53 protein-coding genes, 1 tRNA gene and 2 pseudogenes (2 of these 56 running past the window's edge) are annotated in these 57,671 nt (G+C 49.9%); 37 read left to right on the top strand and 19 right to left on the bottom strand.

Going from position 1 to position 57,671, the window contains the following annotated elements:
• The 4 genes in view from RGV86_RS06090 to ptsP are tightly spaced (at most 24 nt apart) and all read left to right on the top strand, a layout consistent with a single transcriptional unit that may run on beyond the window.
• A protein-coding gene (locus RGV86_RS06090) for a PTS fructose transporter subunit IIC (RefSeq protein ID WP_000985311.1) crosses the window boundary here: on the top strand, positions 1-1,022 show its 3' portion. The gene continues 226 nt to the left of window position 1, outside the view; 1,022 of the gene's 1,248 nt are visible here — the last part of the coding sequence; its start codon lies beyond the left edge, outside the window; the stop codon is at positions 1,020-1,022.
• A gap of 14 nt (positions 1,023-1,036) precedes the next feature.
• A complete protein-coding gene (gene ypdF, locus RGV86_RS06085; protein WP_000173234.1) occupies positions 1,037-2,122 on the top strand; it encodes an aminopeptidase in 1,086 nt (361 codons plus the stop codon).
• Positions 2,122-3,159 (top strand): aminopeptidase, encoded by a 1,038-nt coding sequence (ypdE, locus tag RGV86_RS06080; RefSeq protein WP_000365994.1) that lies wholly within the window; start codon positions 2,122-2,124, stop codon positions 3,157-3,159. The genes ypdF and ypdE overlap by 1 nt, the downstream gene beginning before the upstream one ends.
• 24 nt (positions 3,160-3,183) lie before the next feature.
• Positions 3,184-5,679, top strand: a complete 2,496-nt coding sequence (gene ptsP / locus RGV86_RS06075) for a phosphoenolpyruvate--protein phosphotransferase (RefSeq protein ID WP_085460995.1) — start codon at positions 3,184-3,186, stop codon at positions 5,677-5,679.
• A 2-nt stretch (positions 5,680-5,681) separates the two neighbouring features.
• Here ptsP and RGV86_RS06070 read toward each other — a convergent pair whose 3' ends face one another.
• From RGV86_RS06070 to ypdA, 3 genes are read right to left on the bottom strand one after another with little or no spacing between them, the layout of a single operon-like run.
• Positions 5,682-6,539, bottom strand: coding sequence for an AraC family transcriptional regulator (locus RGV86_RS06070; RefSeq protein WP_032225842.1), 858 nt, complete (start codon positions 6,537-6,539; stop codon positions 5,682-5,684).
• A 12-nt stretch (positions 6,540-6,551) separates the two neighbouring features.
• Positions 6,552-7,286, bottom strand: coding sequence for a two-component system response regulator YpdB (ypdB, locus tag RGV86_RS06065; protein WP_001298580.1), 735 nt, complete (start codon positions 7,284-7,286; stop codon positions 6,552-6,554).
• Between the two features lie 14 nt (positions 7,287-7,300).
• On the bottom strand, positions 7,301-8,998 hold the full coding sequence (gene ypdA, locus RGV86_RS06060; RefSeq protein WP_000544384.1) for a two-component system sensor histidine kinase YpdA: 1,698 nt from the start codon (positions 8,996-8,998) through the stop codon (positions 7,301-7,303).
• Positions 8,999-9,374: 376 nt separating this feature from the next.
• Here ypdA and alaC point away from each other — a divergent pair, with 376 nt between their 5' ends.
• On the top strand, positions 9,375-10,613 hold the full coding sequence (alaC, locus tag RGV86_RS06055; RefSeq protein ID WP_000785936.1) for an alanine transaminase: 1,239 nt from the start codon (positions 9,375-9,377) through the stop codon (positions 10,611-10,613).
• A gap of 64 nt (positions 10,614-10,677) precedes the next feature.
• Here the strand turns inward: alaC and ypdK are convergent, their stop codons facing one another.
• Together ypdK and lpxP are read right to left on the bottom strand one after the other, a co-directional pair.
• Positions 10,678-10,749, bottom strand: a complete 72-nt coding sequence (ypdK, locus tag RGV86_RS06050; RefSeq protein ID WP_010723117.1) for a membrane protein YpdK — start codon at positions 10,747-10,749, stop codon at positions 10,678-10,680.
• A gap of 354 nt (positions 10,750-11,103) precedes the next feature.
• Entirely contained in the window at positions 11,104-12,024 is a 921-nt protein-coding gene (gene lpxP, locus RGV86_RS06045; protein WP_085460994.1) for a kdo(2)-lipid IV(A) palmitoleoyltransferase, read from the bottom strand.
• Positions 12,025-12,377: 353 nt separating this feature from the next.
• Here lpxP and RGV86_RS06040 point away from each other — a divergent pair, with 353 nt between their 5' ends.
• The gene (locus RGV86_RS06040) at positions 12,378-12,620 is read left to right on the top strand and encodes a YfdY family protein (protein ID WP_000639882.1); all 243 of its coding nucleotides are present in this window, start codon (positions 12,378-12,380) and stop codon (positions 12,618-12,620) included.
• Between the two features lie 927 nt (positions 12,621-13,547).
• On the opposite strand, the gene RGV86_RS06035 is transcribed toward RGV86_RS06040, so the two are convergent.
• The 10 genes and pseudogenes from RGV86_RS06035 to RGV86_RS05990 all read right to left on the bottom strand — a co-directional run bounded on the left by RGV86_RS06035 (position 13,548) and on the right by RGV86_RS05990 (position 21,496).
• Positions 13,548-14,858 carry a hypothetical protein gene (locus RGV86_RS06035; protein WP_085460993.1) on the bottom strand — a complete coding sequence of 437 codons (1,311 nt, stop codon included), beginning with the start codon at positions 14,856-14,858 and terminating at the stop codon, positions 13,548-13,550.
• Entirely contained in the window at positions 14,855-15,673 is an 819-nt protein-coding gene (locus RGV86_RS06030; protein ID WP_024212546.1) for a glycosyltransferase family 2 protein, read from the bottom strand. Before RGV86_RS06030 ends, RGV86_RS06035 begins: the two co-directional genes overlap by 4 nt.
• A 5-nt stretch (positions 15,674-15,678) precedes the next feature.
• Positions 15,679-16,035, bottom strand: coding sequence for a DMT family transporter (locus RGV86_RS06025; RefSeq protein ID WP_000871577.1), 357 nt, complete (start codon positions 16,033-16,035; stop codon positions 15,679-15,681).
• Positions 16,036-16,049: 14 nt separating this feature from the next.
• Positions 16,050-16,865, bottom strand: coding sequence for a sugar phosphate isomerase/epimerase family protein (locus RGV86_RS06020; RefSeq protein ID WP_085460992.1), 816 nt, complete (start codon positions 16,863-16,865; stop codon positions 16,050-16,052).
• 1 nt (position 16,866) lies between these two features.
• Positions 16,867-17,634, bottom strand: coding sequence for a Rossmann-fold NAD(P)-binding domain-containing protein (locus tag RGV86_RS06015; protein ID WP_085460991.1), 768 nt, complete (start codon positions 17,632-17,634; stop codon positions 16,867-16,869).
• Entirely contained in the window at positions 17,622-18,659 is a 1,038-nt protein-coding gene (locus RGV86_RS06010) for a glycosyltransferase family protein (RefSeq protein WP_085460990.1), read from the bottom strand. The genes RGV86_RS06015 and RGV86_RS06010 overlap by 13 nt, the downstream gene beginning before the upstream one ends.
• A 5-nt stretch (positions 18,660-18,664) precedes the next feature.
• Positions 18,665-19,780, bottom strand: a complete 1,116-nt coding sequence (locus RGV86_RS06005; protein WP_085460989.1) for an FAD-dependent oxidoreductase — start codon at positions 19,778-19,780, stop codon at positions 18,665-18,667.
• A gap of 307 nt (positions 19,781-20,087) precedes the next feature.
• A pseudogene (locus RGV86_RS06000) lies at positions 20,088-20,249 on the bottom strand (Arm DNA-binding domain-containing protein); the annotation flags it as partial.
• Between the two features lie 164 nt (positions 20,250-20,413).
• A tRNA-Arg gene (locus RGV86_RS05995) sits at positions 20,414-20,488 on the bottom strand.
• 75 nt (positions 20,489-20,563) lie between these two features.
• On the bottom strand, positions 20,564-21,496 hold the full coding sequence (locus RGV86_RS05990; protein WP_085460988.1) for a formate/nitrite transporter family protein: 933 nt from the start codon (positions 21,494-21,496) through the stop codon (positions 20,564-20,566).
• A 303-nt stretch (positions 21,497-21,799) separates the two neighbouring features.
• Between RGV86_RS05990 and mlaA the strand changes: the two genes are divergently transcribed.
• Positions 21,800-22,555 (top strand): phospholipid-binding lipoprotein MlaA, encoded by a 756-nt coding sequence (gene mlaA / locus RGV86_RS05985; protein WP_000776780.1) that lies wholly within the window; start codon positions 21,800-21,802, stop codon positions 22,553-22,555.
• 61 nt (positions 22,556-22,616) lie between these two features.
• Here mlaA and fadL read toward each other — a convergent pair whose 3' ends face one another.
• Entirely contained in the window at positions 22,617-23,957 is a 1,341-nt protein-coding gene (gene fadL, locus RGV86_RS05980; RefSeq protein ID WP_024212665.1) for a long-chain fatty acid transporter FadL, read from the bottom strand.
• Positions 23,958-24,328: 371 nt separating this feature from the next.
• Between fadL and RGV86_RS05975 the strand changes: the two genes are divergently transcribed.
• From RGV86_RS05975 to RGV86_RS05925, 11 genes and pseudogenes are all read left to right on the top strand, one after another.
• Entirely contained in the window at positions 24,329-24,613 is a 285-nt protein-coding gene (locus RGV86_RS05975; RefSeq protein WP_001296261.1) for a YfcZ/YiiS family protein, read from the top strand.
• Positions 24,614-24,793: 180 nt separating this feature from the next.
• On the top strand, positions 24,794-26,104 hold the full coding sequence (fadI, locus tag RGV86_RS05970; RefSeq protein WP_032225825.1) for an acetyl-CoA C-acyltransferase FadI: 1,311 nt from the start codon (positions 24,794-24,796) through the stop codon (positions 26,102-26,104).
• Positions 26,104-28,248 carry a fatty acid oxidation complex subunit alpha FadJ gene (gene fadJ / locus RGV86_RS05965; protein ID WP_085460987.1) on the top strand — a complete coding sequence of 715 codons (2,145 nt, stop codon included), beginning with the start codon at positions 26,104-26,106 and terminating at the stop codon, positions 28,246-28,248. The genes fadI and fadJ overlap by 1 nt, the downstream gene beginning before the upstream one ends.
• Positions 28,249-28,450: 202 nt before the next feature.
• The gene (gene sixA, locus RGV86_RS05960; RefSeq protein ID WP_001195811.1) at positions 28,451-28,936 is read left to right on the top strand and encodes a phosphohistidine phosphatase SixA; all 486 of its coding nucleotides are present in this window, start codon (positions 28,451-28,453) and stop codon (positions 28,934-28,936) included.
• 671 nt (positions 28,937-29,607) lie between these two features.
• Complete coding sequence (locus RGV86_RS05955; RefSeq protein WP_085460986.1) at positions 29,608-30,171, top strand: fimbrial protein; 564 nt, start codon at positions 29,608-29,610, stop codon at positions 30,169-30,171.
• A gap of 82 nt (positions 30,172-30,253) precedes the next feature.
• Positions 30,254-32,890: a fimbrial biogenesis outer membrane usher protein gene (locus tag RGV86_RS05950; RefSeq protein ID WP_085460985.1), complete on the top strand. Its 2,637-nt coding sequence runs from the start codon at positions 30,254-30,256 to the stop codon at positions 32,888-32,890.
• A gap of 19 nt (positions 32,891-32,909) precedes the next feature.
• Positions 32,910-33,662, top strand: a pseudogene (locus tag RGV86_RS05945) (fimbria/pilus periplasmic chaperone).
• A 15-nt stretch (positions 33,663-33,677) separates the two neighbouring features.
• Entirely contained in the window at positions 33,678-34,193 is a 516-nt protein-coding gene (locus tag RGV86_RS05940) for a fimbrial protein (RefSeq protein WP_085460984.1), read from the top strand.
• Complete coding sequence (locus RGV86_RS05935) at positions 34,190-34,678, top strand: fimbrial protein (protein ID WP_085460983.1); 489 nt, start codon at positions 34,190-34,192, stop codon at positions 34,676-34,678. The genes RGV86_RS05940 and RGV86_RS05935 overlap by 4 nt, the downstream gene beginning before the upstream one ends.
• Positions 34,675-35,214, top strand: coding sequence for a fimbrial protein (locus RGV86_RS05930; RefSeq protein ID WP_085460982.1), 540 nt, complete (start codon positions 34,675-34,677; stop codon positions 35,212-35,214). Before RGV86_RS05935 ends, RGV86_RS05930 begins: the two co-directional genes overlap by 4 nt.
• Position 35,215: 1 nt before the next feature.
• Positions 35,216-36,088, top strand: a complete 873-nt coding sequence (locus RGV86_RS05925; RefSeq protein WP_085460981.1) for a StfH/YfcO family fimbrial adhesin — start codon at positions 35,216-35,218, stop codon at positions 36,086-36,088.
• A 217-nt stretch (positions 36,089-36,305) separates the two neighbouring features.
• On the opposite strand, the gene smrB is transcribed toward RGV86_RS05925, so the two are convergent.
• On the bottom strand, positions 36,306-36,857 hold the full coding sequence (gene smrB, locus RGV86_RS05920; protein WP_000730816.1) for an endonuclease SmrB: 552 nt from the start codon (positions 36,855-36,857) through the stop codon (positions 36,306-36,308).
• Between the two features lie 165 nt (positions 36,858-37,022).
• Here smrB and prmB point away from each other — a divergent pair, with 165 nt between their 5' ends.
• From prmB to RGV86_RS05890, 6 genes are read left to right on the top strand one after another with little or no spacing between them, the layout of a single operon-like run.
• Positions 37,023-37,955, top strand: coding sequence for a 50S ribosomal protein L3 N(5)-glutamine methyltransferase (gene prmB, locus RGV86_RS05915; RefSeq protein ID WP_010346713.1), 933 nt, complete (start codon positions 37,023-37,025; stop codon positions 37,953-37,955).
• Positions 37,956-37,989: 34 nt separating this feature from the next.
• Positions 37,990-39,075 carry a chorismate synthase gene (gene aroC, locus RGV86_RS05910; protein ID WP_001353064.1) on the top strand — a complete coding sequence of 362 codons (1,086 nt, stop codon included), beginning with the start codon at positions 37,990-37,992 and terminating at the stop codon, positions 39,073-39,075.
• 3 nt (positions 39,076-39,078) lie between these two features.
• The gene (gene mepA, locus RGV86_RS05905) at positions 39,079-39,903 is read left to right on the top strand and encodes a penicillin-insensitive murein endopeptidase (protein WP_085460980.1); all 825 of its coding nucleotides are present in this window, start codon (positions 39,079-39,081) and stop codon (positions 39,901-39,903) included.
• Positions 39,903-40,712, top strand: a complete 810-nt coding sequence (locus tag RGV86_RS05900) for a sulfite exporter TauE/SafE family protein (RefSeq protein WP_000447361.1) — start codon at positions 39,903-39,905, stop codon at positions 40,710-40,712. Before mepA ends, RGV86_RS05900 begins: the two co-directional genes overlap by 1 nt.
• On the top strand, positions 40,712-41,260 hold the full coding sequence (gene epmC, locus RGV86_RS05895; RefSeq protein ID WP_001089228.1) for an elongation factor P hydroxylase: 549 nt from the start codon (positions 40,712-40,714) through the stop codon (positions 41,258-41,260). The genes RGV86_RS05900 and epmC overlap by 1 nt, the downstream gene beginning before the upstream one ends.
• A gap of 33 nt (positions 41,261-41,293) precedes the next feature.
• Positions 41,294-41,572: a YfcL family protein gene (locus tag RGV86_RS05890; protein ID WP_085460979.1), complete on the top strand. Its 279-nt coding sequence runs from the start codon at positions 41,294-41,296 to the stop codon at positions 41,570-41,572.
• Positions 41,573-41,692: 120 nt separating this feature from the next.
• Here RGV86_RS05890 and mnmC read toward each other — a convergent pair whose 3' ends face one another.
• On the bottom strand, positions 41,693-43,699 hold the full coding sequence (mnmC, locus tag RGV86_RS05885) for a bifunctional tRNA (5-methylaminomethyl-2-thiouridine)(34)-methyltransferase MnmC2/FAD-dependent 5-carboxymethylaminomethyl-2-thiouridine(34) oxidoreductase MnmC1 (RefSeq protein WP_085460978.1): 2,007 nt from the start codon (positions 43,697-43,699) through the stop codon (positions 41,693-41,695).
• A gap of 158 nt (positions 43,700-43,857) precedes the next feature.
• Between mnmC and fabB the strand changes: the two genes are divergently transcribed.
• Both fabB and RGV86_RS05875 read left to right on the top strand, forming a co-directional pair.
• Positions 43,858-45,078, top strand: coding sequence for a beta-ketoacyl-ACP synthase I (fabB, locus tag RGV86_RS05880; RefSeq protein WP_085460977.1), 1,221 nt, complete (start codon positions 43,858-43,860; stop codon positions 45,076-45,078).
• Between the two features lie 241 nt (positions 45,079-45,319).
• Positions 45,320-46,498, top strand: a complete 1,179-nt coding sequence (locus RGV86_RS05875) for an MFS transporter (protein ID WP_000127793.1) — start codon at positions 45,320-45,322, stop codon at positions 46,496-46,498.
• Here the strand turns inward: RGV86_RS05875 and flk are convergent.
• Positions 46,495-47,490 (bottom strand): flagella biosynthesis regulator Flk, encoded by a 996-nt coding sequence (gene flk / locus RGV86_RS05870; RefSeq protein WP_000615849.1) that lies wholly within the window; start codon positions 47,488-47,490, stop codon positions 46,495-46,497. The two genes, RGV86_RS05875 and flk, sit on opposite strands and share 4 nt — an antisense overlap.
• Positions 47,491-47,589: 99 nt before the next feature.
• Between flk and pdxB the strand changes: the two genes are divergently transcribed.
• The 11 genes from pdxB to argT form a co-directional block, all read left to right on the top strand.
• Positions 47,590-48,726, top strand: a complete 1,137-nt coding sequence (gene pdxB, locus RGV86_RS05865; protein WP_085460976.1) for a 4-phosphoerythronate dehydrogenase PdxB — start codon at positions 47,590-47,592, stop codon at positions 48,724-48,726.
• Positions 48,727-48,791: 65 nt separating this feature from the next.
• Entirely contained in the window at positions 48,792-49,805 is a 1,014-nt protein-coding gene (locus RGV86_RS05860) for an aspartate-semialdehyde dehydrogenase (RefSeq protein ID WP_001289156.1), read from the top strand.
• Complete coding sequence (gene truA / locus RGV86_RS05855) at positions 49,805-50,617, top strand: tRNA pseudouridine(38-40) synthase TruA (protein ID WP_001283597.1); 813 nt, start codon at positions 49,805-49,807, stop codon at positions 50,615-50,617. The genes RGV86_RS05860 and truA overlap by 1 nt, the downstream gene beginning before the upstream one ends.
• A gap of 82 nt (positions 50,618-50,699) precedes the next feature.
• Positions 50,700-51,359 carry a DedA family protein gene (locus tag RGV86_RS05850; protein WP_000364335.1) on the top strand — a complete coding sequence of 220 codons (660 nt, stop codon included), beginning with the start codon at positions 50,700-50,702 and terminating at the stop codon, positions 51,357-51,359.
• A gap of 153 nt (positions 51,360-51,512) precedes the next feature.
• On the top strand, positions 51,513-52,427 hold the full coding sequence (gene accD / locus RGV86_RS05845; protein ID WP_000118402.1) for an acetyl-CoA carboxylase, carboxyltransferase subunit beta: 915 nt from the start codon (positions 51,513-51,515) through the stop codon (positions 52,425-52,427).
• Positions 52,428-52,496: 69 nt separating this feature from the next.
• Positions 52,497-53,765 carry a bifunctional tetrahydrofolate synthase/dihydrofolate synthase gene (gene folC, locus RGV86_RS05840; protein ID WP_137598263.1) on the top strand — a complete coding sequence of 423 codons (1,269 nt, stop codon included), beginning with the start codon at positions 52,497-52,499 and terminating at the stop codon, positions 53,763-53,765.
• Positions 53,755-54,414: a cell division protein DedD gene (gene dedD / locus RGV86_RS05835; RefSeq protein WP_000146983.1), complete on the top strand. Its 660-nt coding sequence runs from the start codon at positions 53,755-53,757 to the stop codon at positions 54,412-54,414. The genes folC and dedD overlap by 11 nt, the downstream gene beginning before the upstream one ends.
• A 258-nt stretch (positions 54,415-54,672) precedes the next feature.
• On the top strand, positions 54,673-55,161 hold the full coding sequence (gene cvpA / locus RGV86_RS05830; RefSeq protein WP_000262113.1) for a colicin V production protein: 489 nt from the start codon (positions 54,673-54,675) through the stop codon (positions 55,159-55,161).
• A 36-nt stretch (positions 55,162-55,197) separates the two neighbouring features.
• Positions 55,198-56,715: an amidophosphoribosyltransferase gene (gene purF / locus RGV86_RS05825; RefSeq protein ID WP_000334227.1), complete on the top strand. Its 1,518-nt coding sequence runs from the start codon at positions 55,198-55,200 to the stop codon at positions 56,713-56,715.
• Between the two features lie 94 nt (positions 56,716-56,809).
• Complete coding sequence (ubiX, locus tag RGV86_RS05820) at positions 56,810-57,379, top strand: flavin prenyltransferase UbiX (protein ID WP_085460974.1); 570 nt, start codon at positions 56,810-56,812, stop codon at positions 57,377-57,379.
• A gap of 264 nt (positions 57,380-57,643) precedes the next feature.
• Positions 57,644-57,671, top strand: partial view of a lysine/arginine/ornithine ABC transporter substrate-binding protein ArgT gene (argT, locus tag RGV86_RS05815; protein ID WP_000748236.1) — the beginning only. 755 nt of this gene lie beyond the right edge of the window; the window shows 28 of its 783 coding nt (coding positions 1-28); its start codon is at positions 57,644-57,646; its stop codon lies beyond the right edge, outside the window.

Here is a 57,671-nt window from a genome sequence, read left to right as displayed (position 1 = left end):
TTATGGATGCACTTAATAGCGGGAAATTTTCCGGTTTCGACCTCTCCTTACTGAAATTTGCCTGGCTGTCGCAGTCCTTTGGCGGCGTGTTGTTTGGTTTTGCCATTCCGATGTTTGCTGCTTTTGTGGCGAACTCCATTGGCGGCAAACTGGCGTTCCCGGCTGGGTTTATCGGCGGGTTAATGTCTACCCAGCCAACGCAACTGCTGAACTTTGATCCCAGTACCATGCAGTGGGCGACCTCTTCACCGGTGCCGTCTACCTTCATTGGTGCGCTGATCATTTCTATCGTTGCAGGTTACCTTGTGAAGTGGATGAACCAGAAAATCCAGTTACCGGATTTCCTGTTAGCGTTCAAAACCACATTTTTGCTACCGATTCTTTCCGCCATTTTTGTCATGCTGGCGATGTATTACGTCATCACCCCATTTGGCGGTTGGATCAACGGCGGTATCCGTACCGTGCTGACTGCCGCAGGTGAGAAGGGGGCGCTGATGTATGCGATGGGTATCGCAGCAGCGACCGCAATCGACCTCGGTGGCCCAATCAACAAAGCAGCAGGTTTCGTTGCTTTCAGCTTTACCACTGACCACGTATTACCGGTTACCGCGCGTTCTATCGCAATCGTCATTCCGCCGATTGGTCTGGGTCTGGCGACTATTATCGACCGTCGTTTAACCGGCAAACGCCTGTTTAACGCCCAGCTTTATCCGCAGGGTAAAACCGCCATGTTCCTGGCGTTTATGGGGATCAGTGAAGGTGCGATTCCGTTTGCGCTGGAAAGCCCCATCACCGCAATTCCGTCCTATATGGTCGGTGCGATTGTCGGCTCCACCGCCGCTGTCTGGCTGGGCGCAGTGCAATGGTTCCCGGAATCAGCAATCTGGGCGTGGCCGCTGGTGACTAATCTGGGCGTTTACATGGCGGGGATCGCGCTGGGGGCAATCATTACCGCGCTGATGGTGGTGTTCCTGCGTTTGATGATGTTCCGCAAAGGCAAATTGTTAATCGATAGCCTGTAAGAAGGACAATCCTAATGACATTACTCGCTTCGCTGCGCGACTGGCTTAAGGCGCAACAGCTGGATGCGGTGCTTCTCTCCTCACGGCAGAACAAACAGCCCCATCTGGGGATTTCCACCGGGTCAGGCTATGTGCTGATTAGTCGTGAGAGCGCGCACATTCTGGTGGATTCGCGCTATTACGTGGAGGTGGAAGCTCGTGCGCAAGGCTACCAGCTACATTTGCTTGACGCGACGCACACGCTGGCAACCATCGTCAATCAAATCATTGCCGATGAGCAGCTGCAAACGCTCGGTTTTGAAGGCCAGCAGGTGAGTTGGGAAACCGCGCACCGCTGGCAGGTTGAACTTAATGCAAAGCTGGTCAGCGCCACGCCGGATGTGCTGCGGCAAATCAAAATGCCAGAGGAGGTGGAGAAAATCCGTCTCGCCTGTGGGATTGCCGATCGTGGTGCAGAGCATATTCGCCGCTTTATTCAGGCGGGGATGAGCGAATGTGAGATAGCTGCTGAACTGGAGTGGTTTATGCGCCAGCAGGGAGCAGAAAAAGCCTCCTTTGACACCATTGTTGCCAGTGGCTGGCGTGGGGCGCTGCCGCACGGCAAGGCCAGCGACAAAGTGGTTGTAGCGGGCGAGTTTGTCACACTCGATTTCGGTGCGCTGTATCAGGGCTACTGCTCTGATATGACGCGCACCTTTCTGGTTCATGGCGAAGGGGTGAGCGCCGAATCTCACCCGCTGTTTAACGTGTATCAGATTGTCCTGCAAGCGCAACTGGCGGCAATCTCCGCGATTCTCCCCGGCGTGCGTTGCCAGCAGGTTGACGACGCCGCGCGTCGGGTCATTACAGAAGCCGGTTATGGAGAGTATTTCGGCCATAACACCGGTCATGCAATCGGCATTGACGTACATGAAGATCCGCGTTTTTCACCACGTGATACCACGATGCTCCAGCCTGGCATGTTACTGACCGTAGAGCCGGGGATTTATTTGCCAGGGCAAGGGGGCGTGCGCATCGAAGATGTTGTGCTGGTTACCCCGCAAGGCGCAGAAGTGCTCTACGCCATGCCGAAAACAGTGTTGCTCACGGGAGAGGCATAATGGATTTATCGCTATTAAAAGCGTTGAGCGAGGCAGATGCGATCGCCTCCTCGGAACAGGAAGTCCGGCAGATTCTGCTGGATGAAGCGGATCGACTGCAAAAAGAAGTGCGATTTGACGGTCTGGGATCGGTGCTGATCCGCCTCAATGAATCGATGGGGCCGAAGGTGATGATCTGCGCACATATGGATGAAGTGGGGTTTATGGTGCGTAGCATCTCCCGCGAAGGCGCGATCGATGTGCTGCCGGTTGGCAACGTGCGCATGGCTGCCCGTCAGCTTCAGCCGGTGCGGATCACTACCCGTGAAGAGTGCAAAATTCCCGGCCTGCTCGACGGCGAGCGGCAGGGAAATGAGGTTAGCGTAATGCGCGTGGACATTGGCGCGCGCTCGTATGATGAAGTGATACAGGCGGGAATTCGTCCAGGCGATCGCGTCACGTTTGATACCGCTTTTCAGGTTCTCCCTCACCAGAGGGTGATGGGGAAAGCCTTTGATGACCGCCTCGGTTGCTATCTGCTGGTGACGTTACTGCGCGAACTACACAGCGCCGAGTTGCCTGCGGAAGTGTGGCTGGTGGCAAGTTCCAGCGAAGAGGTGGGATTACGCGGCGGGCAAACCGCCACCCGCGCGGTGTCGCCGGACGTCGCCATTGTGCTTGATACCGCCTGCTGGGCGAAAAACTTTGATTATGGCGCGGCGAACCATCGCCAGATTGGTAACGGTCCGATGCTGGTGTTAAGCGATAAATCGCTGATTGCGCCACCAAAACTCACTGCCTGGATTGAAACCGTGGCGGCAGAAATTGGCGTGCCGTTACAGGCGGATATGTTCAGTAACGGCGGCACGGACGGTGGAGCGGTTCACTTAACCGGTACTGGCGTACCCACAGTGGTGATGGGGCCAGCAACCCGCCATGGACATTGCGCCGCATCGATTGCCGACTGCCGCGATATTTTGCAGATGCAGCAACTTTTATCTGCCCTTATTCAACGTCTTACCCGTGAGACGGTTGTTCAACTGACGGATTTCAGATGATTTCCCGATTAACCCGGAGCGGTTATGTTAACGATTCAATTTCTCTGTCCTTTGCCTAACGGTCTTCATGCCCGTCCGGCGTGGGAACTTAAAGAACAGTGTAGTCAGTGGCAAAGCGAAATCGCTTTTATCAACCATCGCCAGAACGCCAAGGCCGATGCCAAAAGTTCACTGGCGCTGATTGGCACCGGCACTTTATTTAATGACAGTTGCAGCCTGAACATTAGCGGTAGCGATGAAGAACAGGCACGGCGCGTACTGGAAGAGTACATCCAGGTGCGCTTTATCGACAGCGACAGCATCCAACCGACACAAGCAGAACTGACGGCGCATCCGCTGCCACGTTCATTAAGTCGCCTTAACCCTGATTTGCTGTACGGTAACGTGCTGGCGAGCGGCGTCGGTGTTGGTACGTTAACGTTGTTGCAGAGCGACAGCCTCGACAGTTATCGGGCGATCCCTGCCAGTGTGCAAGACACCACCCGGCTGGAACACAGCCTGGCAACGCTTGCCGAACAACTGAACCAGCAGCTGCGCGAGCGTGACGGCGAAAGTAAAACCATTCTTAGCGCCCATTTGTCGCTGATTCAGGATGAGGAGTTTGCGGGGAATATCCGTCGTCTGATGGCAGAACAACATCAGGGACTGGGGGCGGCAATCATCAGCAATATGGAGCAGGTTTGCGACAAACTTTCTGCCTCTGCCAGCGATTATCTGCGCGAGCGAGTTAGTGATATTCGTGATATCAGCGAACAGTTGCTGCATATCACCTGGCCGGAACTGAAGCCGCGCAATAATCTGCTGCTTGAAAAATCGACCATTCTGGTCGCCGAAGATTTAACTCCAAGCCAGTTTTTGAGTCTCGATTTAAAAAATCTCGCAGGCATGATTCTGGAGAAAACCGGGCGCACATCGCATACCCTGATTCTGGCGCGAGCTTCGGCGATCCCGGTACTGAGCGGCTTGCCGCTGGATGCGATAGCCCGTTATGCCGGGCAACCGGCGGTGCTTGACGCCCAGTGTGGCGTGCTGGCGATTAATCCTGATGACGCGGTGAGCGGTTATTACCAGGTTGCTCAGACGCTGGCGGACAAACGCCAAAAACAACAGGCGCAGGCCGCCGCGCAGCTGGCCTATTCCCGTGATAACAAGCGAATTGATATCGCCGCGAATATTGGCACCGCTCTGGAAGCCCCTGGTGCGTTTGCCAATGGCGCGGAAGGCGTCGGGCTGTTCCGCACCGAAATGCTGTATATGGATCGCGATAGCGCGCCGGACGAGCAGGAACAGTTTGAAGCCTACCAGCAGGTGTTACTGGCGGCGGGCGACAAGCCAATTATTTTCCGCACGATGGACATCGGCGGCGATAAAAGCATTCCTTATCTGAATATTCCCCAGGAAGAGAACCCGTTCCTCGGCTATCGCGCGGTACGTATTTACCCGGAATTTGCTGGCCTGTTCCGTACCCAGCTACGGGCCATTTTGCGTGCTGCCAGTTACGGTAACGCTCAGTTGATGATTCCGATGGTTCACAGCCTCGATCAGATCTTATGGGTGAAGAGCGAGATCCAGAAAGCGATCCTTGAGCTTAAGCGCGACGGCCTGCGTCATGCAGAGACGATTACGCTTGGGATCATGGTGGAAGTGCCATCGGTTTGCTACATCATCGACCACTTCTGCGATGAGGTCGATTTCTTTAGTATCGGCTCGAACGATATGATCCAGTATCTGTATGCGGTCGATCGTAATAACCCGCGCGTATCGCCGCTGTATAACCCGATTACGCCATCTTTCCTGCGCATGTTGCAGCAGATAGTTACCACTGCGCATCAGCGGGGAAAATGGGTCGGCATTTGCGGTGAGCTGGGTGGTGAAAGCCGTTATCTGCCGCTACTGCTTGGGCTGGGCCTGGATGAGCTAAGTATGAGTAGCCCGCGCATTCCGGCGGTGAAAAGCCAGCTTCGTCAACTGGATAGCGAGGCGTGTCGGGAACTGGCACGTCAGGCTTGCGAGTGCCGCAGTGCGCAGGAAATTGAAGCGTTACTCACCGCCTTTACGCCGGAAGAAGACGTTCGCCCATTGCTGGCGCTGGAGAATATCTTTGTTGATCAGGCTTTTAGTAATAAAGAGCAGGCGATTCAGTTTCTGTGCGGCAACCTTGGCGTCAACGGGCGCACTGAGCATCCGTTCGAGCTGGAAGAAGATGTCTGGCAGCGGGAAGAGATTGTGACTACTGGCGTTGGTTTTGGCGTGGCGATCCCGCACACTAAATCTCAGTGGATCCGCCATTCCAGTATCAGCATTGCCCGGCTGGTGAAACCGGTTGACTGGCAGTCAGAAATGGGCGAAGTCGAGCTGGTGATCATGCTGACGCTGGGCGCTAGCGAAGGGATGAACCATGTGAAGGTCTTCTCGCAGCTGGCGCGCAAACTGGTGAATAAAAACTTCCGCCAGTCACTGTTCGCCGCGCAAGACGCACAAAGCATCCTGACGCTGCTGGAAACGGAATTAACCTTCTGACGTTAGCCCTGAAAACGGGCGCTGTACTCTCCCGGCGTCAGGCCAAACTGACGCCGGAAGACGCGACAAAAATAGTCGCTATCCGGAAAGCCGCAACGCTGCGCCACTTCATGAATCGACAGATGATATTTCTGCAAAATCATCCTCGCCTTCGCCATTCGCACCCAACGCACATATTCGATAAAACGCATCGTCCCATGCTGCGCAAACAGTTTTGACAAATGATTGGGCGTGATATTAAAAAACAGCGCCACGCTCTCGCGGGTGAGCGGCTGGGCGTAGTTATCCTGAACCCAGTTACAAATGCTGTGATAGAGAAAATCGCCGCGAGGTTGCGAATTGCCCGGCGGCATATTCACCACGTTGCGGCAAAGATGCAGCAAACTTAACACCAGTGGCTGAATGATATTCTGCTCCAGCGGCGAACGGCTGAGATGGGTGAGGGCGGTGAGCATTGCTTCACCTTCACCGCGTTGCAGACTGGGAAGCTGGATCCGGCGAACCGGATGCAACAATGACGTGCTGCGGCTATCGTAATACGATAACCCAAGCCAGGTCGGTGCGAACACCAGGCTTAAGAGCATCACCGGTTTGTTGTTGACCGGTAAATTAGCCGCGCGCGCCGGAATAAACAGCATTTCCCCTTCCACCATACGCTGCTGCTTTGCTTCCAGCAGATTGCCGTATTCGCCGCGCAGCACGATATCCAGACGGGGAAAGTCAATACATAAACTACCCACCGGCAACGAGGCAGGCTGGCTGGCAAACCAGACGCGCCCAAGTAGTTGCGGGTTAAGCACCAGGCCGCTGAACAGATCGGCGAAAAATTGTTGATCGGCGGGCAAGCCTGTTGCTTTCATGAATATTCCTGATTACAGATGCATTAACTGCCTGAATTCTTTAACTTTGCTGCGGCTGACTGGCACTTCAAAATCCAGATCTTTTAGCCGCAGAATATAAGTGTTATTAAACCACGGTTCGATTTCGCGGATTTTGTTCAGATTGACACAAAACGAGCGATGGCAGCGGAAAAAATGCGATGGAGGCAGCTTGCTGCAAAACTCGGTAATGTTCATCGGCATTACGTAGGATTCACGCCGCGTATAGACAAAGGTCATTTTTTCGTGCGCTTCGGCGTAATAGATATCATTAATTGGCGTAACGATAATTCGCTCATCTTTCACCAGATTAATGGTGTCATTCTCACGCGTTACCGTTGTGGCAGGCGTACTGCTGGTTTGCTGTTGCTGCCAGGCCGCTTCCAGTTTTTGCAGCATCCCGGTGATGCGTGATTCCTGATACGGTTTGAGAATGTAGTCAAACGCCTCCAGTTCAAACGCTTCTACCGCATGTTCTTTCCACGCGGTGATAAACACAATAAACGGTTTATGGGCAAACTGGCTGATGTTTTGCGCCAGCAGCACGCCATCCAGCGACGGAATATTGATATCCAGAAAAATGGCGTCGACGCGGTTATGCTGCAAAAACTTCAACACGTCCAGACCGTCGTCAAAGGTGCCGACAATCTCCATCTGGCTGTGCTCTTTAATTAGCCAGCTCAGTTCCTGTTGTGCCAGGAATTCGTCTTCAACAATGATGACTTTCACAATATCACTCCGGCTCAAAGCAATAACGTAGCCTGTGAGGCGACAGGGGTGCGTTGGTTAGGAATGTAAAACGCGATTTCCGTCCCAGGCTCCAGACGACGAATATGCAGCCCCTCACCATATAACAACTTCACGCGATGATGCACATTCAGCAGGCCAATTTTATTGCCCGGCATTTCGTTCGCTTCGACCCGCTCAATCACTTTCGGATCGATGCCGTGCCCGGTATCTCTCACCGCAATACGAACCCGATTACCGCACTCCGCAACGCTGATGGTGACAACACCTTTTCCCTTACAAGGTTGAATACCGTGAACAATGGCGTTTTCTACCAGCGGCTGGATCAGCAGGCTGGGAATGCAGCAATTCACCTCTTCATCAATATCATAGATAACCGTCAGCTTGTCGCCAAAGCGGGCCTGCTCAATGGCAATATAGTCTTTAATTTGATACAGCTCTTTTTTGATATCGATTTGCTCATCGTCTTTTAATTCAATGTTATAGCGCAGATAACGCGACAGATTAAAGATCAGCTGGCGAGCGGTATCCGGATTCAGGCGAATTGATGAGGAGATTGCGTTCAGAGCGTTAAACAGGAAATGGGGATTAATTTTGCTTTGCAGGGCGCGAAGCTCTGCCTTATTTGCCATTTCGCGTAATTGCTCGGCGCGAGAAACCTCCAGTTGTGTGGAGATAATTTGCGACAGCCCGACCGCCATCTCCTGTAATGACGATGTAATCTGGTGCGCGTGGCAGTAGTAAATTTTGAGCGTACCGGTCACAACGCCTTTCTCCCACAATGGGATCACCAGCATGGAATGAATCTCTGGTGTGCGATGGGCTTCATCATTGTTTTTAATGATGATTTTTCCGTAATTCATCGCCTGGCGGGTTGTCGGGCTAATAAAGTCATCACCATTCTGATAATTATGTTCACCCACGCCAACATACGCCAGCACATGATCGGTATTGGTGATTGCTACCGCATCGGCGTGAATATCATCGCGGATAATTTCGCAGACTTTACGTAATGATTCGCTATTGACATGGCGAAACAGCGGCAGCGTTTTGTTGGCGATATCCAGCGCCAGCTTGGCCTGCCGCGCGGCGCTGGCCTCCTTTTCGCCCTCAACGCTTTGCACCAGCAGCACAATAAAGCCGATACAGACGCTGCCAAGGATCATCGGGATACCGATTTTAGAGACGATATCGATCCCCAGTTCGGTGGTCGGCGCCCAGACAATCACCAGAATCATGGTCAACGTTTCACACAACATACCGCCGAGAATACCGACACGCCAACGCTGCGCTTTGGGGATTTTTAGGTTGATCCAGCCCGATATACATCCCGCCAGAATACTGGTGATAAAGCAGGGGATCGCCGTCACGCCGCCGATATCAATAAGATAGCGGTGAATCCCGGCTATCACGCCGGTAATGATCCCCACCCACGGACCAAATAAAATCCCGCCTGACATCACCGCAATAATACGCACGTTAACCAGTGAGCCTTCCACCGGCACGCCGGACCAGGTGCTGAACAGGGCGAACAGCGAGAAAATGGCGGTAACTGCGAGCAGCTCTTTCGGTGAGTGCGCCGACTTGTGCAACAACTCGCGAAACAGGCGGATACGAATAAGGAAGAACAGGCAGATAAGCATTAACGCTGCCCGATCGAAGACCGCCAGCAGCATGTTGAATATTTCGTGCACGGGTAACTCTGGATAAGGATTAAACCTCTATGATAGGTAACCTGAAGGCTGATGACCAGCAGGCCATTTTTTGAGGAAAAACCACAATTTTAAAAGGGGATTATAAGGTAAATGGTGCATTGCCAATGCATCTCTTATTAATACACACTCAGAAGGTAAATTTATTGAAATTATAATGTTAATTAATGTGGGTTTGATTTTCTTAAAAGAAAGTAAGGATTTCCCGTTTTATTACAGATGTTCCTCTTTTTTGGTAGAAAAAAATTTTTGCTAAAACGCTCGACAGACAGAAATTAATCAGGCTATTTTCAAAACAGCCACCATCGTGGCAGCGTCGCTCGGACGGTCCGGGCGCTAACGTTTATCTGAGGAAATTATGGCTGACACTCGCCCTGAACGTCGCTTTACGCGTATTGATCGTCTCCCGCCCTACGTTTTTAACATTACCGCTGAACTGAAAATGGCTGCGCGTCGGCGTGGCGAAGATATTATCGATTTCAGTATGGGCAATCCGGACGGCGCGACCCCGCCGCATATCGTCGAAAAACTCTGTACCGTGGCGCAGCGCCCGGACACACACGGCTATTCCACTTCACGCGGCATTCCGCGCTTACGTCGCGCCATTTCCCGCTGGTATCAGGATCGCTACGATGTCGAGATTGATCCGGAATCAGAAGCCATCGTCACCATTGGCTCGAAAGAGGGGCTGGCGCATCTGATGCTGGCGACGCTGGATCACGGCGACACGGTGCTGGTGCCGAATCCAAGTTATCCGATTCATATCTACGGCGCTGTGATTGCCGGTGCGCAGGTACGTTCAGTGCCGCTGGTGGAGGGTGTCGATTTCTTCAATGAACTGGAACGCGCTATTCGCGAAAGCTATCCGAAACCGAAGATGATGATCCTCGGCTTCCCGTCGAACCCAACAGCGCAATGTGTGGAACTGGAGTTCTTCGAAAAAGTGGTGGCGCTGGCGAAACGCTACGATGTGCTGGTGGTCCACGACCTGGCCTATGCTGATATCGTCTACGATGGCTGGAAAGCGCCGTCAATCATGCAGGTGCCGGGCGCACGTGACGTGGCGGTTGAGTTCTTTACCTTGTCGAAAAGTTACAACATGGCAGGCTGGCGTATCGGCTTTATGGTTGGTAACAAAACGCTGGTCAGTGCGCTGGCGCGTATCAAAAGTTATCACGATTACGGCACCTTTACACCGTTACAGGTGGCTGCAATTGCCGCGCTGGAAGGCGATCAACAGTGCGTGCGCGATATTGCCGAACAGTATAAGCGCCGCCGCGATGTGCTGGTAAAAGGGCTGCATGAAGCGGGCTGGATGGTCGAAATGCCGAAAGCTTCGATGTATGTCTGGGCGAAAATCCCTGAACCGTATGCGGCAATGGGCTCGCTGGAGTTTGCCAAAAAGCTGCTTAACGAAGCGAAGGTCTGTGTCTCGCCGGGGATTGGCTTTGGTGACTACGGCGACACGCATGTACGCTTTGCGTTGATTGAAAACCGTGACCGTATTCGTCAGGCAGTCAGAGGCATCAAAGCGATGTTCCGAGCCGATGGTTTACTTCCAGCCAGCAGTAAACATATTCACGAAAACACGGAATAAACACCTTCGCCAGAAACGCAAACAGGAGCCAGATGGCTCCTGTTTTTCATTGCACAGTTTGCTTTTAGATCATCAGGGCAAAAGTACCGGCCCAAACGATGACCATAAAAGAAATGCCCATAAAGAAATATTTCACTTTACATCTCTCCGCGTAATTACTGTTACGCCTGAATGACTTCATTACATCTGATACAGTGAGTTGACACCGGGAAAACGACCTTAACAGGGCTCTGTTTTGCCGTGGGCATCACCCCAGAATTCTGAGCTGATTTGCTCGAGACGGCGCTAATGTACGCCTAAAACTAAATTGAAACAAGTGGCATTTTCTTATTTACTTTTAGTAACTTACAAGTGTCTCATATCGGCGACAGTTTAATTTCTGTCAGTAATAATTCATAATTCAGCGAAGGGAAAAGCCTTAAGAAAAAAGCCATAAAAACCATTGGGTTATTATGGCTAATTTGAGGAGGGAAGAAGCGTTGGTCGTTTGTTAAACGTATAACGATGCTTCACCCACCGGACGCGTTTTGAAGCGGCGGTGGATCCAGAGATACTGCTCCGGTGCGCGCATAATCTCTTTCTCAATAATCTTGTTCATATAAGCCGCAGCCTGACCTTCATCAGTCGGGTAGCCTTCCATTTCTGGGGTGATATACAAACGGTATCCGCTGTAATCGGCTTTTCGTACCATCGTCACAGTTAACATGGCGGAACCTGAGAGGCGTGACAACACGTAAGTGCCATTGGTCGTCGCAACATTTTCTACCGCAAAGAACGGAGCGAAGGAGCTTCCTTTACGACCATAATCCTGGTCGGGAGCGAACCATACGGCTTCACCTTTTTTCAAAGCACCAACAATACCGCGCAGATTATTCCTGCCGATCATCGCTTTATTTGAGCGCATCCGACCACGGGTCTGCACCCATTCCATCAATTGATTATTATGCGGACGATAAGTTGCCATCATTGGCTGGCAAAGCCCCATTACGCGGCCACCCAGTTCCAGAGACATAAAATGTACGCCGACGACCATTACGCCGCGATTTTGCATTTGTGCGCGTTGCAGGTTATCCAGACCTTCAACATCAAACCATTTACGCACGCGACGATCGGGCCAGAACCACGCCATGCCGGTTTCTACCAGCGCCATGCCGAGTGAACGAAAGTTTTCGGCAATCATCTTCTCGCGTTCTTCAGATGAATGCTGCGGGAAGCAAAGTTCAAGGTTTTTACGGGCGATGAATTCGCGACGTTTCAGAAATGGTCTGGCCATCGTGCCGATACGTGTGCCAAGAAAGCACAAGACAGGATAAGGAAGTTGTACCCAAAGCCAGAGTACGCCCAGACCAAACCACGTGAGCCAGTAGCGAGGATGGAGAAACTCGCGGGAAAATTTGCGCTGTGGAAACATAGTTACCTTCTGTAGATACGAATTGTTGTATCGCAGAAGATTCCATGTCGACAGCGGTACACTCAATAATATTAGGCCATCATGTACGACAATGGTTCCTGTAAAGAGTGTAAAGACTAGTCAGGACAAAACCACGAGGAGCATGAATGCGGTACTTCCATTTTATCATCAGCCGATTGTTTTCAGCTACTGATTATTAATCACTCAAGTAAATATTTTTCAGGAGCGAATAGCCCTATTTTTTAACATCTTGTTTTTATTAGAACCTGGCAAAAATTGCCAGTGATTAAGAATTGTCTTACTATTAAATTACCTGAAGTAACAGGTTTTTTAGCGCGGCAGGAGGTTGAGCTATGATTTATTTATGGATGTTTCTCGCCCTGTGTATTGTTTGTGTCAGCGGATATATTGGCCAGGTACTAAATGTAGTATCTGCCGTCTCTTCATTTTTCGGCATGGTGATCCTCGCCGCCCTCATTTATTACTTCACTATGTGGTTAACTGGCGGTAACGAGCTGGTAACGGGGATATTTATGTTTATTGCCCCGGCTTGTGGCTTGATGATCCGCTTTATGGTGGGGTATGGAAGGCGGTAGTGAGGGGGAAATTTTTTATGACAGGTGTTCAGAGCACCAACTGAAGAGATTGTTCACCTGTGACCATCCATTTCGTGAATATATAATGCCACTTTAGAGCAATTGGCTGGACATGACCGTTATTGTTGAGTTGGTGGCTGTTTTTACGTCATTTCCGATAAAAGGCCTTTGCATAGAATTGTGTACAAACACGAAAAAAAGAGTGTGTTAGAAATTCTGGGGCATTTCAGGAAGTTGCAATCAGAAAGGAATGGCGTATGTACCTGTCCTTCGATTTTGATAAAACCCTTAGGTGCTTCAGTCCGGATCTAACGGATGAAGACGGCATTTTAGATCATTTAATCAAACAGTTAACCTCTGCTGCATTGACTGAGGAATTTGGCTCTCATCTGGTTCAGTAGTTGGAACCCAGGTCTAAAAACGGTTCCAGTAAAAAGATTATTAAAGCCACAACGGGCAGTTTCGAATGGACTGCGTCACGCGACTCTAATCGCTCGGTTGACTCCCAATTAGTGAAAAAGCGCCAGATCACGTTCCCCGATAAGATCGAACGGATGATCATTCTCTTGTTGTGCTTGGGGTACACTGGAGGATCTCTACAGTGAGATTGAAGATTTATATGCTTTCAGCGTGCTCGCTATGACCATCATCACCGTGACAAATAAGACCATTTCTGAGTTAAACCAGTGGCAACAACGTCTACTGGAAAAGTTCTATCGTCTGACTGGATGCCATTCAATATAAAATACAGGAAGATGACCGTTATCAGGACAAAGCAGTTAAGACGATACAACAGCTGAATCTGGAAAGTAAAAAGAAGTTCTGAGTCTGTATCTGCTTAAAAAAGAATGGCTAGTTTCTGGTCATTTGTATTAAGTGACCAGCAAAATTAAAGCCCCTGCTTCGGGGCATAAATCATGCAATACTTTAGTGGCAGTGAATTTCGCTAATTAAGTTTGTTGGAACAATCATAACCCAGTTTGCTGGTTTGATTTGTATGGCTGAATTTGCGTTATCAATTTTTTCAGCGTGACATATTGAATAATAAAAATGATCATTTAAAAAAATGTTTTTCTTTGCCATTTCACCTTCTGATATTATGTCTGCATTCACAATATAAATACACAATAACACCCCGGAAATAAAATAAGATAAATAACTGATTGGCTTTGAGAAATTACATTGAGATAAACATGCTATGAACAATAAGATAGAGAGAAAGTTTGTTCCTACAAAATATCTATCGGGAAATGTAGTTTGATAGTTATTCAGGAGATCGCTGAGGCCGATTCTACCAAAAACAGTCGTAACAAGACAGATAAAGAGTGCGATCGCTAAAGTCAGTAAATGCTTTTTTATTGTTGAATCTTTAGTTTTGTAAATAATTGTTGTGCAAAAAATAATATATACAAATGAAAGGATTATCGATATTGAATCATTTAATTTTTCGTACCACGGAAATATAAATGGATAAAGGAGTAGCCGAGCCGTTACCATTTCAATAATATTATTAGGATTATAGCCATAGTCACCAAGTCCGCCAGAGCCGTTGAGTCGCGGAAGTATAAATAAAGCTAATATGAGCATGGATATTGTTAAAGGCAGCATATCTTTAATTAAAATATACTTTTCTCTAACATTCAAAAATTTAAAGGAATAATAAAATCCTACAATTATAAATACGACTGGGTTTGTTGCGGCGGTTAACCAGATCATTATGTCGATAATTATTTTAGACAATTTTTTATTGACGTACTCTCTCTGTATAATAAGAGCACTCGCTATAGCTGGCATATAAAAACCAATTTGTAGCAAATGACCGATATTTTCATATTGAGAATGACCTAAAGGCAACAAGAGAGTTGTGAAATATACTAAAATAGCAAATAATGGATTGGATATTTTAATAATCAAATGGAAAGCCATAACGGCCATTAGGCTATAAAAAAGATATGATACTACAGCTATAGATTGCGGAAGAAGTAATAATGGACTCCCGCTTATAATACTGCTGATTGATGTTGATACAAACAAAAAGAAAATATTAAAGAATACAAAATAATCTTCTCTGGCATTAATGAAGGTTTCTAGCCAACCATGACTCAACGCATTAGCAACCCAGACACCATCTTCCGCATAAATCCAGGGGGTGATTATCGGAGTCGTATAACGCATAGCCAAAATTATCATGCCAAAAATTGTTAAAATAATATAACTGCTGATATTTATATTTCTCATTTCCCTTTTTCCTGATTATAAAATCCCAAACACGCTTTAAATAAGACAATCAGTACGGAAAAGTTTCCCTTTATTCCATTTATTTTTGTAGGTACTTCACCTTTAGGATAACGACGAATGGTTGGAATTTCTAAGCAACGATAACCAAGTTGTGGGACTCGGTATGAAAGATATGCCAGTAGTTCATAAGATGAGAAAATATCACGGAACGGTGCAACACGCTCGTCAAGCAGCATTTTTCTACTATACCCCCTAAATCCTTGAGTAGTATCTGTCCATTTAAATCCTGAAAAGAAACTAATCATAGGCGCGTGGATAAAACGTATTGCAATATCTCGGGTGAGAGGGGTATTTTCTGCTACACCTCCAACAAGGAAACGAGATGCCTGGACGAAATGCACCCCATCTTTTAGAGCTGTGATAAATTGTGGAATAGCCACAGGATCATCTTTGTCATTTCCATCAATAGTCACAATGCCTTCATAACCTTGCTCAAGAGCAAAAGCATAGGCACATCTTAGCTGTGCGCTTAGCTTACCTGGTGCTTTTTTAAGTATTAAACCGCGAACGCCTTTTTCCTGTAGGATATTGGGATTCAGAGAACCATCGGTGCTGCCACCATCAATAATAATTATATCCGCATAAGTTGATACATTTATGGCAGCCATTCTTGCTAATAGGTTATGTATACGATTGCCTTCGTTAATTACGGGGATAACGACACAATAATTGTGTTTTTTACCAAGCCACATTTGGTTTTCATAGGCAGGGACTTGCCATTTGGCGCGAAGTGTTTGAGATATAGATTCAGTCATAATGTTTACTTAACTTTAAGGGTAATAAGGGCGACACCACTCATCACCAACAGAATTCCAGTAACGGTAGACCAGTAAACTGGTTCTCGGAAAATAACGACAGAGAATAATGCGACACAGGCAATTGCACCAGAGGTCAGTATTGGGTGTGCTACATTCAAAGGTAAAAATGCCAGTGTAACAGCATATAACAAAAAGGCAATTCCATATAGAAATATTCCTAACCATAATGGCCAATTTGCAAGCGCAGCAAGAGGTTCAGCCAGACTTGGGAGCCTTCTGGGAGGGGTTATTGCTAATTTTATAAGAACACTGGCCGAGGCATTAGAAAATATGCCAAGAATCAAAATGAGCCACTTCATGCTATTCCCTCTTTCTACTGACGATAATGAGAAATTGCGAAATCAAGAGCATCCTCAATAGAGGAAAGCGAATGTTTATTTTGGGGGGCGAGCATTTCAATTGTTGCAATTGAGTTCGGTAATGCGTGATAGAGAGCATTAGCAATATGTGTATGATTCGCACCGCTATAGCCTAAAGGAGCCAGATCTGGTTCACTGAGATGAATGTGACCTATAATGTCAGCGTTTTGCTGAAGGATATCATTAATATTTTCTTTGTTAATTATGATGGCACCAGTATCCAGCTGCATTTTAATTGCTGGGTGATTTACTTGCCGAACAACAAAAGCAGTTTCAGCACTGTTAATCATAAAATTTGCCCCGTAACAGACTGGGTTTGGTTCAAGGCAAAAATAAACGCCTTCTTGCTGCGCAATATCACCAAGATGATTAAAGAAATTTATTGCAATTTCAAGAGTGATACTATCAGATAATCCTTTTCGGTCGCGGTTTTTAGGTGATCCAAACACTAATGCTGGAATTCCTAAACCGGCAGCAATACGACTGATAGCCTGTAAGTGAACCAACATTCTTTTTTGTACTTCGTTGGTTGAAAAAAGATTTAACCCTTGGGTTCCAAATAATAGTGATTGCATACCAACTAATGAAATTCCATTATCATGCCAGTAATTACGAACGGCAAATATTTCGTGTTCACTTGCGTCTAACGGATTGGAGAAGTATTTTCCAGGGACAATATCTATTGCATCAATCTGTCTGGAATGTAGTAGGTGACAGATAGAATCATCATTAGTTATATTCCAGGCTATACCTGAGAGTGAAAGTCTCATTTTAATTACTGCCTATTTCAGATTGTGCATAAGCGCGTATTGCCATCAATGATTCACGACGGTTATACTGATAGTCATGGTCGTTAGTAAATAGGTGACTATGGCAACTTTTCATATCGTAATATCCAGGTTTATCCTGAATGTGATTGCAAAACTCGAAGCCAAAGCTATGTTGTGCTATATCAGCGACGCTTATGGGTGCCGCAGTCAAATGTACCAGCGATAATTTATGTTGTAGCGCAATGTTAATGTCATACCACAAGTTTATCATCGGGTAAAATTGAAAAACACTACGACTTTCAATTTGAAAAATATTATTTTTATGCAAAAAATCATAGATAATGTTTTTTTTGAGACCTGGCCCAACGAGGCCTGGTAATCGTACAATTAGATTGTCAGGGAATTGTTTGCTCACAAATTGTTCTAAATAATATCTGTGTGCACCATAAGCATGTAATCCTTCTGTTTCGATTGATGTAGTCTCATCAACATTAACTGGATCTTTAAAGACATCTACAGTACTAATCAAAATAAATTTTTGACAAGATATGTTTTTTAATTTTTCAATTAGGTTATTGATTTTTTTTATGTCGTCGGCTGGGTCTTTATTTGCAAGCCACTTTTGTGCAGGGGCACCGGCACAAACTACAGTATCAAATGTTTTCCCAACAATTTCGCCGATGTTGGTTGAGCGATATTGTGCATCGAAACGACGTTGTCTTAATAAAGTTGTACCGACAAAACCGGAATATCCAATCAATGCGTCCATTCTTCCCCCCTAGTCTGTGGTGTTAAACCATCACGACCAGTTTGTACATAATTAGACTCTAGTGGCAGAGAAGTGTGCATAACATTAAACCTATCGGTATTAACCATGACTTCACTTGTTCGTTCATAAACCACTGCATATTCTGCCTGTGAGTTGCTTTCATCCAGCAGGCGCCCCAAATACTCGCCAAAAAAAGCCATCATGACGAACTGAATTATAAATAGTGAAGTTACAACTAATATAGACGTTGTCCAGCCCTCAACAATAAGCCCACTGAACAGATGGATCAACACGCTATAACACGCAAATAGAAAACCCGCAAGACTTCCGCCGAAACCGAGAATAGACATCCAACGTAGCGGCTTAGTGGAGTTAAATATTACCAAGTGCATCAATCGATGCAATGATGTTACTACCCCGGCGCCCTCTGATTGTTTTAGCGGTTTGTAGATGAGGGCTTCGGCTGGATAGCCGGTTTTGTGAATACGAAGATAGAATTGATGGTGAAATCGACCGATTCGAGTAACGGCATTTACAGCGCGACGGCTTAAACAACGTAACCCCGTTGAATTAGAAGGAATCTCATAATCTATGGTGCGCAATGCAACATTCATGAGTCGACGAAGTATCCGATAACGTAGTGAACGAACGCTATTCGAGACACCAATTACGACATCGGCACCTTCACGACATTTGTTAACACTTTGAGGTACGACTTCTACCGGATCGGCCAGTGGATTCCATAAAACAACAAAATCACCAATAGCACTTTCTAATCCAGCCGCTAACGCAACATCATGAAATACGGGAGTGGATAGCTGGATTATTCGTACACAAGGAATATCCTTCAACACTCGATCTTCTACCTGTGCACTCGTACTGTCTAACCCCGGTGCTATCACGACTAATTCGTAATCACTGTATAGCGTATCCAGAAGTGAGGCAAGTTTAGATAAAGAAGCATAGATATAATTCAAGTGGTCTGGAATGACAATAACGACTGATACAAAAGATTCACTTTTCATTTTTATCAACTCAACTCGATCACGCGTTCTATTTCATGTAGAGCATCATAAATATTGTCAATTTTCCCACCCATCACGCAGTGAAGCCCCTTCAATATATAATTCGGGCGAAATAAAATTGGGCGAGAATCATCGCTATCACTTCGTGGAAGGATTGTTTTTACTTCCCAGATTGAGCTTTGATATTGGCATTCACTCAAACAAGGAATATAACGCGTGGCATCTCTTATCATATGCCCCCAAGCCGAATGCCGTTCATTTAGTTCATACTTTCTATATGCATCCTCATAAGGTTTATTTGGTCTGTCATTCCATTGGTAATGGGGTGTGTATCGAACATGGCTGAAGGAATGTAGTTGAGCTGGTGGGAATGGCATAACAGAAAAAAATGGGCCGCACATTAGTGTTAGCCCCATTTTTTTTAGCTCATCTGGAACAGTTACAAGGCACATTTCCGTCATTTCATGACGAAGGGGTATTAATGTAAGCTCAGAACCATTCAAGAGATAATTAATTCTTGAATAAGTACAATTGAAAAGATGATCAACATAGCTAATATCTGGTTGTCCAGATATTGTTGTGATTACCTCTAACCCTTCACCAGATTTGCTAACTTTTTCAACAACCGCGTCCGTTACAATAGTAACTTTTGCTGCTGAAAGCCGTTGTTGCATTGTATTACGCAGCTTATGGGAATCAAATGCATACTCACAGGTAGTAAACACCGCATCGATAAGTACAGGATTAATCAAACGTTTCACTGACGGAGGAGCATCTTCACATTCAACACCTATACGTTGACAAAATCGGCTAAATTGTGCACCTGTTATTTTACTCAACGCACCTGCAACAAGGTAATATTTGGCAAAATCATCTTCAATGCAGTCGCGAAATTCTGTAACAAAACGAGGGAAAGAGATACGAGAGCGTAACGCTGTCAAGATGCTGCGTGGATAATGATAGCCATTGTGCACTCGAGCCTGATTAACATAGGATGCACGGGACATGAGTTCCTGACTTTTCTCATAAACTGTAACTTTATAACCCTTCAATGCAAGTTGTTCTGCCAGATACAAACCAAAAAAACCGCCTCCTGCGATTGCAATATTTTTACTCCCCATAATCGTAATCTCCGAATAATACGTTAAAACTAGAAGTATTAATATTAATAAGTATTAACATTGATAAGTATTAATATTGATAGGTATTAATATTGATAAGTATTAATGTGGTAAATTTGGGCGTGTAAAAACTTAACCGAAATTATATTTTTAGATTGTCCTTAATATTGGGATAATACTTAATTCGTGAGATGAATGAAAGTCTATTGTGAATTTTTAGTGGTTTATTGAATTTGTTCAGCTGAACAGTGGTGATTGTAGTGGTCAACAAAAACTGGCCATGATTTTAGATTTTTTCTGGTATCTATTTCCCGACTGTCAGGATTTTCTCCTTGCCGTCAATCTTGTAGCGAATCTGCCATACCTTTTTCCCGGATACAGGGACATAAATGTACAGACCATTACCATCGAGAAGGCGGTATGGTTTTTCTTTCGGCTTTGCTGCTTCAATCTGCTTAACGGTGAGCATGGGTAAAAATCCGGTGGGTAAAATTATTTTATCCACTTTTACCCGTCATGGAGTGCGGCTGTTAACAATCTTATGCGAACCATGACGAACAGTGGATGCGCGGGCATCTTGATATTCAAAGGGATTTTGCGGACTGGTACAGATGATGGGAGCGAACTGATAAATGGTGTCCCCTGCAGGAATCGAACCTGCAATTAGCCCTTAGGAGGGGCTCGTTATATCCATTTAACTAAGAGGACAATGCGGCATGAGTATAACCGCTATTAAACAGCGGAGTAAGTACACTGCCGCTCGATTGCTTAAACCCTCGCCACTTATAGCGGATTTTTATCATTTTTCTTAATGATTTCCGCATGTTCTGCTTTCTGGCGTGCCTCTTCTTTACGCTTGTTACTCATATCGTTACGGATTTGCGCATGGCTCATTAATGCGAAGATGAAGGTGCCGCCGCAGATGTTTCCCGCCAGAGTAGGTAGCGCGAATGGCCAGATGAAATCGCTCCAGTGCAGCGTGCCGTTAAAGACCAGATAGAGGATCTCTACTGAACCGACGACGATGTGGGTAGTGTCGCCCAGCGCGATAAGCCACGTCATCAATATAATTACTACAATCTTTGCCGCTCCCGCCGCAGGGAACATCCATACCATTGTGGCTATAAGCCAGCCGGAGATGATCGCGTTGGCAAACATCTCGCTGGGGGTGTTCTTCATCACATCCATGCCGATTTTGACAAACGCATCGCGGGTTTCTTCATTAAAGATAGGCATATACTCAAACGCCCACGCCGCAATACCTGTTCCGAGAATATTACCCAGCAGCACGACGCCCCATAACCGCATCAGTAAGCCGATGTTGCCCATGGTCGGTTTTTGCATCACTGGTAGTACCGCCGTTACGGTATTCTCAGTAAATAATTGCTGGCGGGCCATAATGACGATAATAAAACCAAAGGTATAACCCAGATTCTCCAGCAAAAAACTCCCCGGTACGCCTTTCAGTTCGACATGAAATATCCCTTTTGCCAGTAACGAAGCGCCCATCGACAGACCCGCCGCAATGGCTGACCACAGTAGCGCCATCGCGTCGCGCTCCAGCTCTTTTTCGCCGTCCTGACGGATATGTTCGTGAATAGCCATCGCTCTGGAGGGGAGCCGGTCTTCATCTATTTCTATTTTTTTTCCACGCTCTTTTTCTTCGCTCTCTACTTCAAGTTCGTCGCTGTGTTTATCTATTTTGTCATTGTCCATGATGTCGTCTCTTGAATTAGCACGTATAGCTAAAGCGTAGCGGCTTTTTTGCTCGCAACTGGCGGGAGTTACTCTGAAAATGTATAAAAGGCTGCGTTTGCCTTTTTCTGTTTCTACAGAATCAAGTAGCCTACAGGGCGGCGATTACCAGGCTATGATCAAGTCAGCAAACCAGGGCGTCTGGACATCAGTTGACGTGCTGTTACAATCGCCCACACCTAAACAGGCGGATACGGTATCGTTCCGTCATGGATGGCAAACTGCATAAGCCATAAAAAAGCCATAAAAAACAGGGAGACATTTATGAAGCTTCGCCTGTCGGCGCTTGCTCTGGGAACTACGCTTCTGGTGGGGTGTGCGAGTTCCGGTACAGATCAGCAAGGGCGTTCTGACCCGTTAGAAGGGTTCAACCGCACCATGTACAATTTTAACTTCAATGTGTTAGACCCGTATGTGGTTCGACCGGTAGCGGTCGCCTGGCGTGATTATGTTCCGCAACCGGCGCGTAACGGTTTGAGCAACTTCACCGGCAACCTGGAAGAACCTGCGGTGATGGTTAACTACTTCTTGCAGGGTGACCCTTATCAGGGGATGGTCCACTTTACCCGCTTTTTCCTGAACACCATTTTGGGAATGGGCGGTTTTATTGATGTTGCTGGGATGGCGAATCCGAAACTGCAACGCACCGAACCTCACCGTTTTGGCAGTACGCTCGGTCACTATGGCGTGGGTTATGGGCCGTACGTTCAGTTACCGTTCTACGGTAGCTTTACGCTGCGTGATGACGGCGGTGATATGGCAGACAGCCTTTACCCGGTACTTTCCTGGCTGACCTGGCCGATGTCGGTGGGTAAATGGACGCTTGAAGGGATCGAAACTCGTGCGCAGTTGCTGGATTCTGACGGCTTGCTTCGTCAGTCCTCCGATCCTTACATTATGGTGCGCGAGGCTTACTTCCAGCGTCATGATTTCATCGCCAATGGCGGTGAGCTCAAACCGCAAGAAAACCCGAACGCGCAAGCGATTCAGGATGATTTAAAAGATATCGATTCTGAATAAGACGCAAATAAAAAAGGTGAGTCGTAAAACTCACCTTTTTTCTTATTAAACGAACGTGTTATTAGAACGCGTAGTTAAAGTTAGTCCCGAACAGCCAGGCTTTACCTTCAGACTCGAAAGAATAAGCTGCCGCACCTTCACCTTCGGTGAATTTCACTTTCTGACCATGCATATAAGATGCGCCAACGTCAATGGATGCATCTTCATTAAATGCATAGGTTAACCCAGCACTTAACCACAAACGATCCTGGTCAGGAATGGAAATAGAGCGTTTATCTGCCGGAACCGGGCTGTCGTCATAGGCGATACCGGTACGGAAGGTCCAGTTTTTATCGTAATAGTAGGTTGTACCCAACGCGATACGATATGCGTCACGGAATCCTTCATCTTTATAGAACAGCGTCTGACCACTATCGCCTTTCGCTTTCAACTCCTGGAACTGACTCCAGCTGGTATAGGCCATGCTGTAGTGAATTGCCCACTGCGGCGCAACACGGTTATAACCAGAAATCTCCCACATCTCAGGCAGGTTGAGCGTCAAGGATCCATTTTGTGTTGCACCCATCGTGCCATACGGCAAGCCCATATTACCCAAAATGTTGTTCAGATTTGGGTTAATGGAGCTTTTGTAATCCCCTTCGAAGTCGATTTTAACTTCTGAACGATATGTCAGGCCCCAACGGTTATCTTTATCCAGTTCATAAAGAATACCCGCGTTCCAGCCAAAGCCCCACTCGTCACCTTTCAGATGAGCAATTTGAGAGTCCGGAGTATTAATACCATTGGTCAATGACGCGGGTACACCTTGGGCAATCAACTGTTGAGACAACAAAGGCCCCAGCGAACCGGCGTAACGCTCAATTTTTGCCTTGGCGTAAACAGCATCAAAACCAAGACCAAAACTCCAGCTATTGTTAAGGCGATAAGCCCCGCTAAGGTTAAGGTTGATTGTCTGCAGATCGGTTTTACCGCCATAGATACCAGCAGCATAGTTGTCGGTAAATTCCGTAGCCAGGCCGTAGTTGGACGTTATTGACGCTCCCCAACCAAACTGATCGTTAATAGGCGCGACAAAGTGCAGGTTAGGGACCCACGCTGTCGGTGCGATATTTTTAGCATTTGCACTCTGACCGGTTAAATTAGAATGCCCGGTAATATCTACATCCGGATCAATATAAACCGCACCCGCAGAAAAAGTCGGGCGGTCAAACATGGTAATCAACGCGGGGTTACGGCTGACGTTACCGGCATCATCGGCAATTGCGCCTTCCCCTGAATAAGCCCGACCCAGGCCAGAGGAAGAAAATTCGTTTAACTGAAAGCCTGCCGACCAGGCCTGGGTGGAGATAAGTGCCACTGCGACTGCGAGAGCAGACTTTGTAAACAGGGTTTTCTGGCTCATGACCATAACCTCAATAATTTATTTTTATACAAACTATGTTACGTGCTGTAACAGGAGCGCGAAGTGTAGGGGCTGATGTACATCTTAGAAATCAGACCAGTGGCGAGAGTATAGGTCTGACCAGATAGGATGTTGCAAGTATGTTTCTATCTTTTTTCAAATATGATCTAAGAAACGCGATCCAGCTGGCAAAATTTAGAGGTGGCGCACTCATCCATCCGGGTGAATTTTGTTTTAGATCATTTTTAAGTGTGATTTCGGTCACTTATCCGATTTTGCAGAATTAACAACTGGAGCAGCACTTTCCGGAAGCGTAAAATATCCGCAACGTTTATCTGGCACCTTGGGTGCACATACAGAGGAAATCAACGATGAGTAAATGTAGTGCTGATGAAACCCCGGTTTGCTGCTGTATGGATGTTGGCACCATTATGGACAACTCCGATTGCACCGCGTCTTACAGCCGCGTGTTTGCAAACCGCGCAGAAGCAGAACAAACGCTGGCGGCGCTGACTGAAAAAGCCCGTAGCGTGGAATCCGAACCGTGCAAAATCACCCCGACTTTCACTGAAGAGTCTGATGGTGTTCGCCTGGATATCGATTTCACTTTTGCCTGCGAAGCTGAAATGCTGATCTTCCAGCTGGGTCTGCGTTAATTCCTCTCAGGTACGCACGCCCCTGCCAGTTGCTGGCAGGGGCGTTTTGTTTTCTCTTCTTCTTTTCTCTCTGTGTCATAGCTCCCACTTTCCCTTTTCTCCACTTGGCTAAATGTAAAAAAATGGTTAAGACTATGATCAGGTCAGACCACTTTATCTATTTTTTTACAGGGGAGTGTTATGGGTCAGGTTTTACCGCTGGTTACCCGCCAGGGCGATCGTATCGCCATTGTTAGCGGATTACGCACGCCTTTTGCTCGCCAGGCGACGGCTTTTCATGGTATTCCCGCTGTTGATTTGGGGAAGATGGTCGTCGGAGAACTGCTTGCTCGTAGCGAGATCCCCGCCGAAGTGATTGAACAACTGGTCTTTGGTCAGGTCGTACAAATGCCGGAAGCCCCCAACATTGCGCGTGAAATTGTTCTTGGCACCGGAATGAACGTCCATACCGATGCTTACAGCGTCAGTCGTGCCTGTGCCACCAGTTTCCAGGCTGTTGCAAACGTCGCCGAAAGCCTGATGGCGGGAACCATTCGTGCGGGGATTGCCGGTGGGGCAGATTCCTCGTCGGTATTGCCGATTGGCGTTAGCAAAAAACTGGCGCGCGTGCTGGTGGATGTCAACAAAGCCCGCACAATGAGCCAGCGTCTGAAACTTTTCTCTCGTCTGCGTTTGCGTGACTTAATGCCCGTGCCGCCTGCGGTAGCGGAATATTCCACCGGCTTGCGGATGGGTGACACCGCTGAACAAATGGCGAAAACCTACGGCATCACCCGCGAACAGCAAGATGCATTAGCGCACCGTTCGCATCAGCGAGCCGCTCAGGCGTGGTCGGAAGGTAAACTCAAAGAAGAAGTGATGACCGCCTTTATCCCCCCTTATAAACAACCGCTTGCCGAAGACAACAATATTCGCGGTAATTCCTCGCTTGCTGATTACGCAAAGCTGCGTCCGGCGTTTGATCGTAAACACGGAACGGTAACGGCAGCGAACAGTACGCCGCTGACCGATGGCGCTGCGGCGGTGATCCTGATGACCGAATCGCGGGCGAAAGAATTAGGGCTGGTGCCGCTGGGGTATCTGCGCAGTTATGCATTTACCGCGATAGATGTCTGGCAGGACATGTTGCTCGGTCCAGCCTGGTCAACGCCGCTGGCGCTGGAACGTGCCGGTTTAACGATGAGCGATCTGACATTGATTGATATGCATGAAGCATTTGCTGCCCAGACGCTGGCGAATATTCAGTTGCTGGGTAGTGAACGTTTTGCCCGCGATGTGCTGGGGCGTGCACATGCCACTGGTGAAGTGGACGACAGCAAATTTAACGTGCTTGGCGGTTCGATTGCTTACGGACATCCCTTCGCGGCTACTGGTGCGCGGATGATAACCCAGACATTGCATGAACTTCGCCGTCGCGGCGGTGGATTTGGTTTAGTGACCGCCTGTGCCGCAGGTGGGCTTGGTGCAGCAATGGTTCTGGAGGCGGAATAATGGAAATGGCATCAGCATTTACCCTCAATATGCGTCTGGACAATATTGCCGTCATCACCATTGATGTTCCTGGCGAGAAAATGAACACCCTGAAGGCGGAGTTTGCCTCACAGGTACGCACCATTATTAAACAACTCCGCGAAAATAAAGATCTGCGCGGCGTGGTGTTTATCTCCGCGAAACCGGACAACTTTATTGCCGGCGCGGATATCAACATGATCGGCAACTGCAAAACGGCGCAAGAAGCGGAAGCACTGGCGCGGCAGGGGCAACAGTTGATGGCGGAAATTCATGCCTTGCCAGTTCCGGTTATTGCCGCCATTCACGGCGCTTGCCTGGGCGGTGGACTGGAGTTGGCGCTGGCGTGCCACGGTCGTGTTTGTACTGACGATCCTAAAACGGTGCTCGGTTTGCCTGAAGTTCAGCTTGGGTTGTTACCCGGTTCAGGTGGCACCCAGCGTTTACCGCGCCTGATAGGTGTCAGCACAGCATTAGAGATGATCCTCACCGGCAAGCAGCTTCGGGCAAAACAGGCGTTAAAGCTGGGACTGGTGGATGACGTCGTTCCGCACTCCATTTTACTGGAAGCCGCTGTAGAGCTGGCGAAGCAGGATCGTCCGGTTTCGCGGGCACTTCCGATTCGCAAACGTGTGATGGCGGGGCCATTAGGTCGTGCGCTGTTATTCAAAATGGTAAGCAAAAAAACAGAACAGAAAACCCAGGGCAACTACCCGGCGACAAAACGTATTCTTGAGGTTATCGAGACCGGGTTAGCGCAGGGCACCAGTAGCGGCTATGACGCTGAAGCTCGAGCCTTTGGTGAACTGGCGATGACGTCGCAATCAAAGGCATTGCGCAATATCTTTTTTGCCAGTACCGACGTGAAGAAAGATCCCGGCAGCGATGTTGCCCCCGCTCCTTTAAATAGTGTGGGAATTTTAGGTGGTGGTTTGATGGGCGGCGGTATTGCTTACGTCACTGCCTGTAAAGCGGGTCTGCCGGTACGAATTAAAGATATCAACGTCCAGGGGATTAATCATGCGCTGAAATACAGTTGGGATCAGCTTGAGGGCAAAGTGCGCCGTCGGCATCTCAAAGCCAGTGAACGCGACAATCAACTGGCATTAATTTCGGGAACGACGGATTATCGCGGCTTTGCCCATCGCGATCTGATTATTGAAGCAGTGTTTGAAAATCTCGAATTAAAACAACAAATGGTGGCAGAAGTTGAGCAGAATTGCGCCGCTCATACCATCTTTGCTTCGAATACCTCATCTTTACCGATTGGCGATATTGCCACTCACGCCACGCGACCAGAGCAAGTTATCGGCCTGCATTTCTTCAGTCCGGTGGAAAAAATGCCGCTGGTGGAGATCATTCCTCATGCGGTTACATCGGCGCAAACCATCGCCACCACGGTAAAACTGGCGAAAAAACAGGGTAAAACGCCAATTGTCGTGCGTGACAAAGCCGGGTTTTACGTCAATCGCATCTTAGCGCCTTACATTAATGAAGCTATCCGCATGTTGACCGAAGGTGAACGGGTAGAGCACATTGATGCTGCGCTGGTGAAATTTGGTTTTCCGGTAGGGCCAATCCAACTTTTGGATGAGGTAGGAATCGATACCGGGACTAAAATTATTCCTGTACTGGAAGCCGCTTATGGAGAACGTTTTAGCGCGCCTGCAAATGTTGTTTCTTCAATTTTGAACGACGATCGCAAAGGTAGAAAAAATGGTCGGGGATTCTATCTTTACGGTCAGAAAGGGCGTAAAAGCAAAAAACAGGTCGATCCCGCCATTTACCCGCTGATTGGCGCGCAAGGGCAGGGGCGGCTCTCCGCACCGCAGGTTGCTGAACGGTGCGTGATGTTGATGCTGAATGAAGCAGTACGTTGTCTGGACGAGCAGGTTATCCGTAGCGTGCGTGACGGAGATATTGGCGCGGTATTTGGCATTGGTTTTCCGCCATTTCTCGGTGGACCGTTCCGCTATATCGATTCTCTCGGCGCGGGCGAAGTGGTTGCAATAATGCAGCGACTGGCCACGCAGTATGGTTCTCGTTTTACCCCTTGCGAGCGTTTAGTAGAGATGAGCGAGCGAGGGGAAAGTTTTTGGAAAACAACTGCAACTGACCTGCAATAAGAAGGTCAAAGCTATATGAATCCGCGCTGAATGGCGGAGTGTTGTTCAAAATGTAAACGCATATTGACTATACTTACGCCATTGAGGTAAAAAACAGCGTTTCATTCGGTGAATGGATAAGGCACAATGCCGGCCACCGTCCTCTTTATCTGGTTTCAGATGAAAGAAGACGGGCGAATCTGGTTAACAAAAGCGGTGCAATATGCAAGTTTTTATCATGCGTCACGGCGACGCAGCCCTCGATGCCGCCAGTGATTCGGTTCGTCCTCTGACCACTAACGGTTGTGACGAATCTCGCCTGATGGCGAACTGGCTGAAAGGTCAAAAAGTGGAAATCGAACGCGTTCTGGTGAGCCCGTTCCTGCGAGCCGAGCAAACACTGGACGAAGTAGGGGATTGTCTGAACCTGCCTTCCAGTGCAGAAGTTCTGCCGGAGTTAACGCCCTGCGGCGATGTTGGCCTGGTCAGTGCCTATCTGCAGGCGTTGACCAATGAAGGTGTTGCTTCGGTACTGGTGATCTCCCACCTACCCTTAGTCGGATATCTGGTCGCTGAGTTATGTCCGGGCGAAACGCCGCCTATGTTTACCACCTCGGCCATTGCCAGCGTAACGCTTGATGAAAGCGGAAAAGGTCAATTCAACTGGCAGATGAGCCCGTGTAATCTGAAGATGGCAAAAGCAATTTGATATGAACGTGTAAGGCCCGCTGGCGTAAGCTTTCGGGCCTTAGTTTTGCTTACTGTATTGAAATTATTGCTATTTAAATGCATTTAATCCTCCTGTTATGAAAAAATAAATGTTTCCATTTATAGCAAGGTCAGTTATTTATTTTCACAAAGTTACATATGGAAGTAATTGTTGCTTTTTTGCATGGGTTATTATTTTTCGAAAAGATGTGTTAAAAAATAAAGAGAGAGATTATTGAGCAGGTATTTTAGGGTCTTGATATAATATTAATTCAGAAGAATTAAGATTATATCTTCCCGAAGATATAATCACAATTGCCATATTTATTTTTAGCTGTTTTATGATCCAGAATCATTCATGGGGTAAAGTGTTCGTGCCGTTTTGATGAAATGTTCTGCTGTTTTTTGAGATAATCCTCAAGATATTATTTGCACTATTGATTATTTAAAAGTTTCTACACAGTGTTGTTAGTAAATTTAAATTGAACCACTCTCATTAAAATATCAACATTGCCGCCACGCCAAAGAATATCATCTCGTGCAACCCGTATTTTATGGATCAGAAATCCTATTCAATGGTTGGTTAAAAGCTGCTGAAGAAAGATTGAGGGATTTTATCATCAATATTTCAGTTGGCTTATATTCTAATTATTTATGGTTTAAGGACAAATAATGAGTAAGTTTGTAAAAACAGCTATTGCAGCAGCTATGGTAATGGGTGCGTTCACTTCAACATCTTCTTTCGCAGAAGGTAACAACGGTACTGCCCGTTTTTACGGCACCATTGAAGATTCCGTTTGCTCTATCGTACCAGACGATCACAAACTGGAAGTGGATATGGGTAATATCGGTGCGGAAAAACTGAAAAACAACGGCACTACCACGCCGAAAGATTTCCAGATTCGTTTACAGGATTGCGTGTTTGATACCCAAACTACCATGACCACTACCTTCACCGGTACTGTGTCTACGGCGAATAGCGGCAACTACTACACCATTTTTAATACCGATACCGGTACGGCGTTTAACAACGTGAGCCTGGCGATTGGTGATCAACAAGGAACCTCTTACAAAAGTGGCGCTGGCATTAATCAGCAGATCGTAAAAGATACTGCAACCTCCAAAGGCAAACCGAAACAAACTTTAAACTTTAAAGCCTGGCTGGTAGGTGCGACTGACGCACCGGACCTGGGTGGTTTTGAAGCGAATACCACCTTCCAGATTACCTATCTCTAAGGTATTCCCCCTCATAGCCGCAATGCTATGAGGGTTTTTTAGCGTTTCGATAGTCTTTAAATAACCACGGATGGATACGTGTATGCCTGACCATTCTCTTTTCCGCTTACGGGCGCTTCCCTGGTGCGTTGCCATGGCAATATCTGGATGCCATATCAATGCCTGGGCCGACGAAGATATTCAGTTTGATTCCCGTTTTCTGGAATTAAAAGGCGACACGAAAATTGATCTGAAGCGTTTTTCCAGCCAGGGTTATGTTGAACCGGGTAAATATAATTTACAGGTTCAGGTAAATAAACAGCCGTTACCTGATGAATATGATATTTACTGGTATGCGTCAGAAAACGATAAAAATAAAACTTACGCTTGCCTGTCGCCAGAGCTGGTGGCGCAGCTTGGTTTTAAAGAAGATATTGCACAAAAATTGCAATGGGATCACGACGGTAAATGCCTAAAACCAGGTCAACTTGACGGTCTGGAAATACATGCTGATTTAAGCCAGTCCGCACTGCTCATCACCTTACCGCAGGCTTATCTTGAATACAGCGATGTAGACTGGGATCCGCCTTCGCGCTGGGATGATGGTATCCCCGGTTTCATTGCCGATTACAGCATCAATGCCCAAACCCGACACGAAGAAAATGGCGGCGATGACAGCAACGACATCAGCGGTAATGGTACGGTTGGCGTTAACCTCGGGGCGTGGCGCCTGCGCGCCGACTGGCAGAGTGATTATCAGCATACCCGCAGTAACGATGAAGAGACGGATAACAGCACCGAGAGAAACTGGGACTGGAGCCGTTACTACGCCTGGCGTGCGTTACCGAGTCTGAAAGCCAAACTGGCACTTGGCGAAGACTACCTCGACTCCGATATTTTTGACGGTTTTAACTACATCGGCGGTAGCATCAGCACCGACGATCAAATGTTGCCGCCGAACCTGCGCGGCTATGCTCCGGATATTTCCGGCGTGGCGCATACGGCGGCGAAAGTCACCGTCAGCCAGGCCGGGCGCATAATTTATGAAACCCAGGTGCCTGCCGGGCCATTCCGTATTCAGGATCTCGGTGAATTTAACTCTGGTACGCTGCATGTGCGCATTGAAGAGTTGAACGGCCAGGTGCAAGAGTATGACATCAGCACCGCTTCCATGCCGTTCCTGACGCGTCCGGGGCAGGTGCGATACAAAGTGATGATGGGGTGCCCGCAGGAGTGGGGGCACCATGTACAGGGCGGATTCTTCTCCGGTGGTGAAGCGTCCTGGGGGATAGCCAACGGCTGGTCGCTCTACGGCGGGGCGCTGGGCGATGAAAACTACCAGTCTGCTGCGCTTGGCATCGGGCGCGATCTCTCCATTTTCGGCGCGATGGCGTTTGATATTACCCACTCACATACCCGGCTTGACGATTCAACCGCTTACGGCAAGGGCACACTCGACGGTAACTCTTTCCGCGTCAGTTACTCTAAAGACTTTGATGATCTAAACAGCCGCGTCACCTTCGCCGGATACCGCTTCTCTGAAGAAAACTATATGACCATGAGCGAGTATCTGGACGCGAATGACAGCGAAATGGTCCGCGCCGGCAATGATAAAGAGATGTACACCGCCACCTATAACCAGAACTTCAGGGATGCCGGCGTTTCTGTTTATCTGAACTATACGCGCCATACCTACTGGGATCGCGAGGAGCAGACCAACTACAACGTCATGCTCTCCCATTATTTCAACATGGGCGGCATTCGTAACATGAGTATCTCCCTGACGGGTTATCGCTACGAGTATGACAACAGCGCCGACAAAGGCGTCTATATCTCCTTAAGTATGCCGTGGGGTGATAACAGCACCGTGAGTTACAACGGCAACTACGGCAGCGGTTCAGACAGCAGTCAGGTGGGATACTTCAACCGTATTGATGACGCCAGCCACTATCAGATAAACGTTGGCAGCAGTGAAAATCACTCCAGGGTCGATGGCTATTACAGCCATGACGGTTCAATGGCACATGTGGATCTGAGTGCTAACTACCATGAAGGGCAGTACACTTCTGCCGGCTTGTCGCTGCAAGGCGGAGCCACGTTAACTGCGCACGGTGGCGCGTTGCATCGTACTCAAAACATGGGCGGTACGCGCCTGCTTATCGACGCTGACGGCGTGGCTGACGTACCGGTCGAAGGTAACGGTTCAGCGGTGTACACCAACATGTTTGGTAAAGCCGTCGTTGCGGACGTCAATAACTACTACCGTAACCAGGCCACGATTGACCTGACTAAACTGCCAGAGAACGCCGAAGCCACGCAGTCAGTGGTGCAGGCGACGCTGACCGAAGGAGCCATTGGCTACCGTAAATTTGCGGTCATCAGTGGGCAAAAGGCGATGGCTGTCCTGCGCCTGAGTGATGGCAGTTATCCACCATTCGGTGCAGAAGTGAAAAACGAACACGACCAACAGGTTGGTCTGGTCGACGACGACGGCAACGTCTATCTGGCAGGGGTAAAAGCTGGCGAACGGATGAGTGTCTCATGGAATGGAGCGTCCCACTGTGAGATCTCCCTGCCAGACCCGCTGCCTGCCGACCTGTTCAACGGCCTGTTACTGCCGTGTAAGCAAAAAGGCGCGGTGGCGCCTGCCACTCCGCTGGAAATCAAACCGGTGATTCAGGAACAGACGCAGCAGCTCACGCCTGGCACACCGCCAGTCGCTATCTCCGCTAACCAATAACGTGATTAAGGAATGATCCATGTATACACAGACTAATACCGCAAAAATGGTTGCCCCGGCGCTGGCGCTGCTGGTGACCGCCGCCAGTTTTACAACCCACGCATCGGTAACGCCCGACCGCACCCGCCTGATCTTCAAAGAAAGTGACAAATCCATCAGCGTCACGTTGCGCAATAACGATCCTAAGCTGCCATATCTGGCGCAAAGCTGGATAGAAGACGAAAAGGGCAACAAAATCAGCTCGCCATTGACGGTTCTGCCGCCGGTACAGCGCATTGATGCGATGATGAATGGTCAGGTAAAAGTCTAGGGAATGCCGGATATCAGCAAGTTACCTGCCGATCGTGAGAGCATGTTCTACTTTAATGTGCGTGAAATTCCGCCAAAATCGAACAAACCGAACACCCTGCAAATTGCGCTGCAAACGCGTATCAAACTGTTCTGGCGACCGAAGGCGCTGGCAGAAATCAACATGAGAGATCCGTGGCAGCACAAGGTGACTTTAACCCGCAATGGGCAGGCCTTCACCGTTAATAACCCAACGCCGTATTACGTGATCCTCAGCAACGCCAGTACCCAGAAAAATGGTAATCCGGCAGCCGGATTTACGCCACTGGTAATGCCGCCGAAAACATCCGCACCGCTGAATGTGAAGATGGACAGTGTGCCAGTGCTGACGTATGTCAACGACTACGGCGCGCGACTTTCGCTGATCTTTAAATGCAACGGCAATAGTTGCCAGGTGGATGCAGAGCAGAGCCGCAAAGGCTGATGCCGGGAGGGTCTTATGAAATACACGTTTCTGGTGGGAACGGGCATTTTTCTCCTGAGCGGCTGGCTGACGGGCAACATGGCCGTCGCGGGAGAAAGTAAACCGGTGTTATTAACGTTGCGCGTTCTGGTGGATGGGCCTCCGCCCTGTTCCGTGAAGGGGAGCAATGTTGAATTTGGCGATGTGTACATTAACAAAATCAATGGCACAAATTACCGCACGACGGGTGCGCTTTATACCCTGAACTGCGGTAACAGGGCATCAGGTGTTGATGATCTGCGGATGCAGCTTAAAGGCACCACCACCGTGATTAACGGGGAAACGGTCATTGCGACGCAAATTTCAGGTTTGGGTATCCGCATTGAAAACGGTGCCGATAACACCCTGTTTAAAGTCGGAGAAGGTAACTGGTCTGATTTCAATGTTAACCAGTTGCCCAGTCTCAAAGCTGTACCGGTAAAACAGAGCGGAGTGCAGCTTACGCCAGCGGAATTTAACGCCAGTATGACGATGGTGGTGGATTACCAATGAAAAAAATCACGTTCTTTATACTCTGCGCGTATGGTGGCATGGCTCTGGCAGCAAATGAAGACATCACCTTCCACGGTACGCTGGTGTCACCTCCAGCCTGTACCATTAGCGAGGGAAAGACCATTGAAGTGGAATTTCGCGATCTTATCATCGACAGCATCAACGGGGATTATGGTCGCAGGGAAGTGAACTATGACCTGAGCTGTGACTCCGCAGTACGCGATCCCGACTGGATTATGACACTTACCTGGACGGGGACGCAGACCTCGTACAATGACGCGGCTATCGAAACAGATGTCCCTGGCTTTGGTATTGAGCTTCAGCACGATGGTCAGCGTTTTAAGCTGAATACGCCGCTTGCCATTAACGCCACCGATTTTACGCAAAAGCCGAAGCTGGAGGCTGTGCCAGTGAAGTCGGCCGGTGCGGTGTTGAGTGATACCACGTTTTCGGCCTATGCAACATTGCGGGTGGATTATCAATGAAGACAGGACGCATTTATTCGTTCGGCTACGCGCTGTTAGCGGGGCTGCTGTTGACCGGTGGCACTTGTGCCCTGGCCGTGGACAACAACCTGCATTTTTACGGCAATTTATTAAGCCGATCCTGCACGCTGGTGGTTGAGGGCGGAAATCTGGCAGAAGTGCATTTTCCTGCCATCAGTCGTCAGGATCTTATGGTCGCCGGGGAATCCCCGCGCGTTCCGGTGGTGTTTAAGCTGAAAGATTGTAAAGGGCCAGCGAGTTACCAAGTGCAGGTGACCCTTACCGGTACGGAAGACAGTGAGCAGCCGGGTTTCCTCGCGCTGGATACCACCTCAACCGCTCAGGGCGTCGGGATTGGAATGGAAACGACCGATGGTGTGCGGGTGGCGATTAACAACCCGACCGGGGCGAAATTTACGCTCAGCGATGGCAGCAATGATATTCATTTCAGGGCCTGGCTGCAGGCGAAAAGCGGTCGCGATGTCACGCTCGGTGATTTTACCGCCAACCTGACGGCAACCTTTGAGTATATATAAGATGAAAAAAATACGATTACTTTTATGCGCCATGCTGGTGCTGTGTTTTAGCCAGGGCGTTCAGGCGAAACTGGGGGCAGTCTATAATAATGTGCCAGTCTATTATGGTACGCTTGGTGCCACTGCAACGCTTCGTTTTTACCTTGATTTACTCACCACCACTGGGGTTTATCATGGGGAGTATTATCAGGATCGATCATATGGCGTCCATTATGGGGATCTTCCGAATAAATCATGGACGGGGCCAGGAAACATTCCTGCACCAAAAATAACGGTAATGTCAAGTGGTGATGGTGTCGTAGCAGATTCTTATTGTCCGGGCGTTAAAGAGATTGACCCAGATTTCGACTGGCAATGCTTAAAAATATTACTGACGATTGAGGTCAATGGTTCGGCGGAGACGTGCCCGTGGATGGTGGGGATGACGGCGAATAGTACTGTAAAGGTATTCATTAATTATCAATCGAAGTTCGAATACTATAGGGGGCCGACGACCTATACAACAACCTGCCCAGGTGAGCCATTAACAAATTATGATATCTCCTGGAGTGACAGCCGCGTTGAACACAGTAAGGTTTTGAATCTGAAATCAACAGGGGCAGTGATTGAACAAAACTTATCGACCTACCTGATGAAAGATGGTCAGCTCTGCGATGGCAGTAAAATGGATGAACGCGGCGCGTATTGTCGCTTTGTAAATCAGTTGATTACCTTTACTGCTGAAGGATGTGATGACGCTAAAGTGACGGTAGCGCCAACGCAACACCCTATTACCGATCGACAACTGCACGATATGTTAGTGCGTGTGGATACCAGTAGCAGGCAGCCCATAGACTCCACCTGCCGATTCCAGTACGTATTGAATATGCTGTAGCGCCCAGGCCGGATATGGCGTTTACGCCGCATCCGGCACTTTTTGTCGGATGCGATGCTGACGCATCTTATCCGACCTACAAATTCCATATCCGGTTGTTGTCATTCAGTCGTGCGTAGGCTGGATAAGGCGTTCACGCCGCATCCGGCATTTCTTGTCGGATGCGATGCTGACGCATCTTATCCGACCTGCAAATTCTATATCCGGTTGTTGTCATTCAGGGCAATTCTGGCGGCAGCCACTCTTCCACTTCAATCAACACTAGCAACGCCGCGTCGCCACCATACTCTTTCGGTGCCTGGTGAAACGCCATGACATGCGGATGTTGCGCCAGCCACAGCGGCGTTTGCTGCTTCAAAATATGCTTCCCGTGACCATGCATCACACAGGCGCAAAACACATGCTCACGGCGGCAGGCGGCAATCAACGCGCCTAACTCTTGTTTGGCCTGAAGTTGCGTCAGACCATGCAGATCCAAAAACAGCTCCGGCGAATAATCGCCACGGCGCAGTTTCTTCGCCTCAAAATGACTCACATCCGGGCGAACATATTTCACCGGACCTTCGGTATTTAATAACGGCTGAAACTCATCAGAGAAATAATGGCTGGCATCAGCCTGCTCCTGAATCAACCGCTTGACCGGCACTTCGCTGACTTTCTTTCGTTGTGGACGATGGACAATCGTGTCCTGCTTAATTTTGCGAGTACCCGCCATCAACTGGCGAAACAGTGCCTGATCCTCCTCGCTGAGTGTTGTTTTCTTTTTCATTTATGTATCTCTGTTTTAATTTTCCTACAGTTTACCCGACTCGCAGCACAATCGATCGGTCAAAACATAATTTTCCTGCGTCATCGCCGCGTGAATGCTGATTTATCGTCATCTTCATGGCAAACTAGCCGCCGAAATTAATGCGACCATGCCCTGGAGGAATACGTGGATAAAATTTTCGTCGATGAAGCAGTAAATGAGCTGCAAACCATTCAGGACATGTTGCGCTGGTCGGTTAGCCGCTTCAGCGCGGCAAATATCTGGTACGGTCACGGCACAGACAACCCGTGGGACGAAGCAGTGCAACTGGTATTGCCATCGCTCTATCTGCCGCTGGATATTCCGGAAGATATGCGTAACGCCCGCCTGACCTCCAGCGAAAAACATCGTATTGTTGAGCGCGTGATCCGCCGCGTCAACGAACGCATTCCGGTGGCTTACCTGACCAACAAAGCCTGGTTCTGCGGCCATGAATTTTACGTCGATGAACGCGTACTGGTGCCACGTTCGCCGATTGGTGAACTGATCAACAATAAATTTGCCGGGCTTATCAGCAAACAACCGCAGCATATTCTGGATATGTGCACTGGCAGCGGATGCATTGCCATTGCCTGCGCTTATGCCTTCCCGGAAGCGGAAGTTGATGCGGTGGATATCTCTCCCGACGCGCTGGCGGTTGCCGAACAGAACATCGAAGAACACGGTTTGATCCATAACGTCATTCCGATTCGATCCGATCTGTTCCGAGACTTGCCGAAAGTGCAGTATGACCTGATCGTCACCAACCCGCCGTATGTCGATGCGGAAGATATGTCCGACCTGCCAAACGAATATCGTCACGAGCCGGAACTGGGCCTGGCATCTGGCACTGACGGCCTGAAACTGACTCGCCGCATTCTCGGTAACGCGGCAGATTACCTTGCTGATGATGGCGTGCTGATTTGTGAAGTGGGCAACAGCATGGTACATCTTATGGAACAATATCCGGATGTTCCGTTCACCTGGCTGGAGTTTGATAACGGCGGCGACGGTGTGTTTATGCTCACCAAAGCGCAGCTTGTTGCTGCGCGGGAACATTTTGGAATTTATAAAGATTAAGTAAACACGCAAACACAACAATAACGGAGCCGTGATGGCTGGAAACACAATAGGACAACTCTTTCGCGTAACCACCTTCGGCGAATCGCACGGGCTGGCGCTCGGCTGTATCGTCGATGGTGTGCCGCCAGGCATCCCGCTCACGGAAGCGGATCTGCAACACGATCTCGACCGTCGTCGCCCAGGGACATCGCGCTATACCACCCAGCGCCGCGAGCCGGATCAGGTCAAAATTCTCTCCGGCGTTTTTGAAGGCGTCACCACCGGCACCAGCATTGGCTTGTTGATCGAAAACACCGATCAGCGTTCTCAGGATTACAGCGCGATTAAGGACGTTTTCCGCCCAGGCCATGCCGATTACACCTACGAACAAAAATACGGCTTGCGCGATTATCGCGGCGGCGGTCGTTCTTCCGCTCGTGAAACCGCCATGCGCGTTGCGGCAGGGGCGATTGCCAAAAAATATCTCGCTGAGAAATTTGGCATTGAAATTCGCGGCTGCCTGACCCAGATGGGCGATATTCCGCTGGAAATCAAAGACTGGTCGCAGGTTGAGCAAAATCCGTTCTTCTGCCCGGATCCGGACAAAATCGAAGCCTTAGATGAACTGATGCGTGCGCTGAAAAAAGAGGGCGACTCCATCGGTGCGAAAGTCACCGTTGTTGCCAGTGGCGTTCCTGCCGGACTTGGCGAGCCGGTCTTTGACCGCCTGGATGCCGACATCGCCCACGCGCTGATGAGCATCAACGCGGTGAAAGGCGTGGAAATTGGCGATGGTTTTGACGTGGTGGCGCTGCGCGGCAGCCAGAACCGCGACGAAATCACCAAAGACGGTTTCCAGAGCAACCATGCGGGCGGCATTCTCGGCGGTATCAGCAGCGGGCAGCAAATCATTGCCCATATGGCGCTGAAACCGACCTCCAGCATTACTGTGCCGGGGCGTACCATTAACCGCTTTGGCGAAGAAGTTGAGATGATCACCAAAGGCCGTCACGATCCCTGTGTCGGGATCCGCGCGGTGCCGATCGCTGAAGCGATGCTGGCGATCGTTTTAATGGATCACCTGCTACGGCAGCGGGCGCAAAATGCCGATGTGAAGACTGATATTCCACGCTGGTAAAAAATGAACAAAACCGCGATTGCGCTGCTGGCTCTGCTTGCCAGTAGCGCCAGCCTGGCAGCGACGCCGTGGCAAAAAATAACCCAACCTGTGCCGGGTAGCGCACAATCAATAGGCAGTTTTTCTAATGGCTGTATCGTCGGCGCTGACACGCTGCCGATACAGTCCGAACATTATCAGGTCATGCGTACCGATCAGCGTCGCTATTTCGGACACCCGGATCTGGTGATGTTTATTCAGCGTCTGAGTAGCCAGGTGAACAATCTGGGCATGGGTACGGTGCTGATTGGCGATATGGGGATGCCCGCTGGTGGGCGTTTCAACGGCGGTCACGCCAGCCACCAGACCGGACTGGATGTTGATATCTTCCTGCAACTGCCAAAAACACGCTGGACTTCCGCGCAGCTCTTGCGTCCGCAAGCACTAGACTTAGTTTCCCGCGACGGTAAACACGTTGTCCCCACGCTGTGGAAACCAGAAATTTTCAGCCTGATCAAACTCGCTGCGCAGGACAAAGACGTCACCCGCATTTTTGTTAATCCGGCGATTAAACAACAACTTTGCCTTGATGCGGGCACCGATCGCGACTGGTTGCGCAAAGTGCGACCCTGGTTCCAGCATCGTGCGCATATGCATGTACGATTACGTTGTCCTGCCGATAGTCTGGAGTGTGAAGATCAACCTTTACCGCCACCGGGCGATGGTTGCGGGGCTGAACTGCAAAGCTGGTTTGAACCACCGAAACCAGGAACAACAAAGCCTGAGAAGAAGACACCGCCTCCGTTGCCGCCTTCCTGCCAGGCGCTACTGGATGAGCACGTGATCTAATGGAAACGTTTAATAGCCTGTTTATGGTCTCCCCGCTATTGCTGGGCGTTCTCTTTTTTGTCGCCATGCTGGCGGGATTTATTGACTCGATTGCCGGTGGCGGTGGGTTACTTACCATTCCGGCGTTAATGGCGGCGGGGATGTCTCCCGCTAACGCGCTGGCAACCAATAAACTGCAAGCCTGCGGCGGCTCTATTTCCGCCACTATCTACTTTATTCGCCGCAAAGTGGTTAGCTTAAGCGATCAAAAACTCAATATCGCGATGACCTTTGTCGGCTCAATGAGCGGCGCACTGCTGGTGCAATACGTTCAGGCTGATGTCTTACGGCAGATTTTGCCCATTCTGGTAATTTGTATCGGTCTCTATTTCTTGCTGATGCCCAAACTGGGAGAAGAAGATCGCCAGCGCCGGATGTACGGCCTACCTTTCGCGTTAATTGCTGGTGGTTGTGTCGGTTTTTACGATGGATTCTTTGGCCCGGCTGCCGGATCGTTTTACGCGCTGGCCTTCGTTACGCTGTGCGGATTCAACCTCGCCAAAGCCACGGCTCACGCTAAATTACTTAACGCAACGTCAAACATAGGCGGTTTGCTGCTGTTTATTCTCGGCGGCAAAGTGATTTGGGCGACAGGATTCGTGATGCTGGTGGGGCAGTTCCTCGGCGCGCGCATGGGTTCAAGACTGGTGTTGAGCAAAGGACAAAAGCTGATCCGCCCGATGATCGTTATTGTATCGGCGGTGATGAGTGCCAAATTACTTTATGATAGCCACGGACAGGAGATCCTCCACTGGTTGGGGATGAACTAATGAACAGTACACACCACTATGAGCAGTTGATTGAAATTTTTAATAGCTGCTTTGCCGATGAATTTAATACCCGTCTGATTAAAGGCGACGACGAACCGATCTATCTTCCTGCTGATGCGGAAATACCGTTTAACCGAATCGTCTTTGCTCATGGTTTTTATGCCAGCGCAATTCATGAGATTTCGCACTGGTGTATTGCCGGGAAAGCGCGCCGTGAACTGGTTGATTTCGGCTACTGGTATTGCCCGGACGGACGCGATGCCCAAACGCAAAGCCAGTTTGAAGATGTTGAAGTTAAGCCGCAGGCGCTGGACTGGTTGTTCTGCGTGGCGGCGGGATATCCGTTTAATGTTAGCTGCGACAATCTGGAAGGCGACTTCGAACCGGATCGCGTGGTGTTCCAGCGACGCGTACATGCGCAGGTGATGGATTATCTGGCAAACGGTATTCCCGAACGTCCGGCACGCTTCATAAACGCATTACAAAATTATTATCACACGCCGGAAATTACGGCGGAACAGTTCCCGTGGCCGGAAGAGCTCAACTGAAGCCAGCGCCACGTTTTACAATGAGGAAAGAAGATGATCGCGGAGTTTGAATCACGCATTCTGGCATTAATCGACGGTATGGTTGACTATGCCAGTGATGATGAGTTGTTTGCCAGTGGATATTTGCGTGGCCACCTGACGTTAGCCATCGCAGAACTGGAAAGTGGTGATGACCACTCCGCCCAGGCTGTGCATACAACCGTTAGCCAGAGTCTGGAAAAAGCCATTGGCGCCGGTGAATTGTCGCCGCGTGACCAGGCGCTGGTTACCGATATGTGGGAAAACCTGTTTCAGCAGGCGTCACAGCAGTAAGTTGTTGGCGTCTGGAGCACCATGCCTGATGCGACGCTTGCCGCGTCTTATCAGGCCTACATGTTACCGTAGGTCGGATAAGGCGTTCACGCCGCATCCGACAAACAATGCCAAAGCTGATTACCCGGCCTTCACCATTTTACCTTTCAACAATTTCCGTACCCATAACCGATTCGGATTTAACGCCGCCAGCGTACTGGCATCCATCGGAATCGGTTCGTCGCTCATCTGCGCCGCCAGAATCTCGGCACACAGCGGGGCAGAACATAAACCGCGAGAACCCAAAGCAGCAACCATAAAGAGATCGTCATAAACCGGTGCGCTTACCGCCTCATCTTTCTGTTCCGCCAGCGAGGCATATTCCGCGAGCGTTGCGTCATAATCGGGAACATTGCCCACCATTGGCAGATGATCGCGGGTGGCACAACGTACACCGCAACGCGCCTCTTTATCACTGACATCGACTTCTGTCGCCCATTTCGCCTGCGGGAAACAATCAATCAACCGCTGGCGATTCTGCTGCTGATCATCTTCACTGTACGTCGTATCTTCACTACCGCGATGGTAACTGGCGCCAATACAATGATGCTGATTTGCCGGATTTTGCGGCGTGAGATAACCGTCATAACACAGCACCTGCTTCAGTTTCGCCAGTTCCGGTGTTGTCGGAATATGGCTAACCTGACCGGCAACTGAATACACCGGCAGAGGCGATGTTTGGCTGAAACGGCTAATTTGATGCCCGTTCGCCAGTACCACCACACTATGCGTCGCTTGCTTATCACCTGCAAAATTCAGCAACCAACAGTCATCCTTATGGGATAAGTCCTGTAACTGGTGTTGATAACGAATCTGTAAGCCTTGCTGTTGCGCCAGTTCCAGCACATTACGGGTCAGTTCTGCCGGGCACAACCAGCCACCTTGCGGATATGTAATACCGCCGCAATTTGTTACTACACCTGTAACGCCTTCAACCTCATTCGCCCCGACTGCAACAGCCAGATCTGCGGGTAAATCCATCGACAGCATCTGCGCGATTTTATGCTGGCTTTTCTCATCCCAGCCTAACTGCGTGACGCCGCACCAGTCATGATCAAATTTAACGGGCAATAAATCGTAAAGCCGACGAGCAAAAGTAAACGCATTAGAGAAAAAGCGGTTCAGCGCCTCATCATGTTTGCTTAATAACGGATACAGCGCCCCCTGGCGATTGCCGGAAGCACCCAGTGCAGGGGCATCATCCGCGCAATAAAGCGTTACCTGCCAGCCGCGACGCAACAGCGCCAGAGACAATAACGCGCTGGCGATACCGCCGCCGATAACTGCGGCTTCCCGTTTGCTGCTGCCTGTACGGTTAAACCACGGCGTGGAGGAGGGGAGTGGTAATGTCTGTTCCATTACGCCGCAAAGCATTTCCCGTTTTCGCCCAAAGCCCTTACGCTTTTGCATTGTGAATCCGGCTTCCTGCAAACCGCGACGGACAAATCCGGCAGAAGTGAAGGTCGCCAGCGTGCCGCCAGGACGCGCCAGACGCGCCATGGCATTAAACAGGTTTTGCGTCCACATATCCGGGTTTTTCGCGGGCGCAAAGCCGTCCAGAAACCAGGCATCCACTTTTTGATTCAGCGAATCGTCCAGTTGGCTGGTCAGTTCGTTAATGTCGCCAAACCATAAATCCAGCGTTACGCGTCCTTCATCGAGCAATAAACGATGGCAACCGGGTAAGGGTAAAGGCCACTGCGCCTGGAGTTGTTCCGCCCACGGCGCCAGTTCCGGCCAGTGTTGATGCGCTAACGCTAAATCAGCACGGGTGAGGGGAAATTTCTCAAAACTAATGAAATGTAAGCGTTGTAATTGCGCCTGCGGATGCACTTCGCGAAACTGATCAAATGCCTGCCATAGCGTCAGGAAGTTTAATCCGGTGCCGAAGCCGCTCTCTGCTACCACAAACAGAGGATGTGGATGAGCAGGAAAACGTGCCTCTAATTGGTTACCTCCCAGAAAGACATAACGCGTCTCTTCCAGTCCGTTATCGTTGGAAAAATATACATCGTCAAAATCTCGGGAAACAGGTGTACCCTCAGCATTAAATTCGAGGTTGGCAGGTTGTATTGCGTAGTGTTTCACGTAAGTTACTCGTCTTACAGGCGGTGGCTCGATCTTAGCGATGTGTGTCAGGCTGCGCAAATTTCTCTATAAATTGTCTGATCGGACTTGTTCGGCGTACAAGTGTACGCTATTGTGCATTCGAAACTTACTCTATGTGCGACTTACAGAGGTATTGAATGAAACGTGCAGTGATTACTGGCCTGGGCATTGTTTCCAGCATCGGTAATAACCAGCAGGAAGTCCTGGCATCTCTGCGTGAAGGACGTTCAGGGATCACTTTCTCTCAGGAGCTGAAGGATTCCGGCATGCGTAGCCACGTCTGGGGCAACGTAAAACTGGATACCACTGGCCTCATTGACCGCAAAGTTGTGCGCTTTATGAGCGACGCATCCATCTATGCATTCCTTTCTATGGAGCAGGCAATTGCAGATGCTGGCCTCTCTCCGGAAGCTTACCAGAATAACCCGCGCGTTGGCCTGATTGCAGGTTCCGGCGGCGGTTCCCCGCGTTTCCAGGTGTTCGGCGCTGACGCAATGCGTGGCCCGCGCGGCCTGAAAGCGGTTGGCCCGTATGTGGTCACCAAAGCGATGGCATCTGGCGTTTCTGCCTGCCTCGCCACACCGTTTAAAATTCACGGTGTTAACTACTCCATCAGCTCCGCGTGTGCGACTTCCGCACACTGTATCGGTAACGCAGTCGAGCAGATCCAACTGGGCAAACAAGATATCGTGTTTGCTGGCGGCGGCGAAGAGCTGTGCTGGGAAATGGCGTGCGAATTCGATGCAATGGGCGCGCTGTCTACCAAATACAACGACACCCCGGAAAAAGCCTCCCGTACTTATGACGCTCATCGTGATGGTTTCGTTATCGCTGGCGGCGGTGGTATGGTCGTGGTGGAAGAGCTGGAACACGCTCTGGCACGTGGCGCCCACATCTACGCTGAAATCGTTGGCTACGGCGCAACGTCTGATGGCGCAGATATGGTTGCTCCGTCTGGTGAAGGTGCGGTTCGCTGCATGAAGATGGCGATGCACGGCGTTGATACCCCAATCGACTACCTGAACTCTCACGGTACTTCAACTCCGGTTGGCGACGTGAAAGAGCTGGCGGCTATCCGTGAAGTGTTCGGCGATAAGAGCCCGGCGATTTCTGCAACCAAAGCAATGACCGGTCACTCACTGGGCGCGGCGGGTGTGCAGGAAGCTATCTACTCTCTGCTGATGCTGGAGCACGGCTTTATCGCCCCGAGCATCAACATTGAAGAGCTGGACGAACAGGCGGCGGGTCTGAACATCGTGACCGAAAAAACCGATCGCGAACTGACTACCGTTATGTCTAACAGCTTCGGCTTCGGCGGCACCAACGCCACGCTGGTAATGCGCAAGCTGAAAGATTAATAGATAGAGTCGGTCGGATAAAACGCGTCAGCGTCGCATCCGACACTAACGCAAAAGGGAGCCTGATGGTTCCCTTTTTCACATCATTGACAATTGCCGCCTGTTCCAGGCAAACTTCCCGCTTTGTCGATTTCCTTCTGAAAAGACGTAAGCGTTAAATCCTGCCAACGCACCGTAACCCTGAAACCAGAGAGATGAGACGGGGAAATTCCTCGCCTTGCGCTGCATTCTGGAGTAATGCATGACTGCTGTAAGCCAAACAGAAACACGATCTTCTGCCAATTTTTCACTCTTTCGTATCGCCTTTGCGGTTTTTCTAACTTACATGACCGTAGGGTTACCGTTGCCGGTTATCCCGCTGTTTGTTCATCATGAACTGGGCTATGGCAACACCATGGTCGGGATTGCCGTCGGCATTCAGTTTCTGGCTACGGTGCTGACGCGTGGCTACGCCGGGCGGCTGGCCGATCAATATGGCGCAAAACGTTCGGCGCTTCAGGGGATGTTAGCTTGTGGTCTGGCTGGCGGCGCGCTGCTGCTGGCGGCGCTTTTACCCGTCTCTGCACCGATTAAATTTGCTCTGCTGGTCGTTGGGCGTTTAATTCTTGGTTTTGGTGAAAGTCAGTTACTGACGGGGGCTTTGACATGGGGATTAGGCATTGTCGGACCGAAACACTCCGGTAAAGTGATGTCCTGGAACGGAATGGCCATTTACGGCGCACTGGCAGTCGGTGCACCGCTTGGCTTACTGATTCATAGCCATTATGGTTTTGCCGCACTGGCGCTTACTACAATGGCATTGCCGTTACTGGCGTGGGTCTGCAATGGCACAGTACGCAAAGTACCGGCAATGACGGGAGAACGCCCATCGCTGTGGAGCGTTATCGGGCTTATCTGGAAACCAGGACTAGGTCTGGCGCTTCAGGGGGTTGGCTTTGCGGTTATCGGGACTTTTGTTTCGCTCTACTTTGCCAGCAAAGGATGGGCGATGGCGGGCTTTACGCTCACAGCCTTTGGCGGCGCCTTTGTCGTTATGCGCGTGATGTTTGGCTGGATGCCAGATCGTTTTGGCGGCGTAAAAGTGGCGATTGTCTCTCTGCTGGTGGAAACGATAGGCTTGTTGTTGCTCTGGCAGGCGCCGGCCGCGTGGGTCGCATTAGCGGGCGCGGCGTTAACCGGAGCCGGATGTTCGCTTATTTTCCCTGCGCTGGGCGTGGAGGTGGTTAAACGTGTTCCTTCCCAGGTTCGCGGTACTGCGCTCGGCGGCTATGCCGCGTTTCAGGATATCGCCCTCGGCGTTTCCGGGCCGCTGGCGGGAGTGCTGGCGACCTCGTTTGGCTACTCTTCGGTATTTCTTGCTGGGGCGATATCGGCGGTGCTGGGGATTATCGTGACGATACTGTCGTTTCGCCGGTGTTAACTCACCAGCCAAACCAACATCACAACGATGACGACGAATAATATCCACAAGCTGGGGCGCATTGACATTTTTTGTATCGTGTCAATGAATGGGGTAAAGGGATTGAACAGCGGTTGAATATTACGCGGTTCAATGCCTTTCACCCGCCGCTGATAGAGCTGGTTAAGGATATCCTCGGCCTGTGCAGAAGTCAGGGCTGAATGCGTAGAAAGGCCATACTTTTGCTCAACATAGGTCGATAATACCGTCAGCTCGCTGGCATCCAGTGGCTGTTTTAGCGCCATCTGGAGCGACTCCAGCGTCGGTGTGTGTTGCTGACTTAACGCCTGACGCGCCTGTAACCAGGTGACGAGATGGTTAAACTGTTTCGCCGGAATCAACTCGCCATCTTTCACCCCTGAAAGTTCCAGCATCGATTGCCAGATCTGTTTACTGGGTTCCCCCGTGGCTGCCGCGAGTTTTGTGACCAGTTGCTTGAGAGTATTGTGCTCTGCTGGTAATAAAGGTCGCTCGGTCGCCTGGCGCTGTTGCGGCTGTGGGATAACCATCTTCCCTTCTTGTAGCAGAGTCAGGACGGTTTTTAATTGCTCCGGTGAGAGTTGATTCAGAGGTGTCTGGCCAAAATTATGCCGGATATAATCCGTGACGGCCTGACGATTATTCCCCAGACGTAAATATTCCCCCAATTGAGCCAGAAGTTGGCGGACAGAATAACTTTTTTGCGCAGACAGCAGCCGTTGCGCAAGGTTTTGTTCTGCGGCCGGGAAGTGGCGTGAAAGCAAAGGTGAATCACCCGGCAGACCGATATCGTGCTTTATATTGGCCCACAATTCCGCTCTCTGCTGTTGCGTCAGCGAAGTTATTTTGGTCATCAAACTTTCCAACGCGGTACGTTGCAAGCTGGATAAAGGTTGATTGCCTGCGCCAGACGACAGGTTATCCCCCTGCCCTGGTGGTTGCGCAGGAGGAAGGCCTGAAAGAGGTTGTATCATTATGTATCCTTATACCTGAAATCATCGCAAGTATGCCTGGCCGCGAGATTATGGCACACTTATCCGGTTAACTCTCGTTCTCATACAGGTAGCACAAACGTGAAAATCCTTGTTGATGAAAATATGCCTTATGCCCGCGAATTATTTAGCCGTCTGGGTGAGGTGAAAGCGGTTCCGGGGCGTCCAATTCCAGTCGCTGAACTGGATGATGCAGATGCGCTGATGGTGCGTTCAGTCACAAAAGTGAACGCGTCGCTGCTGACGGGGAAACCGATAAAATTTGTTGGCACTGCCACGGCAGGGACAGACCATGTTGATGAGGCATGGTTGAAGCAGGTGGGGATTGGTTTTTCTGCGGCACCTGGCTGTAATGCGATTGCGGTAGTGGAATACGTTTTCTCGTCATTGCTGATGCTTGCCGAACGCGATGGATTTTCACTGCATGACCGTACCGTGGGGATCGTGGGCGTCGGTAATGTCGGTCGTCGATTACAGGCGCGGCTGGAGGCGTTGGGGATTAAAACCTTGCTTTGCGATCCGCCACGCGCCGATCGTGGGGATGAGGGGAATTTCCGTTCTCTTGATGAGCTGGTTCAGCACGCAGATGTTCTGACTTTCCATACACCGCTCTTTAAAGATGGGCCGTACAAAACGCTACATCTGGCGGATGAAAAACTGATCCGTAGCCTTAAACCTGGAGCGATCCTGATTAACGCCTGCCGTGGCGCAGTCGTCGATAATACCGCCCTGCTGACCTGTCTGAACGAAGGTCAGAAATTAAGCGTGGTGCTGGATGTCTGGGAAGGCGAACCGGAACTCAACGTGGAACTGTTGAAGAAAGTGGATATCGGCACGCCGCATATTGCCGGTTATACCCTGGAAGGAAAAGCGCGCGGTACTACGCAAGTGTTTGAAGCCTATAGCAAGTTTATTGGTCATGAACAACACGTTGCGCTGGATACATTGCTGCCAACGCCAGAGTTTGGTCGCATTACGCTGCATGGCTCGCTCGATCAGCCAACGCTGAAAAGGCTGGTGCATTTGGTGTATGATGTGCGCCGCGATGACGCACCGCTGCGTAAAGTCGCCGGAATACCGGGTGAGTTTGATAAACTGCGCAAAAACTACCTTGAGCGCCGTGAATGGTCGTCTCTGTATGTGATCTGTGATGACGCCAGCGCGGCGGCATTACTGTGTAAACTGGGTTTTAACGCCGTTCATCATCCGGCACGTTAATCTCTTCTTCATGCTCTCTGCTGTAATATCGGCAGGGAGTTTTGCTATTTCTGGAGTAAACCACCATGTCTGAAGGCTGGAACATTGCCGTCCTGGGCGCAACTGGCGCTGTGGGCGAAGCCCTGCTTGAAACGCTGGCTGAACGTCAGTTCCCGGTTGGGGAAATTTATGCACTGGCACGTAACGAAAGCGCAGGCGAACAACTGCGCTTTGGTGGTAAGACAATCACCGTGCAGGATGCCGCTGAATTCGACTGGACGCAGGCGCAACTGGCATTTTTTGTCGCAGGCAAAGAAGCGACCGCTGCCTGGGTTGAAGAAGCGACCAACGCGGGTTGTCTGGTGATCGACAGCAGCGGATTGTTTGCTCTCGAACCCGACGTACCGCTGGTGGTGCCGGAAGTAAACCCGTTTGTACTGACCGATTACCGCAACCGGAATGTCATCGCCGTACCGGACAGCCTGACCAGCCAGTTACTGGCGGCACTGAAACCGTTAATCGATCAAGGCGGTTTGTCTCGTATCAGCGTCACCAGCCTGATTTCTGCCTCCGCCCAGGGTAAAAAAGCGGTCGATGCGTTAGCGGGGCAGAGCGCGAAACTGCTGAACGGTATTCCGATTGATGAAGAAGATTTCTTTGGGCGTCAGCTGGCGTTCAACATGCTGCCCTTATTGCCGGATCGCGAAGGTAGCGTGCGCGAAGAACGCCGTATCGTCGATGAAGTGCGCAAAATCATGCAGGACGAAGGACTGATGATCTCGGCAAGTGTTGTTCAGGCACCGGTATTTTACGGTCATGCCCAGATGGTCAATTTTGAAGCACTGCGTCCGCTGGCGGCAGAAGAAGCGCGTGATGCGTTTGCTCAAAGCGAAGATATTGAGCTTTCTGAAGAGAATGAATTTCCAACGCAGGTGGGCGATGCTTCCGGGTCGCCGCATCTTTCTGTTGGTTGCGTGCGTAATGACTATGGTATGCCGGAGCAAATTCAGTTCTGGTCGGTGGCTGATAACGTTCGCTTTGGCGGCGCATTGATGGCAGTGAAGATCGCTGAAAAACTGGTGCAGGAGTACCTGTACTAATGTCCGACCAGCAACAACCGCCAGTTTATAAAATTGCGCTGGGCATTGAGTACGACGGCAGCAGATATTACGGCTGGCAACGGCAGAACGAAGTTCGCAGCGTGCAGGAGAAGCTGGAAAAGGCGCTCTCGCAGGTGGCGAACGAACCGATCACCGTCTTCTGCGCCGGGCGTACCGACGCAGGCGTACACGGCACCGGGCAGGTTGTGCATTTCGAAACGACCGCGCAGCGCAAAGACGCTGCGTGGACGTTGGGCGTAAATGCGAATTTACCTGGTGACATCGCCGTGCGTTGGGTTAAAGCTGTACCCGATGATTTTCATGCCAGATTTAGCGCCACGGCTCGCCGTTATCGCTACATCATCTACAATCATCGCCTGCGCCCGGCAGTGCTGAGTAAAGGGGTAACCCACTTTTACGAACCGCTGGACGCCGAACGGATGCATCGGGCTGCGCAATGCCTGCTGGGCGAGAATGATTTCACCTCGTTCCGCGCGGTGCAATGTCAGTCCCGAACGCCGTGGCGCAACGTTATGCATATCAACGTCACGCGTCACGGTCCTTATGTGGTGGTGGATATCAAAGCGAATGCCTTTGTACACCATATGGTGAGGAATATTGTAGGCAGCCTGATGGAAGTCGGTGCCCACAACCAGCCAGAGAGCTGGATAGCAGAGCTGTTGGCGGCAAAGGACAGAACGCTGGCGGCAGCAACGGCGAAAGCGGAAGGTCTATATCTGGTTGCGGTGGATTACCCTGACCGGTTTGATCTTCCAAAGCCGCCAATGGGCCCGCTATTTCTGGCGGACTAACGAGAATAATGCTCTGAACATTTCAGGCCGTAGCCAGCGCAGTTACGGCCTGAAAGAGTAAGAGCAAAAGGCATAGGCAATTATGGACCTGATTTATTTCCTCATCGATTTTATCCTGCACATTGATGTGCATCTGGCGGAGCTGGTCGCAGAGTATGGCGTCTGGGTTTATGCCATCCTGTTTTTGATTTTGTTCTGTGAAACCGGTCTGGTGGTGACACCGTTTCTGCCGGGAGATTCGCTGCTGTTTGTCGCTGGAGCACTGGCTTCGCTTGAAACCAACGATCTCAATGTTCATATGATGGTCGTACTGATGTTAATTGCCGCGATTGTTGGTGATGCGGTCAACTACACCATCGGGCGATTGTTCGGCGAGAAATTATTCAGTAATCCGAACTCGAAAATTTTCCGCCGTAGCTATCTCGACAAAACGCATCAGTTTTATGAGAAACACGGTGGCAAAACCATTATTCTTGCCCGTTTTGTGCCAATCGTCAGAACGTTCGCCCCGTTCGTTGCGGGGATGGGCCACATGTCGTACCGTCATTTCGCCGCTTACAATGTGATCGGCGCGCTGTTATGGGTACTGCTTTTTACCTACGCAGGCTATTTCTTCGGTACAATCCCAATGGTTCAGGATAACCTTAAGCTGCTGATCGTCGGGATTATTGTGGTTTCCATATTGCCGGGCGTCATCGAAATTATCCGTCACAAACGCGCTGCGGCACGCGCCGCAAAATAAAGTAACTCGGCGGTTCGACCACTTTTTTATCCAAAGTTTCGGGCTGTTATGTTTTAATGTGCAACATTGATGGTCTGTTGGGGGCAAAAATGGCATTATGCGTCCCCAAAGATAAAACTGGCATCGAACCAGGTTCAGACAGAAAGGTCCCTAATGAGCTGGATTGAACGAATTAAAAGCAACATTACTCCCACCCGCAAGGCAAGCATTCCTGAAGGTGTGTGGACTAAGTGTGATAGCTGCGGTCAGGTTTTATACCGTGCAGAGCTGGAACGTAATCTTGAGGTCTGTCCGAAGTGTGACCATCACATGCGTATGACGGCGCGTAATCGCCTGCATAGCCTGTTAGATGAAGGAAGCCTTGTGGAGCTGGGTAGCGAGCTTGAGCCGAAAGATGTGCTGAAGTTCCGTGACTCCAAAAAGTATAAAGATCGTCTGGCATCAGCACAGAAAGAAACCGGCGAAAAAGACGCGCTGGTCGTAATGAAAGGCACTCTGTATGGAATGCCGGTCGTTGCTGCTGCCTTCGAATTTGCCTTTATGGGCGGTTCAATGGGATCCGTAGTGGGTGCTCGTTTTGTGCGTGCCGTTGAGCAGGCGCTGGAAGACAACTGCCCGCTTATCTGCTTTTCCGCCTCTGGTGGCGCACGTATGCAAGAGGCGCTGATGTCGCTGATGCAGATGGCGAAAACCTCTGCGGCGCTGGCGAAAATGCAAGAGCGCGGTCTGCCGTACATTTCCGTGCTGACCGATCCGACCATGGGCGGTGTTTCTGCAAGTTTCGCGATGCTTGGCGATCTCAATATTGCTGAACCGAAAGCGTTGATCGGCTTTGCCGGCCCGCGTGTGATTGAACAGACCGTTCGCGAAAAACTGCCGCCGGGATTCCAGCGCAGTGAGTTCCTGATCGAAAAAGGCGCGATCGACATGATCGTCCGCCGTCCGGAAATGCGCCTGAAACTGGCGAGCATTCTGGCGAAGCTGATGAATCTGCCAGCGCCAAATCCTGAAGCGCCACGTGAAGGCGAAGTGGTGCCACCAGCACCGGATCAGGAACCTGAGGCCTGATAACTGATAAGGGCAGGGCCGCTGGCTCTGCCCTTTTGCTATTATCCCCGTAATGAATCAGCGGATACCATGATTATCAAACGCACACCTCAAGCCGCGTCGCCTTTGGCTTCGTGGCTTTCTTATCTGGAAAACCTGCACAGTAAGACTATCGATCTCGGCCTTGAGCGCGTAAGCCAGGTGGCAGCGCATCTCGGCGTTCTGAAACCAGCACCGTTTGTGTTTACCGTTGCAGGTACGAATGGCAAAGGCACAACCTGCCGCACGCTGGAATCGATACTCATGGCGGCAGGGTACAAAGTGGGGGTTTACAGTTCGCCGCATCTGGTGCGTTATACCGAGCGCGTTCGTGTACAGGGTCAGGAACTACCAGAATCGGCCCACACCGCCTCTTTTGCTGAGATTGAATCGGCACGCGGTGATATTTCCCTGACCTATTTTGAATACGGCACGTTGTCGGCGCTGTGGCTGTTTAAACAGGCGCAACTTGATGTGGTAATTCTGGAAGTGGGGCTGGGTGGTCGTCTGGATGCCACCAATATTGTCGATGCTGATGTGGCTGTGGTGACCAGCATTGCGCTGGATCATACCGACTGGCTGGGGCCAGATCGCGAAAGCATTGGTCGCGAGAAAGCGGGGATCTTCCGCAGTGAAAGACCGGCGATCGTTGGTGAACCTGAAATGCCGTACACCATCGCCGATGTAGCGCATGAGAAGGGCGCACTGTTGCGACGTCGAGGCGTAGAGTGGAATTATTTCGTCAGCGACCATGACTGGTCGTTTACCGACGCAAACGGTACGCTGGAAAACCTGCCGTTACCGCTTGTCCCACAACCGAATGCCGCAACGGCGCTGGCTGCGCTGCGTGCCAGCGGTCTGGAGGTCAGTGAACAGGCAATTCGCGATGGCATTGCCAGCGCAATTTTGCCGGGACGTTTCCAGATTGTGAGCGAGTCGCCACGCGTCATTTTTGATGTCGCCCATAATCCCCATGCGGCAGAATATCTTACCGGGCGTATGAAAGCGTTACCGAAAAACGGGCGCGTACTGGCAGTAATCGGTATGCTACATGATAAAGATATTGCTGGTACATTGGCCTGGTTGAAAAGCGTGGTGGATGACTGGTATTGTGCGCCACTGGAAGGGCCGCGCGGTGCCACGGCAGAACAACTGCTTGAGCATTTGGGTAACGGCAAATCATTTGATAGCGTTGCGCAGGCATGGGATGCCGCAATGGCAGACGCTAAACCGGAAGATACCGTGCTGGTGTGTGGTTCATTCCACACGGTCGCACATGTCATGGAAGTGATTGACGCGAGGAGAAGCGGTGGCGAGTAAGTTTCAGAATCGGTTAGTTGGCACAATAGTGCTGGTGGCGCTGGGAGTGATTGTGCTGCCAGGGCTGCTGGACGGGCAGAAAAAACATTATCAGGATGAGTTCGCGGCAATCCCGCTGGTGCCTAAAGCGGGCGATCGTGATGAGCCTGATATGATGCCAGCCGCTACCCAGGCATTGCCGACACAGCCGCCGGAAGGGGCTGCAGAGGAGGTGCGTGCGGGCGATGCTGCGGCACCTTCGCTCGATCCGGCAATCATTGCAGCCAATAATACCGAGTTTGAACCGGAACCTGCACCGGTCGCTCCGCCGAAGCCGAAACCGGTGGAACCGCCTAAACCGAAAGTGGAAGCACCTGCGCCGAAGCCAGAACCGAAACCGGTCGTGGAGGAAAAAGCTGCACCGACGGGTAAAGCGTATGTTGTGCAACTGGGTGCGCTGAAAAATGCCGACAAAGTGAATGAGATTGTTGGTAAATTGCGCGGTGCGGGATACCGGGTTTATACGTCGCCGTCAACGCCAGTACAGGGTAAAATTACCCGTATTCTGGTTGGGCCGGATGCCTCGAAAGAGAAGCTGAAAGGCTCGCTGGGTGAGCTGAAGCAACTTTCTGGCTTAAGCGGCGTGGTAATGGGCTATACGCCGAATTAATACGGTTTTGCCTGATGCGACGCTGGCGCGTCTTATCAGGCCTACGCAGGGGTAGAACCGTAGGTCGGATAAGGCGTTTATGCCGCATCCGACATGTATTGCCCGATGCCGCAAAGGCAAAAAAAAACGATGGCGTTGAATGTTTTTTCAGCGCCATTTTTATTGATGCGCGGGAAGGAAATCCCTACGCAAACGTTTTCTTTTTCTGTTAGAATGCGCCCCGAACAGGATGACAGGGCGTAAAATCGTGGGACACATATGGTCTGGATTGATTACGCCATAATCGCGGTGATTGCTTTTTCCTCTCTGGTTAGCCTGATCCGTGGCTTTGTTCGTGAAGCGTTATCGCTGGTGACATGGGGTTGTGCTTTCTTTGTCGCCAGTCATTACTACACTTACCTGTCAGTCTGGTTTACGGGCTTTGAAGACGAACTGGTTCGAAATGGGATTGCCATCGCGGTACTGTTTATTGCCACACTTATCGTTGGCGCTATCGTGAACTTCGTGATAGGCCAGCTAGTGGAGAAAACAGGGTTGTCAGGCACCGATCGGGTGCTGGGCGTCTGTTTCGGTGCGTTGCGTGGTGTGCTGATTGTTGCTGCCATTCTTTTCTTTCTTGACTCCTTTACCGGAGTGTCGAAAAGCGAAGACTGGAGCAAATCACAGCTGATTCCACAGTTCAGTTTTATCATCAGATGGTTTTTTGATTATCTGCAAAGCTCGTCAAGTTTCTTGCCCAGAGCGTAAGTGCTCTGAGATGTGGCTTAACGAGGAAAAAGACGTATGTGCGGTATTGTCGGTATCGCCGGTGTTATGCCGGTTAACCAATCGATTTATGATGCCTTAACGGTGCTTCAGCATCGCGGTCAGGATGCCGCCGGCATCATCACCATTGATGCCAATAACTGCTTCCGTTTGCGTAAAGCGAACGGGCTGGTGAGCGATGTATTTGAAGCTCGCCATATGCAGCGTTTACAGGGCAATATGGGCATTGGTCATGTGCGTTACCCTACGGCTGGCAGCTCCAGCGCCTCTGAAGCACAGCCGTTTTACGTTAACTCCCCGTATGGCATCACGCTTGCCCATAATGGCAATCTGACTAATGCTCACGAGTTGCGTAAAAAGCTGTTTGAAGAAAAACGCCGCCACATCAACACCACTTCCGACTCGGAAATTCTGCTCAATATCTTCGCCAGCGAACTGGACAACTTTCGCCATTATCCGCTGGAAGCCGACAACATTTTTGCTGCCATTGCCGCCACAAACCGCCTGATCCGTGGCGCGTATGCCTGTGTGGCGATGATTATCGGTCACGGTATGGTTGCTTTCCGCGATCCTAACGGCATTCGTCCGCTGGTGTTAGGAAAACGCGATATTGATGAGAATCGCACAGAATATATGGTCGCTTCTGAAAGCGTTGCGCTCGACACCCTGGGCTTTGAGTTCCTGCGTGATGTCGCACCGGGTGAAGCGATTTACATCACTGAAGATGGTCAGTTGTTTACCCGCCAGTGTGCCGATAATCCAGTCAGCAATCCATGCCTGTTTGAGTATGTTTACTTTGCCCGCCCGGACTCGTTCATCGACAAAATTTCCGTTTACAGCGCCCGCGTCAATATGGGAACAAAGCTTGGCGAAAAAATCGCCCGTGAATGGGAAGATCTGGATATCGACGTGGTTATTCCGATCCCGGAAACTTCCTGCGATATTGCACTGGAAATTGCTCGTATTCTGGGTAAACCGTACCGTCAGGGGTTTGTCAAAAATCGTTACGTTGGTCGCACCTTTATCATGCCGGGTCAGCAACTGCGTCGTAAGTCCGTGCGTCGTAAACTGAACGCTAACCGCGCCGAGTTCCGCGATAAAAACGTCCTGCTGGTCGATGACTCTATCGTCCGTGGCACCACCTCTGAGCAAATTATCGAGATGGCGCGTGAAGCCGGAGCGAAGAAAGTGTACCTCGCTTCTGCGGCACCGGAAATCCGCTTCCCGAACGTTTACGGTATTGATATGCCGAGCGCCACGGAGCTTATCGCCCACGGTCGTGAAGTGGATGAAATTCGCCAGATCATCGGTGCTGACGGTCTGATTTTCCAGGATCTGAACGATCTGATCGAAGCCGTTCGCGCTGAAAACCCGGATATCCAGCAGTTTGAATGCTCGGTGTTCAACGGCGTTTACGTCACCAAAGATGTTGATCAGGGCTACCTCGATTTCCTCGATACTTTACGTAATGACGACGCCAAAGCAGTGCAACGTCAGAACGAAGTGGAAAATCTCGAAATGCATAACGAAGGATGATGCCTTCACGCAGGGTGCCGGTCTGGCACCCTGACTTGCAACTCCTGCCGAAATCCTGCAAAGTCTGCCTGCAAGTCTGACAGGGCAACTCTTTATGAAACGACTCATTGTGGGCATCAGCGGTGCCAGCGGCGCGATTTATGGCGTGCGCTTATTACAGGTTCTGCGTGATGTCGCAGATATCGAAACGCATCTGGTGATGAGCCAGGCAGCGCGCCAGACCTTATCCCTCGAAACGGATTTTTCCCTGCGCGAAGTGCAGGCATTTGCCGATGTCACGCACGATGCGCGCGATATTGCCGCCAGCATCTCTTCCGGTTCTTTCCAGACACTGGGGATGGTGATTTTACCCTGTTCAATCAAAACACTGTCCGGTATTGTCCATAGCTATACTGATGGCTTACTGACCCGTGCGGCAGATGTGGTGCTGAAAGAGCGTCGTCCGTTGGTGCTCTGCGTGCGTGAAACTCCGTTGCACTTAGGCCACCTGCGTTTAATGACTCAGGCGGCAGAAATCGGTGCGGTGATTATGCCTCCCGTTCCGGCGTTTTATCATCGCCCGCAATCCCTTGATGATGTGATAAATCAGACGGTTAACCGTGTTCTTGACCAGTTTGCGATAACCCTTCCTGAAGACCTCTTTGCCCGCTGGCAGGGCGCATAATTCCGCTGTTGCCCTGTTTCAGGGCAATTTTGCAACCGCGATCAAATCCTCGACATTTTGTTCCTGCCATTCAATCGAAACGCTGCGATTCAACCGCCATACCTGCTATCTTCAACTTTAGGACAATAGTGCAACGTCTTATTAACATATTTAACGTTGAATGTTAATGTTGCCGTCAAGATGGCATAAGACCTGCATGAAAGAGCCTGCAAACACACAACACAATACACAACATAAAAAAGCCATTTCACTTGAGGGTTATGTATGAAGAAGTCGATTCTCGCTCTGTCTT

The organism is Escherichia ruysiae, from assembly GCF_031323975.1.
GTDB classification, from domain to species: Bacteria; Pseudomonadota; Gammaproteobacteria; order Enterobacterales; family Enterobacteriaceae; genus Escherichia; species Escherichia ruysiae.
This window is presented reverse-complemented; position numbering and strand designations above follow the sequence as displayed.

What these genes read in the sequence shown, in the direction of transcription:
- ypdF (WP_000173234.1), top strand. Translation starts at nt 1,037, where the DNA reads ATGACATTACTCGCTTCGCTGCGCGACTGGCTTAAGGCGCAACAGCTG.
- ypdE (WP_000365994.1), top strand. Translation starts at nt 2,122, where the DNA reads ATGGATTTATCGCTATTAAAAGCGTTGAGCGAGGCAGATGCGATCGCC.
- ptsP (WP_085460995.1), top strand. Translation starts at nt 3,184, where the DNA reads ATGTTAACGATTCAATTTCTCTGTCCTTTGCCTAACGGTCTTCATGCC.
- RGV86_RS06070 (WP_032225842.1), bottom strand. Translation starts at nt 6,539, where the DNA reads ATGAAAGCAACAGGCTTGCCCGCCGATCAACAATTTTTCGCCGATCTG.
- alaC (WP_000785936.1), top strand. Translation starts at nt 9,375, where the DNA reads ATGGCTGACACTCGCCCTGAACGTCGCTTTACGCGTATTGATCGTCTC.
- lpxP (WP_085460994.1), bottom strand. Translation starts at nt 12,024, where the DNA reads ATGTTTCCACAGCGCAAATTTTCCCGCGAGTTTCTCCATCCTCGCTAC.
- RGV86_RS06040 (WP_000639882.1), top strand. Translation starts at nt 12,378, where the DNA reads ATGATTTATTTATGGATGTTTCTCGCCCTGTGTATTGTTTGTGTCAGC.
- RGV86_RS06035 (WP_085460993.1), bottom strand. Translation starts at nt 14,858, where the DNA reads ATGAGAAATATAAATATCAGCAGTTATATTATTTTAACAATTTTTGGC.
- RGV86_RS06030 (WP_024212546.1), bottom strand. Translation starts at nt 15,673, where the DNA reads ATGACTGAATCTATATCTCAAACACTTCGCGCCAAATGGCAAGTCCCT.
- RGV86_RS06025 (WP_000871577.1), bottom strand. Translation starts at nt 16,035, where the DNA reads ATGAAGTGGCTCATTTTGATTCTTGGCATATTTTCTAATGCCTCGGCC.
- RGV86_RS06020 (WP_085460992.1), bottom strand. Translation starts at nt 16,865, where the DNA reads ATGAGACTTTCACTCTCAGGTATAGCCTGGAATATAACTAATGATGAT.
- RGV86_RS06015 (WP_085460991.1), bottom strand. Translation starts at nt 17,634, where the DNA reads ATGGACGCATTGATTGGATATTCCGGTTTTGTCGGTACAACTTTATTA.
- RGV86_RS06010 (WP_085460990.1), bottom strand. Translation starts at nt 18,659, where the DNA reads ATGAAAAGTGAATCTTTTGTATCAGTCGTTATTGTCATTCCAGACCAC.
- RGV86_RS06005 (WP_085460989.1), bottom strand. Translation starts at nt 19,780, where the DNA reads ATGGGGAGTAAAAATATTGCAATCGCAGGAGGCGGTTTTTTTGGTTTG.
- RGV86_RS05990 (WP_085460988.1), bottom strand. Translation starts at nt 21,496, where the DNA reads ATGGACAATGACAAAATAGATAAACACAGCGACGAACTTGAAGTAGAG.
- mlaA (WP_000776780.1), top strand. Translation starts at nt 21,800, where the DNA reads ATGAAGCTTCGCCTGTCGGCGCTTGCTCTGGGAACTACGCTTCTGGTG.
- fadL (WP_024212665.1), bottom strand. Translation starts at nt 23,957, where the DNA reads ATGAGCCAGAAAACCCTGTTTACAAAGTCTGCTCTCGCAGTCGCAGTG.
- RGV86_RS05975 (WP_001296261.1), top strand. Translation starts at nt 24,329, where the DNA reads ATGAGTAAATGTAGTGCTGATGAAACCCCGGTTTGCTGCTGTATGGAT.
- fadI (WP_032225825.1), top strand. Translation starts at nt 24,794, where the DNA reads ATGGGTCAGGTTTTACCGCTGGTTACCCGCCAGGGCGATCGTATCGCC.
- fadJ (WP_085460987.1), top strand. Translation starts at nt 26,104, where the DNA reads ATGGAAATGGCATCAGCATTTACCCTCAATATGCGTCTGGACAATATT.
- sixA (WP_001195811.1), top strand. Translation starts at nt 28,451, where the DNA reads ATGCAAGTTTTTATCATGCGTCACGGCGACGCAGCCCTCGATGCCGCC.
- RGV86_RS05955 (WP_085460986.1), top strand. Translation starts at nt 29,608, where the DNA reads ATGAGTAAGTTTGTAAAAACAGCTATTGCAGCAGCTATGGTAATGGGT.
- RGV86_RS05950 (WP_085460985.1), top strand. Translation starts at nt 30,254, where the DNA reads ATGCCTGACCATTCTCTTTTCCGCTTACGGGCGCTTCCCTGGTGCGTT.
- RGV86_RS05940 (WP_085460984.1), top strand. Translation starts at nt 33,678, where the DNA reads ATGAAATACACGTTTCTGGTGGGAACGGGCATTTTTCTCCTGAGCGGC.
- RGV86_RS05935 (WP_085460983.1), top strand. Translation starts at nt 34,190, where the DNA reads ATGAAAAAAATCACGTTCTTTATACTCTGCGCGTATGGTGGCATGGCT.
- RGV86_RS05930 (WP_085460982.1), top strand. Translation starts at nt 34,675, where the DNA reads ATGAAGACAGGACGCATTTATTCGTTCGGCTACGCGCTGTTAGCGGGG.
- RGV86_RS05925 (WP_085460981.1), top strand. Translation starts at nt 35,216, where the DNA reads ATGAAAAAAATACGATTACTTTTATGCGCCATGCTGGTGCTGTGTTTT.
- smrB (WP_000730816.1), bottom strand. Translation starts at nt 36,857, where the DNA reads ATGAAAAAGAAAACAACACTCAGCGAGGAGGATCAGGCACTGTTTCGC.
- aroC (WP_001353064.1), top strand. Translation starts at nt 37,990, where the DNA reads ATGGCTGGAAACACAATAGGACAACTCTTTCGCGTAACCACCTTCGGC.
- mepA (WP_085460980.1), top strand. Translation starts at nt 39,079, where the DNA reads ATGAACAAAACCGCGATTGCGCTGCTGGCTCTGCTTGCCAGTAGCGCC.
- RGV86_RS05900 (WP_000447361.1), top strand. Translation starts at nt 39,903, where the DNA reads ATGGAAACGTTTAATAGCCTGTTTATGGTCTCCCCGCTATTGCTGGGC.
- epmC (WP_001089228.1), top strand. Translation starts at nt 40,712, where the DNA reads ATGAACAGTACACACCACTATGAGCAGTTGATTGAAATTTTTAATAGC.
- RGV86_RS05890 (WP_085460979.1), top strand. Translation starts at nt 41,294, where the DNA reads ATGATCGCGGAGTTTGAATCACGCATTCTGGCATTAATCGACGGTATG.
- fabB (WP_085460977.1), top strand. Translation starts at nt 43,858, where the DNA reads ATGAAACGTGCAGTGATTACTGGCCTGGGCATTGTTTCCAGCATCGGT.
- RGV86_RS05875 (WP_000127793.1), top strand. Translation starts at nt 45,320, where the DNA reads ATGACTGCTGTAAGCCAAACAGAAACACGATCTTCTGCCAATTTTTCA.
- flk (WP_000615849.1), bottom strand. Translation starts at nt 47,490, where the DNA reads ATGATACAACCTCTTTCAGGCCTTCCTCCTGCGCAACCACCAGGGCAG.
- RGV86_RS05860 (WP_001289156.1), top strand. Translation starts at nt 48,792, where the DNA reads ATGTCTGAAGGCTGGAACATTGCCGTCCTGGGCGCAACTGGCGCTGTG.
- truA (WP_001283597.1), top strand. Translation starts at nt 49,805, where the DNA reads ATGTCCGACCAGCAACAACCGCCAGTTTATAAAATTGCGCTGGGCATT.
- RGV86_RS05850 (WP_000364335.1), top strand. Translation starts at nt 50,700, where the DNA reads ATGGACCTGATTTATTTCCTCATCGATTTTATCCTGCACATTGATGTG.
- accD (WP_000118402.1), top strand. Translation starts at nt 51,513, where the DNA reads ATGAGCTGGATTGAACGAATTAAAAGCAACATTACTCCCACCCGCAAG.
- folC (WP_137598263.1), top strand. Translation starts at nt 52,497, where the DNA reads ATGATTATCAAACGCACACCTCAAGCCGCGTCGCCTTTGGCTTCGTGG.
- cvpA (WP_000262113.1), top strand. Translation starts at nt 54,673, where the DNA reads ATGGTCTGGATTGATTACGCCATAATCGCGGTGATTGCTTTTTCCTCT.
- purF (WP_000334227.1), top strand. Translation starts at nt 55,198, where the DNA reads ATGTGCGGTATTGTCGGTATCGCCGGTGTTATGCCGGTTAACCAATCG.
- ubiX (WP_085460974.1), top strand. Translation starts at nt 56,810, where the DNA reads ATGAAACGACTCATTGTGGGCATCAGCGGTGCCAGCGGCGCGATTTAT.